The 55,065-nt window shown below is 42.8% G+C and carries 51 protein-coding genes and 1 tRNA gene (1 of these 52 only partly in view); 26 read left to right on the forward strand and 26 right to left on the reverse strand.

Annotation, left to right across the window (positions count from 1 at the left end):
* The 3 genes from acs to DBZ36_RS17635 form a co-directional block, all read right to left on the reverse strand.
* Nucleotides 1–983: the 5' portion of an acetate--CoA ligase gene (gene acs / locus DBZ36_RS17625; RefSeq protein WP_120356283.1), read on the reverse strand. It extends 970 nt beyond the left edge of the window; only the first 983 of its 1,953 coding nucleotides appear in the window; its start codon is at nt 981–983; its stop codon lies beyond the left edge, outside the window.
* A gap of 237 nt (nt 984–1,220) precedes the next feature.
* A complete protein-coding gene (locus tag DBZ36_RS17630) occupies nt 1,221–1,829 on the reverse strand; it encodes a 3'-5' exonuclease (protein WP_147395042.1) in 609 nt (202 codons plus the stop codon).
* 2 nt (nt 1,830–1,831) lie between these two features.
* Complete coding sequence (locus tag DBZ36_RS17635) at nt 1,832–3,631, reverse strand: DUF294 nucleotidyltransferase-like domain-containing protein (RefSeq protein ID WP_120356285.1); 1,800 nt, start codon at nt 3,629–3,631, stop codon at nt 1,832–1,834.
* A 194-nt stretch (nt 3,632–3,825) separates the two neighbouring features.
* On the opposite strand from DBZ36_RS17635, the gene DBZ36_RS17640 reads away from it, so the two are divergent.
* Nucleotides 3,826–7,335, forward strand: a complete 3,510-nt coding sequence (locus DBZ36_RS17640; RefSeq protein ID WP_199711915.1) for a hybrid sensor histidine kinase/response regulator — start codon at nt 3,826–3,828, stop codon at nt 7,333–7,335.
* A gap of 62 nt (nt 7,336–7,397) precedes the next feature.
* Here DBZ36_RS17640 and DBZ36_RS17645 read toward each other — a convergent pair whose 3' ends face one another.
* The 7 genes from DBZ36_RS17645 to DBZ36_RS17675 all read right to left on the reverse strand — a co-directional run bounded on the left by DBZ36_RS17645 (nt 7,398) and on the right by DBZ36_RS17675 (nt 16,650).
* A complete protein-coding gene (locus DBZ36_RS17645; protein WP_120356286.1) occupies nt 7,398–10,571 on the reverse strand; it encodes an efflux RND transporter permease subunit in 3,174 nt (1,057 codons plus the stop codon).
* A 4-nt stretch (nt 10,572–10,575) separates the two neighbouring features.
* The gene (locus DBZ36_RS17650) at nt 10,576–11,616 is read right to left on the reverse strand and encodes an efflux RND transporter periplasmic adaptor subunit (protein ID WP_120356287.1); all 1,041 of its coding nucleotides are present in this window, start codon (nt 11,614–11,616) and stop codon (nt 10,576–10,578) included.
* Nucleotides 11,617–11,671: 55 nt separating this feature from the next.
* Entirely contained in the window at nt 11,672–11,857 is a 186-nt protein-coding gene (locus DBZ36_RS17655; RefSeq protein WP_120356288.1) for a YgaP family membrane protein, read from the reverse strand.
* Between the two features lie 247 nt (nt 11,858–12,104).
* Complete coding sequence (locus DBZ36_RS17660) at nt 12,105–13,190, reverse strand: GGDEF domain-containing protein (RefSeq protein ID WP_120356289.1); 1,086 nt, start codon at nt 13,188–13,190, stop codon at nt 12,105–12,107.
* A gap of 43 nt (nt 13,191–13,233) precedes the next feature.
* Nucleotides 13,234–13,911: a glutathione S-transferase gene (locus DBZ36_RS17665; protein ID WP_120356290.1), complete on the reverse strand. Its 678-nt coding sequence runs from the start codon at nt 13,909–13,911 to the stop codon at nt 13,234–13,236.
* A 77-nt stretch (nt 13,912–13,988) separates the two neighbouring features.
* Nucleotides 13,989–14,636: a response regulator transcription factor gene (locus DBZ36_RS17670; RefSeq protein ID WP_120356291.1), complete on the reverse strand. Its 648-nt coding sequence runs from the start codon at nt 14,634–14,636 to the stop codon at nt 13,989–13,991.
* 133 nt (nt 14,637–14,769) lie between these two features.
* Nucleotides 14,770–16,650: a protein-disulfide reductase DsbD gene (locus DBZ36_RS17675; RefSeq protein ID WP_120356292.1), complete on the reverse strand. Its 1,881-nt coding sequence runs from the start codon at nt 16,648–16,650 to the stop codon at nt 14,770–14,772.
* Between the two features lie 106 nt (nt 16,651–16,756).
* Between DBZ36_RS17675 and DBZ36_RS17680 the strand changes: the two genes are divergently transcribed.
* The gene (locus DBZ36_RS17680; RefSeq protein ID WP_158589141.1) at nt 16,757–17,218 is read left to right on the forward strand and encodes an FxsA family protein; all 462 of its coding nucleotides are present in this window, start codon (nt 16,757–16,759) and stop codon (nt 17,216–17,218) included.
* Between the two features lie 81 nt (nt 17,219–17,299).
* Here the strand turns inward: DBZ36_RS17680 and DBZ36_RS17685 are convergent, their stop codons facing one another.
* Nucleotides 17,300–17,482 (reverse strand): hypothetical protein, encoded by a 183-nt coding sequence (locus tag DBZ36_RS17685; RefSeq protein ID WP_120356294.1) that lies wholly within the window; start codon nt 17,480–17,482, stop codon nt 17,300–17,302.
* Nucleotides 17,483–17,700: 218 nt separating this feature from the next.
* On the opposite strand from DBZ36_RS17685, the gene DBZ36_RS17690 reads away from it, so the two are divergent.
* Both DBZ36_RS17690 and groL read left to right on the forward strand, forming a co-directional pair.
* Entirely contained in the window at nt 17,701–17,991 is a 291-nt protein-coding gene (locus DBZ36_RS17690) for a co-chaperone GroES (protein WP_120356295.1), read from the forward strand.
* A 15-nt stretch (nt 17,992–18,006) separates the two neighbouring features.
* The gene (gene groL / locus DBZ36_RS17695) at nt 18,007–19,656 is read left to right on the forward strand and encodes a chaperonin GroEL (protein ID WP_120356296.1); all 1,650 of its coding nucleotides are present in this window, start codon (nt 18,007–18,009) and stop codon (nt 19,654–19,656) included.
* A gap of 107 nt (nt 19,657–19,763) precedes the next feature.
* On the opposite strand, the gene DBZ36_RS17700 is transcribed toward groL, so the two are convergent.
* The gene (locus DBZ36_RS17700; protein WP_120356297.1) at nt 19,764–20,429 is read right to left on the reverse strand and encodes a numod4 motif family protein; all 666 of its coding nucleotides are present in this window, start codon (nt 20,427–20,429) and stop codon (nt 19,764–19,766) included.
* A gap of 249 nt (nt 20,430–20,678) precedes the next feature.
* Nucleotides 20,679–20,825, reverse strand: a complete 147-nt coding sequence (locus tag DBZ36_RS20835) for a helix-turn-helix domain-containing protein (protein WP_120356298.1) — start codon at nt 20,823–20,825, stop codon at nt 20,679–20,681.
* A gap of 234 nt (nt 20,826–21,059) precedes the next feature.
* On the opposite strand from DBZ36_RS20835, the gene DBZ36_RS17710 reads away from it, so the two are divergent.
* Together DBZ36_RS17710 and DBZ36_RS17715 are read left to right on the forward strand one after the other, a co-directional pair.
* Nucleotides 21,060–21,599: a recombinase family protein gene (locus DBZ36_RS17710; protein WP_120356299.1), complete on the forward strand. Its 540-nt coding sequence runs from the start codon at nt 21,060–21,062 to the stop codon at nt 21,597–21,599.
* 50 nt (nt 21,600–21,649) lie between these two features.
* Nucleotides 21,650–22,756: a RelA/SpoT domain-containing protein gene (locus DBZ36_RS17715; protein WP_120356300.1), complete on the forward strand. Its 1,107-nt coding sequence runs from the start codon at nt 21,650–21,652 to the stop codon at nt 22,754–22,756.
* A 107-nt stretch (nt 22,757–22,863) separates the two neighbouring features.
* Here DBZ36_RS17715 and DBZ36_RS17720 read toward each other — a convergent pair whose 3' ends face one another.
* Nucleotides 22,864–24,117, reverse strand: a complete 1,254-nt coding sequence (locus tag DBZ36_RS17720; protein WP_120356301.1) for a tyrosine-type recombinase/integrase — start codon at nt 24,115–24,117, stop codon at nt 22,864–22,866.
* 688 nt (nt 24,118–24,805) lie between these two features.
* Between DBZ36_RS17720 and DBZ36_RS20715 the strand changes: the two genes are divergently transcribed.
* The 11 genes from DBZ36_RS20715 (at nt 24,806) to DBZ36_RS17785 (ending at nt 37,267) form a co-directional block, all read left to right on the forward strand.
* Nucleotides 24,806–25,483, forward strand: coding sequence for a PEP-CTERM sorting domain-containing protein (locus tag DBZ36_RS20715; protein ID WP_233558180.1), 678 nt, complete (start codon nt 24,806–24,808; stop codon nt 25,481–25,483).
* A gap of 72 nt (nt 25,484–25,555) precedes the next feature.
* Nucleotides 25,556–25,738, forward strand: a complete 183-nt coding sequence (locus DBZ36_RS17730; RefSeq protein WP_120356302.1) for a hypothetical protein — start codon at nt 25,556–25,558, stop codon at nt 25,736–25,738.
* A 1,706-nt stretch (nt 25,739–27,444) separates the two neighbouring features.
* Nucleotides 27,445–28,095: a TetR/AcrR family transcriptional regulator gene (locus tag DBZ36_RS17740; protein WP_120356304.1), complete on the forward strand. Its 651-nt coding sequence runs from the start codon at nt 27,445–27,447 to the stop codon at nt 28,093–28,095.
* Between the two features lie 94 nt (nt 28,096–28,189).
* On the forward strand, nt 28,190–28,696 hold the full coding sequence (locus DBZ36_RS17745; RefSeq protein ID WP_120356305.1) for an SRPBCC family protein: 507 nt from the start codon (nt 28,190–28,192) through the stop codon (nt 28,694–28,696).
* 1,036 nt (nt 28,697–29,732) lie between these two features.
* Complete coding sequence (locus tag DBZ36_RS17755; RefSeq protein ID WP_120356307.1) at nt 29,733–30,254, forward strand: GNAT family N-acetyltransferase; 522 nt, start codon at nt 29,733–29,735, stop codon at nt 30,252–30,254.
* A 20-nt stretch (nt 30,255–30,274) separates the two neighbouring features.
* Nucleotides 30,275–30,631 (forward strand): hypothetical protein, encoded by a 357-nt coding sequence (locus tag DBZ36_RS17760; protein ID WP_120356308.1) that lies wholly within the window; start codon nt 30,275–30,277, stop codon nt 30,629–30,631.
* 430 nt (nt 30,632–31,061) lie between these two features.
* Nucleotides 31,062–32,036, forward strand: a complete 975-nt coding sequence (gene mglB, locus DBZ36_RS17765; protein WP_120356309.1) for a galactose/glucose ABC transporter substrate-binding protein MglB — start codon at nt 31,062–31,064, stop codon at nt 32,034–32,036.
* Between the two features lie 67 nt (nt 32,037–32,103).
* Nucleotides 32,104–33,615, forward strand: a complete 1,512-nt coding sequence (gene mglA, locus DBZ36_RS17770) for a galactose/methyl galactoside ABC transporter ATP-binding protein MglA (protein WP_120356310.1) — start codon at nt 32,104–32,106, stop codon at nt 33,613–33,615.
* Between the two features lie 23 nt (nt 33,616–33,638).
* Entirely contained in the window at nt 33,639–34,649 is a 1,011-nt protein-coding gene (gene mglC / locus DBZ36_RS17775; protein ID WP_120356311.1) for a galactose/methyl galactoside ABC transporter permease MglC, read from the forward strand.
* A gap of 86 nt (nt 34,650–34,735) precedes the next feature.
* Entirely contained in the window at nt 34,736–36,475 is a 1,740-nt protein-coding gene (locus DBZ36_RS17780) for a methyl-accepting chemotaxis protein (RefSeq protein WP_199711916.1), read from the forward strand.
* A 423-nt stretch (nt 36,476–36,898) separates the two neighbouring features.
* Complete coding sequence (locus DBZ36_RS17785; RefSeq protein ID WP_120356312.1) at nt 36,899–37,267, forward strand: RidA family protein; 369 nt, start codon at nt 36,899–36,901, stop codon at nt 37,265–37,267.
* Here DBZ36_RS17785 and DBZ36_RS17790 read toward each other — a convergent pair.
* Nucleotides 37,264–37,881 (reverse strand): helix-turn-helix transcriptional regulator, encoded by a 618-nt coding sequence (locus DBZ36_RS17790; protein ID WP_120356313.1) that lies wholly within the window; start codon nt 37,879–37,881, stop codon nt 37,264–37,266. The two genes, DBZ36_RS17785 and DBZ36_RS17790, sit on opposite strands and share 4 nt — an antisense overlap.
* A gap of 121 nt (nt 37,882–38,002) precedes the next feature.
* Here DBZ36_RS17790 and DBZ36_RS17795 point away from each other — a divergent pair, with 121 nt between their 5' ends.
* The 3 genes from DBZ36_RS17795 (at nt 38,003) to DBZ36_RS17805 (ending at nt 39,600) form a co-directional block, all read left to right on the forward strand.
* Nucleotides 38,003–38,602 (forward strand): NAD(P)H-dependent oxidoreductase, encoded by a 600-nt coding sequence (locus tag DBZ36_RS17795; RefSeq protein ID WP_120356314.1) that lies wholly within the window; start codon nt 38,003–38,005, stop codon nt 38,600–38,602.
* 26 nt (nt 38,603–38,628) lie between these two features.
* Nucleotides 38,629–39,051, forward strand: a complete 423-nt coding sequence (locus tag DBZ36_RS17800; protein ID WP_120356315.1) for a VOC family protein — start codon at nt 38,629–38,631, stop codon at nt 39,049–39,051.
* 210 nt (nt 39,052–39,261) lie between these two features.
* Complete coding sequence (locus DBZ36_RS17805; protein ID WP_120356316.1) at nt 39,262–39,600, forward strand: hypothetical protein; 339 nt, start codon at nt 39,262–39,264, stop codon at nt 39,598–39,600.
* Between the two features lie 8 nt (nt 39,601–39,608).
* On the opposite strand, the gene DBZ36_RS17810 is transcribed toward DBZ36_RS17805, so the two are convergent.
* On the reverse strand, nt 39,609–39,923 hold the full coding sequence (locus tag DBZ36_RS17810; RefSeq protein ID WP_120356317.1) for a hypothetical protein: 315 nt from the start codon (nt 39,921–39,923) through the stop codon (nt 39,609–39,611).
* A gap of 178 nt (nt 39,924–40,101) precedes the next feature.
* Here DBZ36_RS17810 and DBZ36_RS17815 point away from each other — a divergent pair, with 178 nt between their 5' ends.
* Nucleotides 40,102–40,284, forward strand: a complete 183-nt coding sequence (locus DBZ36_RS17815) for a hypothetical protein (protein WP_120356318.1) — start codon at nt 40,102–40,104, stop codon at nt 40,282–40,284.
* Here DBZ36_RS17815 and epmB read toward each other — a convergent pair.
* A complete protein-coding gene (epmB, locus tag DBZ36_RS17820; protein ID WP_120356319.1) occupies nt 40,281–41,294 on the reverse strand; it encodes an EF-P beta-lysylation protein EpmB in 1,014 nt (337 codons plus the stop codon). The genes DBZ36_RS17815 and epmB overlap by 4 nt on opposite strands.
* Before the next feature lie 29 nt (nt 41,295–41,323).
* Between epmB and efp the strand changes: the two genes are divergently transcribed.
* Together efp and DBZ36_RS20540 are read left to right on the forward strand one after the other, a co-directional pair.
* Nucleotides 41,324–41,890, forward strand: a complete 567-nt coding sequence (efp, locus tag DBZ36_RS17825) for an elongation factor P (protein ID WP_120356320.1) — start codon at nt 41,324–41,326, stop codon at nt 41,888–41,890.
* Between the two features lie 223 nt (nt 41,891–42,113).
* Nucleotides 42,114–42,278, forward strand: a complete 165-nt coding sequence (locus DBZ36_RS20540; protein ID WP_158589142.1) for a hypothetical protein — start codon at nt 42,114–42,116, stop codon at nt 42,276–42,278.
* 57 nt (nt 42,279–42,335) lie between these two features.
* Here DBZ36_RS20540 and frdD read toward each other — a convergent pair whose 3' ends face one another.
* Genes frdD through frdA form a run of 4 tightly spaced genes read right to left on the reverse strand, consistent with a single transcriptional unit; the run spans nt 42,336 to nt 45,632 of the window.
* Complete coding sequence (gene frdD, locus DBZ36_RS17830) at nt 42,336–42,683, reverse strand: fumarate reductase subunit FrdD (protein ID WP_120356321.1); 348 nt, start codon at nt 42,681–42,683, stop codon at nt 42,336–42,338.
* Nucleotides 42,684–42,692: 9 nt separating this feature from the next.
* Entirely contained in the window at nt 42,693–43,082 is a 390-nt protein-coding gene (locus DBZ36_RS17835; RefSeq protein ID WP_120356322.1) for a fumarate reductase subunit C, read from the reverse strand.
* A gap of 2 nt (nt 43,083–43,084) precedes the next feature.
* A complete protein-coding gene (locus tag DBZ36_RS17840) occupies nt 43,085–43,822 on the reverse strand; it encodes a succinate dehydrogenase/fumarate reductase iron-sulfur subunit (protein WP_120356323.1) in 738 nt (245 codons plus the stop codon).
* Nucleotide 43,823: 1 nt separating this feature from the next.
* Entirely contained in the window at nt 43,824–45,632 is a 1,809-nt protein-coding gene (gene frdA, locus DBZ36_RS17845; RefSeq protein ID WP_120356324.1) for a fumarate reductase (quinol) flavoprotein subunit, read from the reverse strand.
* Between the two features lie 265 nt (nt 45,633–45,897).
* Here frdA and epmA point away from each other — a divergent pair, with 265 nt between their 5' ends.
* Complete coding sequence (epmA, locus tag DBZ36_RS17850) at nt 45,898–46,887, forward strand: elongation factor P--(R)-beta-lysine ligase (protein WP_120356325.1); 990 nt, start codon at nt 45,898–45,900, stop codon at nt 46,885–46,887.
* 18 nt (nt 46,888–46,905) lie between these two features.
* On the opposite strand, the gene DBZ36_RS17855 is transcribed toward epmA, so the two are convergent.
* From DBZ36_RS17855 to rsgA, 5 genes are all read right to left on the reverse strand, one after another.
* Nucleotides 46,906–48,309, reverse strand: a complete 1,404-nt coding sequence (locus DBZ36_RS17855) for an SLC13 family permease (RefSeq protein WP_120356326.1) — start codon at nt 48,307–48,309, stop codon at nt 46,906–46,908.
* 309 nt (nt 48,310–48,618) lie between these two features.
* The gene (locus DBZ36_RS17860; protein ID WP_147395043.1) at nt 48,619–48,918 is read right to left on the reverse strand and encodes a hypothetical protein; all 300 of its coding nucleotides are present in this window, start codon (nt 48,916–48,918) and stop codon (nt 48,619–48,621) included.
* An 11-nt stretch (nt 48,919–48,929) separates the two neighbouring features.
* Nucleotides 48,930–52,238: a mechanosensitive ion channel domain-containing protein gene (locus tag DBZ36_RS17865; RefSeq protein WP_120356328.1), complete on the reverse strand. Its 3,309-nt coding sequence runs from the start codon at nt 52,236–52,238 to the stop codon at nt 48,930–48,932.
* Nucleotides 52,239–52,258: 20 nt separating this feature from the next.
* The gene (asd, locus tag DBZ36_RS17870; protein WP_120356329.1) at nt 52,259–53,113 is read right to left on the reverse strand and encodes an archaetidylserine decarboxylase; all 855 of its coding nucleotides are present in this window, start codon (nt 53,111–53,113) and stop codon (nt 52,259–52,261) included.
* An 80-nt stretch (nt 53,114–53,193) separates the two neighbouring features.
* Nucleotides 53,194–54,231: a small ribosomal subunit biogenesis GTPase RsgA gene (gene rsgA, locus DBZ36_RS17875; RefSeq protein WP_120356330.1), complete on the reverse strand. Its 1,038-nt coding sequence runs from the start codon at nt 54,229–54,231 to the stop codon at nt 53,194–53,196.
* A gap of 90 nt (nt 54,232–54,321) precedes the next feature.
* Between rsgA and orn the strand changes: the two genes are divergently transcribed.
* Entirely contained in the window at nt 54,322–54,876 is a 555-nt protein-coding gene (gene orn, locus DBZ36_RS17880; RefSeq protein ID WP_120356331.1) for an oligoribonuclease, read from the forward strand.
* A gap of 130 nt (nt 54,877–55,006) precedes the next feature.
* Nucleotides 55,007–55,065 (forward strand) — tRNA-Gly (locus tag DBZ36_RS17885).

Raw genomic sequence — 55,065 nt, forward strand, 5'->3', positions numbered from 1 at the left:
GTGGTTGCACCGTTGGCCAGTGGTCCATAAACTAAATAACTGTGGCCGGTAATCCAACCTACATCTGCAGTACACCAATAAACGTCACCGTCTTGATAATCGAATACGTATTTAAAGGTCATGGCTGCATAAACAAGATAGCCACCGGTAGTATGTAGCACGCCTTTGGGCTTACCGGTAGAACCTGAGGTATAAAGAATGAACAGTGGATCTTCGGCGTTCATTGGTTCTGGGGCACAGTCATCACTGGCAACAGCGGTGAGTTCATCCCACCAGAAATCACGCCCATCTACCCAATCAATATCCCCACCGGTGCGTTTTAGTACGATCACGCTCTTCACGCAATCTACTTCTGGATTGGCTAAGGCTTCATCAACATTGGCTTTTAGTGGAACAGCGCGACCGCCGCGAAGGCCTTCATCCGAGGTGATAACAAACTGACTATTACTATCGATAATTCGACCCGCGAGGGCCTCTGGAGAAAAACCACCGAATACGATTGAGTGCACCGCGCCAATCCGGGTACAAGCTAACATTGCAATTGCTGCTTCTGGAACCATAGGCATATACAGGCAAACCACATCGCCTTTTTTCACACCTTGGGCTTTGAGCGCATTGGCAAAACGACAAACCGCTTGGTGAAGCTGCTTAAAAGTAAGTTTAGAGTCTTGGTTCGGGTCGTCACCTTCCCAAATAATTGCGACTTCATCGCCTCGGGTTGCAAGGTGGCGATCGATGCAGTTAGCACTGATGTTCAGTTGGCCATCTTCAAACCATTTAATGCTGACATGTCCTGGGTCAAAGGAAGTGTTCTTAACTTTGGTGAATGGCTTCATCCAATCAACAAATTTGCGGCCTTGCTCAGCCCAAAATGTTTCTGGATCAGAAACCGAAGCCTGATACATGGCAAGATACTGTTCGTTGTCCAAATGGGTCGTTTGCGCAATATTGGCTTTAACCGGATATATTTTGCTGTCACTCATTGTTCCACTCCTGGGATCTGACAATTATTGTTATGTTTGGCGGCTGTCAAAAGGCTCGCATTTCGACATATTGTCGACAATTAGACTTTCGGGTAATGAATTGTTGAATTAGTGTTATTGCTTTGTGATGCAGCTCACGCGAATGACTAAAGTCTAGGGTCTAGTGAACGTAAACACTAACGTTGGTTAAGGCATCGACAAATAATCTAGAACGCTGTTTTCTGTAAGTAGGCTTTGCTAGCTTGAAGGTCTAGGCCCAAATTCTAAGCGTAAATAGATGAGTGCCGCGGTCAAAGCATCATCCATAGCACTATGTCGACCTTTTAATGGAATTTGTAACTTATTACAGATGTTTTGTAGGTCTTGATTCACCACCATTCCGACATAAGGCACGTGTAATTTGTGGGCATAAAGCTGCCCAACATCTAAAACTGGATTTAGAAAAGCATAGCCAAACAAATCTTGGGTATATCGATTCAAGATGCGTAAATCATAGCGAATGTTGTAACCAATGATGGTTCTTGAGCCAATAAAAGCGAGCAGCTCTAGTAAAGCTTCTTGGATTGGAATACCGTCGGCTAAGTCTTGCGCCCTCAATTGATGGATTTCGATAGAGCTAGCGTTAAGGCTTTTTGGGGCTTCAATGGTGAGCTCTAAACGTTCGCTATAAGTGATGGTATTTCCGCGAATCCTAACGGCTCCAATGGTGAGGATTTCCGCTTTTTTTGTATCCAAGCTGGTGGTCTCGAAATCTAAAGCGATTTTATCGCGATCACCGCTTGGCTCCAACAGATGTGAGTATTTACTATCACGCATCTTCCATTGATAAAATCGTCGACGTAACACCGCTAGTAATCCCTAATTTGAAAGTGATTTGCGAGCACTGTTTTATACTTTTTAACCACGTGAAGTGCATGTCTAAGTAAGTCGCGCTCGCTATGGTTGAGTTCGCGTACGTTGATTTCGTTGCTAGAACGACCACTGGTGTCGCCAAAGCTTTGGCTTAAACGAAGTTTAAAAAACAACAATAAGGCTTCACTTAAATTCTTGGAAAGTTCGCTATCTAATTGTTTTTTCTGAGTCAATAAATGGATTCTGTCTAGAGTATTGGCAGCATAGATGTGGTGTTTTAAGGCCATTGCCCGAACCCCGTGCACGATACTGAATATCCCACCTTTTTTAATATCTAGTAACTGATGTTGTGCTTTTAGCCCACCAAAAAGTGTTAGTGGCGTATTGAAACTTAAAGCGGCCTTAGCAAAAAACGACAGTGCCACATCTTGTCGTCCCATATCTTCAACAATGGCTTTGCGGATTGGTTTTAGTAGGCTTTTGTTTCCGGCAACTGCTAGTGCGTCCCAAAGAATAGCCAGATTCATGCTCGATTCACCATGGCCAGCATCACACCATTGGCGTACGGTATGTAACCACTCACTTTGCGACTTAACCCATTGCGGATTATTGACCATGATCTTGCCTGGGCAAGGAGGATAACCAAGCTCTAGTAAGTGTTCACTAAATAGATTGAGTGCGGCGGGTAGTTCGGGTAAATCGCAGCCATCTTCAATGATAATGCCATTGTCTTGGTCGGTTTTTAGTATTTGCTCTTGGCGACCTTCACTACCCATAACCATGAGGCAAACATGATTTTGGTAGGCTTCAGGTACGACTATTTCGAAAAGCTTGGCAATGATTTGCTCGTTCATTGTGGCTAGCAGTTTCATAATAAAAACGGTGCGAATACCATTGTTTAGTAGGTTTTCAGTCAGCTTGTCGAGGGTAAGAGCTGCTTCTTGTAATTCTTCTACGCTGGTGGCGCGTGCGATTCGCAGTGCCAATACATGCGAGTGGGTCGAAAATAAACTCAGTAAATGAGCCATCTCGATAATGCCAATTATTTTGAGATCGTCCTTTACCACCACCCTTTCAATTTCGTTACGGGTCATCAGTAACATGGCATTAAATAAGAATTCGCCCTTTTGCACACTAATAAGATGGTAGTGGGCAATATCAGCGATCGGGTGACTCAAATCTAAGTTATCCAAGGCCAAGGCATGCAATAAATCGGTTCCGGTTAGCATGCCAATACAGCCATCGTGATCGACAAGCAAGGACTCTACCCGTTGGTCTTTGAGTTGCTGGGTTGCTTGAGCAATGGTTAAGTTACCGTCGACAATAATGGCTTGTTGCACATTACTATCATCGATTTGAGTGAGAATAAATTCGGCTAAATTCTTATTACCTTCCCTAGACTCAACGAGTTGGTGCCGTTGGGCTAAGTCAACCTGAAAGTAATCTCCAAACTCAGGGTTTTCTTGAACCAGCTTCATAAATGTGGTTGTTTTTAGTTTGTAACAAAGACTGTCCTCGAGGGCAATATAGTCATGTTTACAATAGCCGCCGAATTGAGAACGAACATCAAAGTAATCATCTACCGAATATTGGGCGAAGACCTCATCATTATTGTTGGCACGTTCTTCGACGGCACCTTTGATGATGATATGGAAAAACTCGGCGCTTTGGCCACTGCTCAGTATTTTTTCATTAGCTTTAAAATAACTGATATCAAGTCGGTCACTCAGCTGCTCTCGCTGCTGTGGACTTAACTGGCTAAATGGAGGGTGATCAAAGTTAAAGTCTTGAGCCATACTCGGTAATCCATGGTTATTTCTGGTTTACTCGAGACATCAGACACTTATACTCGAGATAGCGAAACCAGTGATTGCACATAGCTTTATTAAACGCAGTGCTGTTGATGTTCACTACACGACTTTAGTCAAAGTTTGAACTTGTCAGTTCTGTTTCGCGTTATGGTTTAGTTCTGATAGGGCATGGAAGCAATATGGTGACTGAAGGTTGGGCTGTTATACCGCTCTCATTATTGTATTTGGGCGTACTTTTTTTAATTGCGTTTTTTAGCGACAAGTTTCCCCAAAAACGCCTGCGCTTGCAGGCCTGGCTGTATAGCTTTTCAATTGCGGTCTATTGTACCTCATGGACGTTCTACGGCACCGTTGGACAGGCTCAAGATCAGTTTCTCTCCTACATACCGGTATACCTGGGCCCTATTATAGTTTTTGTTTTCGGCTGGAAGCTACTTGCGCGCTTGGTCATTATTGCCAAACGCGAACACATTACCACCATTGCTGACTTTATTGCGGCGCGCTACGGCAAGTCGCAAACGCTTGCGGTGGTCATATCCTTGTTGTGTATTCTTGGGATTCTCCCCTACATTGCCTTGCAACTACGTGCGATTGTGATGGGGCTAGACTTGATTGGTGGTGAGTCTATGCGCCAATCTTTAGGTAATATTAGCAGCGCACAAATTGCTCTGATGGTGAGTGTGCTGCTGGCTGTTTTTACCATGCTCTTTGGTACGCGACACATTGATGCGACCGAACACCACCGGGGAGTGATCGTTGCTATTGCCTTTGAGTCCTTGATCAAGTTAGTCGCCTTTGTTGCTGTGGGGTGCTTAGCGGTGTCATTACTTGGGGATGCAAGCATTGAACAGCAGCAACATGTTGTAGAAAAAATTAGTGCTGATTGGGATGGCATTGGGCTTAGTAATATCTCTGATCTCATTTTTTCAACGGTTTTGGCTATGCTAGCGGTAATCTGTTTACCTCGGCAGTTTCATGTCACCGTAGTCGAAAACAATCGTGTCAGTGACCTACGTTTGGCGCGTTGGGTTTTCCCGGGTTATTTGCTGCTACTCGCACTATTTGTGATGCCAATCTCCTTGGCTGGGCAGTTGTGGTTACCTGCGGGAACGCCCGCCGATAGTTACGTGGTGAGCCTGCCACTGTTTACCAATTTTAATACCCTCGGTATGGCCGCATTTATTGGTGGCACATCCGCAGCGAGCGGCATGGTAGTTGTTTCGACTATCGCGCTGGCGATTATGGTGAGCAATGACTTAGTCTTGCCTTTGCTGTTGCGTCGCGGGCGTTTATCCGGCCGCAATTTCGCGAGCTTTAGCGAGCTGTTATTAAACGTTCGCCGTACCACCATATTGGCCATATTGTTACTGTCTTGGGGTAGTTATTTGTTGCTCGGCGAAGTTGATCGCTTAGCCGATATAGGTGTGTTGTCGTTCGCAGCCATTTCCCAATTAGCAATCCCTCTTATCGGCGGCCTGTATTGGCGTGAAGGTAATCGTTCGGGTGTTTATCTAGGCTTGTTATTGGGGATGAGTGTGTGGTTGCTAAACCTGATGCACTTAACCGGACTCACCGCGGTTGAGATTGGTGACAGTTGGTTGGCATTTTTCTTAGAGAGTCCAGAGCTGTTCGGCCATCGAGTCATGTCTGATAGTAATTGGGGGATTTTGCTGAGTTTGTCGATGAACTTAGCTGGATTTATTATCGGTTCGCGTTTGACTAGCCCTGCAGTGTCAGAGCGTTTGCAAGCGATGAGTTTTGTTTCAAATGCTGATAAACGCGGTCAAGCGAGTACCTTGTACCAAAGTAAAGTTAGCGTGGAAGAATTGCACATGCTGACGTCGCGCTTTTTAGGTAGTCAGCGTATTTCAGCAGCCTTCGCTCGTTTTTCTAAATCTCGAGGAGTGACGCTGGCGCCGCACCAACAAGCACCAGAAGATCTGATTGTCGAAACCGAACGACTGTTGGCTGGGGTATTTGGCTCGTCTTCATCGCGTTTAGTTTTAAGTACCGCCTTACAAGGCAAGCAGGTTCAGCTCGAAGAATTTGCCACCATAGCTGAAGAAGCCTCAGAGTTGATGCAATTCAACCGCGACTTACTGCAAGGTGCGATTGAGCATATAGATCAAGGGATTACCATTGTCGATACGGAGCTAAGCATTGTTTCGTGGAATCGTCGTTACATCGAATTATTTGAGTTTCCAGCTGGCTTTATTTATGTGGGTCGACCCATTGAAGATGTGGTGCGCTACAACGCGCAGCGTGGCCTATGCGGGCCCGGTGATTTAGAGCAACAAGTTCAGCGCCGTGTCTCCCATTTACGTCGTGGTAGCGCGCATACATCGTCACGAGAGTATCCTGATGGACGGGTTATTCAAGTTCAAGGTAATCCGATGCCGGGCGGCGGATTTGTAATGACCTTTAGTGATATTTCTACCTTCCGCCAAGCTGAACGCATGCTTAAGCAGACCAACGAAATCTTGGAGGCGCGGGTTGAGCAGCGCACTCATGAACTATCAAACATTAACCAACAGTTACTATCTGCTACTGAAGCGGCGGAAAGCGCGAACCAAAGTAAAAGTCGTTTTCTTGCGGCCGTGAGCCATGACTTGATGCAGCCACTTAATGCGGCAAAACTATTTACTGCCTCACTGTTGGACTCACAATTGAGTAAAGACAGTGACTTTTTAGCCCAAAACATAGATAAATCTTTATATTCAGCTGAGGAGATTATCAGTGATTTATTGGATATATCGCGCTTAGAATCCGGCCGTATTGAACTTAGCGAAGAGCGCTTTGTGATTGGGCAATTGTTAAGGCAGTTGCTGGCTGAGTTTACACCACTTGCGGCGCAACAAGGGGTACGGCTTAAAGTTGTTGAAAGTGATTTAACCGTGTTTAGCGATAGTAAACTGCTGCGACGTATACTACAGAACTTTTTAACCAATGCGCTTCGTTACAATCCAAATGGAAAAGTACTGTTAGGCGTACGCCGTGAAGGTGACTTTATTCGTCTGCAGGTTTGGGATAATGGCCCAGGCATTGAAACTGAGAAACAACAATTAATCTTTAATGAATTTCAGCAAATTGACGCGATGAAGAACCGCAATGCGGAGCAAGGTTTAGGACTGGGTTTAGCAATTGCCAAAGGTTTCAGTGAGCTACTTAATGCACAAATTCAAGTTAAGTCGACGGTAGGTAAAGGCTCAGTCTTTAGTGTACGCGCGCCGATAACGCATGCTTTGCCATTGACCAAAGCCAAAGAAACAGTTGAGGTTGAAATTACTGAGGGGGCTAAAGTTATGTGTATCGATAATGAGCCCGAAATTTTGATTGGTATGGAGAGCTTGTTGGGACGTTGGGGCTATGAGGTGATCTGCTGCGAAGACGAAGATATGGCGCAGGCTGTCATCGATGACGGTTGGAGACCTGAATTGATATTAAGTGACTACCATTTGGATAATGACCAATTGGGGACCGATGTGGTAACGAGCTTGAAACAGCGCTTTAGTTTAGATTGCGGTGCGATTATTATCAGCGCTGATCGGCAGGCTGAATTGATCGACAGTATTCGCGCACAAGGCTATGTCTACTTAAGCAAGCCGCTACGGCCTTTACGTCTGAAGACTCTGTGTCAACAATTGCTACTTCGAGAGCTTGCACCAACCCAGTGGCTTTCAAAAGACTAGTTTGCAGTAAAAGACAGCCAGCAATGCTGGCTGTTTGAAGGATGTTGTAGTCTAGTTTTGACTTAGTCGTAGCGCTTGTACATCACGCTATAATACAACACCGGTATCACCACAAGTGTTAGGATGGTTGAAACCAAAATACCGAAGATTAAGCTAATCGCCAACCCGTTAAATATCGGGTCATCCAATATAAACAAAGCGCCAATCATCGCTGCCAAACCGGTCAAAATTATAGGTTTGGCGCGCACCGCTCCCGAGTTAATCACCGCTTGTTCGAAAGGAACTCCGTTTTGGGTTTCTTGGTTAATAAAATCAACCAAGAGTATAGAGTTTCGAACGATGATCCCTGCCAATGCGATCATGCCTATCATCGAGGTGGCGGTGAATTGAGCGCCAAACAAGGCGTGTCCAGGTAAGACACCAATCACTGTCAGAGGAATAGGAGCCATGATGACTAAAGGTACTAGGTAGCTTCTAAACTGAGCCACAACCAATAGGTAGATCATGATCATACCAACCCCATAGGCAATGCCCATATCACGGAAGGTTTCGTAGGTGATCTTCCACTCTCCGTCCCACAATACCGATATTTCTGATAGGCCATCGGGTTGTTCCACATAATTCTGGGTGAAGTTAAGCCCGTCATCCTGCATTGATAGCGCCATGTCAAACATGCCATATAGCGGGCTATCTAACGGGCCAGCCATGTCGGCAACTACCATGACCATCGGTACCATATTTTTGTGAATGATAGGCTTATCAACATCTTGAACTCTTACGCTTACAACTTGACTCAAGGGAACTGTAGCACCACTGAAGCTATATATTTGCAGGTCCAAAATTTGCTGTAAATCAACTTTGCTGGCTTCAGAGACTTCCAAACGAATTGGTACCGCATGTTTTTGCTGTTCTTTGTGCAGGTAGCCGATATCTGTGCCACCGACTGCAGTGGCAATAGTATTTACTATCTCAGAATAGTTGAGTCCCAACTTCGAGACTCGACTGCGATCGATATCCAACTGCCAATTGTCTTGTTGGCTAGGTAAGTAAATATCAATATCGACAATATCTGCTTGTTGATGGAAGTATTGCTCTAGTTGTTGCGCCGCTTGCTCGCGGATCGTTTGACTAGGTCCATAGACTTCGGCAACGATAGGTGACCAAACTGGAGGTCCTGGCGGAACTTCAACCACCTTCACGTTGGCTGAGTAGCGCTCGCCAATAAGCTGTAGTTTGGGTCGTAAATCTAGGGCTATTTCGTGGCTACTGCGCTCGCGTAGTGATTTATCAACTAGATTAACCTGTATGTCTGAGCTATTAGCCGTGTTACGTAAAAAGTAATGACGCACTAATCCATTGAAGTTAATCGGCGCTGTTGTTCCGATGTAAAGTTGGTAATCTGAAACCTCTTCAACTTTTGCAACTTCGTGGGATAAATCCATCACCAGTCGTTGGCTAATCTCGAAAGGCGTTCCTTCAGGCATATCGACAATGACTTGCATTTCAGACTTATTGTCAAAAGGCAGCATTTTCATAACCACAAGCTGTAGAGCGGGTAAACTCATCGCGCCAGCAATTAAAATCATTACACCAGCCCAAAGCCCAAGTCTGGCACGTCGACCTTGTTTTTGATGTAGAAATGGGCCGATGACTGCGTTGAAAAAACGCTGTAAACGTGAAGTACTTTTTAACTCGGGATCTTGTTCAGCGTGGGCGCTTGAGTCGTGTTCATGGCGTAGTAGTTTCTGACTTAACCATGGCGTGAGTACAAAGGCGACTAAAAGAGATATCAACATTCCAAGGCTGGCATTAATTGGAATAGGGCTCATATACGGACCCATCAATCCACTAACGAATGCCATTGGTAACAGGGCTGCAATCACAGTGAAAGTAGCTAATATCGTTGGTCCACCAACTTCGTCGACTGCCAGCGGAATAAGCTCGGCAAGTTTGCGCTTGCCCATGGCCATATGTCGATGAATATTTTCAACCACAACAATGGCATCATCTACCAGAATGCCGATAGAGAAAATAAGCGCAAATAATGACACTCGATTTAGAGTGAACCCCCAAGCCCACGATGCAAATAAGGTTATCGCAAGTGTGATTCCAATTGCTATCCCAACCACAATCGCTTCTCTTAAGCCCATGGTTAAGGCGACCAGAATTACCACAGCTGCTGTAGCAAAGGCGAGCTTGCCAATTAAGGTGTTTGATTTTTCAGCCGCTGTTTTACCATAGTTGCGAGTGATTTTACTTTTGACTTGCTGCGGGATCAGGGTGTTTTCAACATCCTTAATTCGTTGTTCAATTTTTTCAGCGATAGCGACTGCGTTTTCGCCGGCTTGCTTGGCAATCGCAATGGTTACCGCAGGGTATAGTTGGCCATTTTCGCCGTGCCAAGCACTTTGAGTCGGTATGTCGGCACCTAGTTTAACCTCAGCTACATCACCTAAGAAGACCGGTGCTTCATTATAGACACCCACTACGAGTTCTCGTAGCTCATCGATACTGCGTACGAATTGACCGGCTTGAACCACGATTTCTTGGTTGTCTTGTACCAGTATACTTTGTGCAGAGCGCTGATTTTGTCCTTGTAACTGATTGCTTAGTTGCGCCAAGCTTATGCCAAAACTATTCATTTTAGCGGGATCTACTCTGACAGACGCCACTAATTCATGTTGACCAACCGTGTAGATATCACGAGTTCCTGGAATCTTTTTAAGCTCAGTTTCTAAGCCGTGCGCAACTTGGCTAAGGTCTTGATGACTAATGCCATCTTGATCACTGAAAAGTGTGAGGCTAACGATAGGTACATCATCAATGGCGCGCGGTTTAATGATCGGTTGGCCAACACCAGCACCGCTAGGTAATCTATCCAAATTTGAATAGATTTGATTGTATAAATTAACGATAGCGTCGTTACGGGTTTTGCCTACCTCGAATACCACAACCAGCATTACCCCGTCAGGCATAGTGAAGCTATATAAAGTATCTATGCCATTGAGCTCTGAAATTATTTGCTCTGCGGGTAAGGTAACTAAGTTCTCGATTTCGCGAGGTGACGCACCGGGAAACGGGATGTAAACGTCAGCAAAGGTAACATCAATTTGGGGTTCTTCTTCCTTTGGTGTTACCAAGACAGCGAATACACCTAATATCAATCCGATCAACGCCAATAATGGTGTGATAGGTGAGTGCAAGAAGGCTTGTGCAATACGACCTGAAATGCCCATGCGCTTATTCCTTATCCTGATTGAGAACTGCGTATGCAGACAAGGCAATGACGTCGTTAGGCATAAGGCCTGAGAGTACCGTGATTTGATTACCGACAAGCGCCCCTAAACGAACTTGCGTTAACAAGGCTTTTTGGTCTTCAATACGGTAGACGGCACTGAGTTGATTCCTTTCTAAGGTGGCGCTCTGTGGGATCAGAATTTGCTCGCGAACTGGGCCTTGTAATCGTACTTTGACCCATGTTCCCGGTATTAGTTTAAGGTCAACATTGTCGAAGTTGATACGTAGCTTAAAGGTATGGCTGTTGGTGTCCGCGTAACTGAAAACTTTGAAGTCTTCCGAACTTAACAAGCTGCCATCATCGAGTTGGACTTGTATTGATTCAGAATTTTGCAACAAGGCTAAATGACGTTGCGGTACATCTGTAATCACGCGCATTTTACTTAAGGACAAGCCTGAGTATAAAGCTTGGCCAGGGCTGATTGCTTCGCCTATTTCCACATGCCGTTGAGTCACAATACCGGAGAATGGGGCTTTGATTTCTGTATACGAAACCGCTTTTTGAGCTTGTACAATACCTGCATTCGCGGCATCTACAGCGCTACGGGCGTTAAGTGCTTCTGCGCGTGCTTGGTCCAAGCTACCCTGAGAAACGGCTCCTTTAGGAAATAACTTCTTTAGGCGCTGCCAATTAAGCTGCGCTTGGGTATTACTCGCGTTTGCTCTTGCCAACTGAGCTTGCGCAGAGGCTAAGGAAGCCGCTTGCTCTTCATTGCTTATTTTTAGTAGCAACTCGCCCTCTTGTACAAAGTCATTAATATCAAAGAGCAGTTCTTGAACCACACCAGAAGTTTGAGCTGATAAAGTCGCACCATCTATGGCCTCAATGCTGCCATCGAGCACTATCCTCTGATGAGTTTGGCTGGTGTTAACTGTATGAACTTCGATGTTTGCTTGCGCATAGGAGACGCTAAGTAATAGTGCCAACATGCTGACAAAAGTTCGAATGAAAAGCTGGTGGGTATAGCCGAATAGTGAATTCATGGAAGCTCCTTGCTTACAACATGACAAGCTAAAAATATGAAAACGTTCTATCACTTTAGTGTAGTCCCATTTTCTTAAATATGCTGGCTGCTGGACAAAATCCGGTAAGCGCGCTTTGAATTAGATTAATAGCGATAAATACACTAAACCATACAAAATGGGGGGAGACCCACTGGGTAAGTATTAGCGAGAGAAGTAGCATGCTACCGGCAAAGATTCTAACTGCGTTATCTATACTCATGTGAAGTTACCTTTATTAGTTTTTACCGATATTACACGAGTGAAATTTAATGTGCAATTACCTTTATTAGAAAAAACTGTTTAATAAGGTTTGATCGACGTATTGACCTTGGGGATTTTACTTAATATAGGCCTGCAAGGTCGCTGATTGCTCCACTCAACGACAAATCAGTTAGCTCAATAAAAAGGCTAACATTTGAAGATAAGGGCAGTGGCTATTGAATTAGCAAGCTCATGACTATCGCCTCTTAGGGTGCTTTCTGGTAAAAGCTGACGCGATTTCGACCTAATGCTTTGGCTTGATAGAGCGCATTATCTGCATTCACAAGTAAGGTCTTAATGTCTTTATCGGGTTGTTGTTTAGCGTAAATTCCGACGCTTATGGTACAAACGACGTTGTCACCATTGTCGAGAGATATATTTTTCTCAGAGATCAAATGCCGTATTTTGTCAGCAATCTGCTTCGCTTCGTCGAGTTTGGTGTCGGGTAGGACTAAAGCAAATTCCTCACCACCGATACGTGCAAATAGGTCGCTGCTACGGATATTGTTTTTGATTAGTTGTGTGATTTGCTTTAAGCAACGATCACCGTTGTGATGGCCATGGTTATCATTGATTGATTTAAAGTGATCAAAGTCCAACAAGGCTACACACAGATGAAGCTGTTGTGAATGTGCATCAAGCAGTAAGCTTGTTCCTTGTTTAAAAAAATGATGACGATTGGCAATTCCGGTGAGTGAGTCGGTTTGGGCTTGTTTGGTTAATAGGGCTTCATTTTGTTCAATTTTACTGCTGAAAAGACTGAGTACCACAATCACTTCTAGCATGTTGAAGAATATGACGGACTGATATAGGAAATGGTTTTCACTTTCTGACAACGCGATGAGGGGGGTGGCATTAAGCGTGTTTTCGCAGTAAAAAAATAGCAGTACACTAATGACGCTTAATACTATTTTGTCCACTTTTTCGCGCAGTTCAAAAAGCAAGAACACCCCAGTGGGTACTAAAAAGTAAAACAAGTGAAAGCCAGAAGCATTGGTTAAATAAACATTAGTACAAATGAAAAGATGAAACATCAATATGCTGAAGAACCAAATTTTAGCTGGTTTGTGTAAGTGGAGTCGGTTGAAAACCATGGTCAGCGCATAAGCCAAAGTAAAACCAGCATTTATTACACCAACGCCTAGGTGATTTAATACGGTGAAGTAGCTTAAGGTGTATAACGACGATATGCCTACGGTAATGATGCTAATGATATTGAGCAGGCGAACTTTGTTTTCTGAATGAAAGTTTAGCTGGTCGGTACCGAGATTAGAAAGAGTTGTAAAAAGCATATAGTTCTTCTATTGGTGATGTTGTGGTCCAAGTGGACACGATTTACAGCGCATTCTGGGGCTGATGATTGTTGGAATTGTCTGGGAATATCTGTTCAGTTTTGCTTTCAATCCATTGTGGGTATTTGAGCATACAAGCATGGAAACGCTCACTTTGAACGTGGGTTTGTAGCCATCGTTGTAATTGCGTACTGATATTTTGCTGAAACCAATGTTGGTCTACGCCAGCAAATTGACGAATAAACGGAAATATTGCTAGATCTGCATAGCTAATTGTATCGCCGAATAGAAACCTGTTGGCGATCAAGCGCTGTTCAAGTAGTTGGATGAAGCCCATCGCTTGCTCACGATAAAACGCTTGAGGGTGTTCAGGAAAACGGTCCGAATACTTGTAACGGTCTAAGGCGCTTTTGAACGCGCCGTCATTTTCTCGAATCAATAGTTTATGTTGGGTTGAGTGTTGGTGTAGAAGTCGCTCTGGATCGTTGATTGCTAAAGCCCAGTCCATAATTTCCAAGCTTTCATCAATAACACTTCCATCAGACAGTTGCAGAACTGGAATGGTTGCTTTAGGCGATATTTGTATCAGATGCTCAGGTTTGTTTTTTAGGATTATTTCGCGCAAACGAACAGCAACCCCACTACTTTGGATTGCAAGGCGCGCTCGCATGGCATAGGGACAACGGCGGAAACTGTATAAAATTGGGGAGGTATTAGACATTTTGTACGGATATCAACTCAAAAGTGCGGCAATCTAAGCATGGAAGGCTAGTTTTTACTAGCCTTGGTAAGGGAGATTTACTGCTCGGGTTCCAATTCCATTTGTTGTAGTGCAATAACCGCTTGAGTTCTATTTTTAACATCCAGTTTGCGAAAAATAGCCGTGACATGGGCTTTAATGGTTGCTTCAGAAACCGATAATTCATAGGCAATTTGCTTATTCAAAAGCCCTTCGTTTAGCATCACTAATACTTTGTACTGCTGCGGTGTCAAATTAGCCAAGCGCTCTGCGATTGGGTCCAGAGCAGGCATATCAGCATGGGTTTCGTAGCCTTCAGGAAAACTACTATTGCCTTCTAGCAATTGTTCTATGGCAGACACCATTTTTGATAAAGGACTCGATTTGGGAATAAATCCCATCGCGCCCAGTTGCTGGGCTTTTCTAACCACTTCAATTTCTTCGCTAGCGGACACGATAACTACTGGAATACCGGCATGCTGGGCATGCAAATGGGTGAGCGCAGAAAAACCATTCGCTCCTGGCATTTTTAGGTCTAGTAACAGTAGGTCTGGTGTTTTTAGTTCATCGAGTAAACGTAACAGATTATCGACAGAGTCGGCTTCATGAATATCCGCATTCGGTGCTGCGGCTTTTACCGCCTGTAAAAGGGCAGTGCGAAACAAAGGGTGATCATCAGCGATAACTATTTGATATTGGGTATCCATACCACGACTCCATTGGACTTTTATTGACCATAACAGCTCAGTTCAGGGGGTGCAATTGGTCACCTCCTAAGTTGTGACCAGCTTAGGAATGTTGAACGTCAAAGTGACAAAGCTTTCCCCTGCCGCCGTTAAATTATAGACCGTTAAGGACTAAATGAGCGTAAAAAGCTTCGGCATCCATAAAGCCGCTGATCCTAGCTTGTGTTAGTTCATCTCCTGCGCTAGAAAATAATAACAAGCTTGGAAGTCCTAATATCTGATAGTGCTCGAGTAACTCGATAGCTTGTTGGTTAGTTTTAGTGACATCAACGCGTATCAACACCAGCTCTTGAAGCTTACGAGCCACTTTTTCTTTAGGGAAGGTTTTATTTTCGAAATCTTTGCAAGCCACACACCAATCCGCATAAAAATCGACTAAAACAGCGGTGTTTTGTTGTTTGGCTATCGCCAATTGATTTTGCAAATCGTCAAGAGTGTTTACATCAATAAACTGACCATGAATTTGCTGAGCTTGTTGGTGCTGCGAGCCTATATTTATCCATGGACTCGCTGCCCACAGCAAGCTTGCTCCTAAAGCTAAGGTTAACACAACGTAACGCAGACTTTGCTGCCAGCTAAAAGTGCTGAGGCGGTTTTGGTGGAACAAATAACTGTAGCAGGCAATAAATAGCAGTCCCCATAATGCAGCCGTTAAAACTGGAGAAAGGAATCGCTCGAGCAAAAAGATGGCAACACTGAGCATGGCAAATCCAAATATGTTCTTTACCACAACCATCCAGGCACCGGCCTTGGGTAACCAACGGCCTCCACTCCACCCAAGTAAGAACAAGGGAATGCCCATACCGATACTTAATGCATACAAAGCTATCGCACCTAGCCATAGATCGCCGGTTTGCGCGATGTATAACAAAATTCCTGAGATTGGGGCCGCCGTGCACGGAGATGCGATTAAGCCACTTAAAGCGCCCATTAAGCCAACGCTAAGAACCTGATTACCTTGTTGTTGATGGCTTAAACGGTCTAAGCGTTCTCGCATCTTGAGCGGCAATTGTAAGTTGTAGACTCCAAACATTGAAAGTGACAAAAGTACAAATAACAATGCGACTGCTCCAAGCACCAACGGTTGTTGCAACGCGGCTTGAAATTGTAGACCAGCACTTGCAACTATCAAACCTAAAGCGGTATAGGTGATTGCCATGCCTTGAACAAAACTAAAGGACAATAGCGCCGCGCGTCGATTACTTAGTTGCTGCTGTCCTGCGATCACAGAGCTCAATATGGGATACATTGGGAACACGCAGGGGGTAAACGCTAATCCAAGGCCGATGACAAGGAATAAAAGTACATTCCATATGAGCGAACGCTCAGCGATTGTTGACGGCGCTTGAGTCGGTAAACTAGGGTCCACGCTATCAATAATGTCAGTTACACTTGGCCCAGGACTTAAGCCGTTTTGATTGGGTTGCTGTGAACTTAACCCTATAGGCAATGTTTCGGGAGGATAACAAAGTCCAGCATCCGCGCATCCTTGAAAACGAATACTTAATGCCTGATGGCTTAGTTCCGCCGGAATTGTTGCGCTTAAACTGACTGAGTCGCGGTAAATAATCACTTCGCCAAAATAGGGGTCTTGATAAGTGCTACCTTGCGGCATGGCTAAATCTAATTGACTGCCGTCACTGCTGCTCAATTCAAACTGATTTTGATATAGGTAGTATCCGGGCTCAATAGTCCAGCTTAGTTCGAGTAAGTCATCATTGAGCTGGGAAGTGAAGATGAACGCTTGGTCAACGCGAAGAAATTGGTTTTGACTGCCGCTTTGGGTTTTGTTTGCGATCTCATCAAAAAAGTTTTCTGCTTTGCTATTTACCGACACAAAAAGAGTCAGAGAAACAAGAATGAGAGTGAAAAACCACTGGCTTAAAAGGCGTTGATACGGCATTACGAGTGTTCCAAATTCAAAAATGATTGAGCTTATGGCTTTAAAGACCGGTTTATAGCCCATATATTTCATTAATAGGCACCATGGCGTCAAATATATACCTGAATTGAGCTGAACCCTGAAGCATAAACCGTTACAGTGTCAGCTTATCATGGTCAAAGCAACCGAGGATGTATTCGTGATTTTATACTTGTTTTTAATCATTGCAGGACTTTCATTTGCAGAAATGTATGTGCTGATTGAAGTGGGCTCTCAATTAGGAGCACTGCCAACCATCGCTTTGACGATATTAACGGCAATCGTAGGTGCATCGCTAGTTCGAAGCCAAGGTTTAAAAACAGCCTTTGAAGCGCGTGCTAGCATGGACAGAGGTGAAGTGCCTGCGCTACAAATGTTTGAAGGTCTAATGCTAGTCGTCGCCGGAGGCATGTTGGTCATGCCTGGTTTTATTACCGATTTTTGCGGAATGATTTTGTTGATTAAACCGATTCGTGAATTAATCGCGCGGCGTTGGATTATAAAAAATGCGGCTAAATTCGAACAAGCTCAAAGACAGCAGGGCTTTAATCAAGGTGACAACCCAGGCAGCCATACGATTGAAGGCGAGTACGAACGAAAAGATGATGACCGCTTAAATTAGGTTTTGCATCTTGGGTGAGAGTGACATCAAGCATTCGTAAAAGAAAGGGCGCCAGTGGCGCCCTTGCTATTTAAATCGTAATTAGATTTTCTCGGTGACAATACGAGGGTTGTTGCCCAAAGTATTGATTAGGAAAGATTCGAACTCGTGTGAATCTATGTGAGCTTTAGCTGCTTCCATGCTACCTTTAAAAGGTACATAAACTGTCGACACGCGATGCAAGTGCATTTCTGGACGGTCGATAGCTATCCATAATTGAGTCATGTTATAGACCTCGATTAGAGTATTTAGCCTAGAGTATGTTACACCTTTGTAAACAAAACAAGCCTAAATTAAAAATCACTTTTGCTCTCACTTATAAAAAAAATTTGCTTTAACCCTTGGATCTGCTGCTTCTGACCCCATTTCTTTTTCAACCTGCTTAAAAGTACTTTGCTTTTAGGCCTATAAACAACCTAGCTATTGTTAAAGGAGAGACAGCAATGACTATTCGTCCCTTGCATGATCGCGTCATCATTAAGCGTAAAGACCAAGAAAGCAAATCTGCTGGTGGTATCGTTCTTACCGGTTCTGCTGCAGAAAAATCTACCCGTGGTGAAATCATCGCCGTTGGTAAAGGTCGCATTTTAGAAAATGGCGAACTTCAAGCATTAGACGTGAAAATTGGCGATACCGTAATCTTCAACGAAGGTTATGGCGTTAAGACTGAAAAAGTTGACGGTGAAGAAGTTCTTATCATGTCTGAATCAGACATCCTCGCTATCGTAGAATAATTAAGGATTAAAGAAATGGCAGCTAAAGACGTAATTTTTGGAAACGACTCTCGTTCTAAAATGCTTGCAGGTGTAAATGTACTTGCAGATGCAGTTAAAGTGACTCTCGGTCCTAAAGGCCGCAACGTAGTATTGGATAAATCTTTCGGTGCTCCAACCATCACTAAAGATGGTGTATCTGTTGCGAAAGAGATTGAACTTGAAGACAAGTTTGAAAACATGGGCGCACAAATGGTGAAAGAAGTTGCTTCTCAAGCCAATGACGCAGCCGGTGACGGAACAACTACAGCAACAGTACTTGCTCAATCTATTGTTAATGAAGGCCTTAAAGCAGTTGCTGCAGGCATGAATCCAATGGATCTTAAGCGTGGTATCGATAAAGCAGTACTTGCTGCGGTTGAAGAGCTTAAAGGTTTGTCTCAGCCTTGTTCAGACAGCAAAGCTGTTGCACAGGTTGGTACAATCTCTGCGAACTCTGATGAAACTGTCGGTAATATCATCGCTGAAGCGATGGAGAAAGTAGGTAAAGAAGGCGTTATCACTGTTGAAGAAGGCACTGGCCTAGTTGACGAACTTGACGTTGTTGAAGGTATGCAGTTTGACCGTGGTTACCTATCACCTTACTTCATCACTAATCAAGAAAGCGGCACTGTTGAGTTGGAAAACCCATTCATTTTGCTAGCTGATAAAAAAATCTCAAACATTCGTGAGTTATTGCCGTTGTTAGAAGCACTTGCTAAAGCAAGCAAGCCGCTACTTATCATTGCTGAAGATCTAGAAGGCGAAGCCCTAGCAACTTTAGTTGTGAACAACATGCGTGGCATCGTTAAAGTGTCAGCGGTTAAAGCGCCTGGCTTTGGTGACCGTCGTAAAGCAATGCTACAAGATATCGCTATCTTGACTAACGGTACTGTTATTTCTGAAGAAGTAGGCCTTGAGCTTGAGAAAGCTACACTAGAAGACCTAGGCAGCGCGAAACGCGTTGTTATTTCTAAAGACAACACCACTATCATTGATGGTCTTGGCGAAGAAGCCAACATCAACGGTCGTGTGCTACAGATCCGCCAACAAATCGAAGACACATCTTCTGATTATGACCGCGAAAAACTTCAAGAACGCGTAGCTAAACTTGCTGGCGGTGTTGCAGTGATTAAAGTAGGCGCAGCAACTGAAGTTGAAATGAAAGAGAAGAAAGCTCGCGTAGAAGATGCATTGCATGCAACTCGCGCAGCTGTTGAAGAGGGCGTTGTCCCTGGTGGCGGTGTTGCACTTATCCGCGCTGCTGCAAACATTGCCGGTCTTGAAGGCATTAACGAAGAGCAAAACGTCGGTATTCGCGTATTGTTACGTGCGATGGAGTCTCCACTTCGTCAAATCGTTGAAAATGCAGGTGAAGAGCCTTCAGTTGTAGCAAACAACATTAAAAACAACAGTGGTAACTACGGTTACAATGCTGGTACTGAAGAATACGGCGACATGCTAGAGATGGGTATTCTTGACCCAACGAAAGTAACCCGCAGTGCACTTCAGTTTGCAGCTTCGGTTGCTGGTTTGATGATCACTACCGAGTGTATGATCACTGACAAGCCTGAAGATAAAGCTGCTGGTGGCGCTCCTGATATGGGCGGCATGGGTGGCATGGGTGGTATGGGCGGCATGATGTAAGCCGAGCTAATCGATTTAAGCCCTTGTAAATCAATCGCTTAAGAATTACTGTAGACAGTAATGTAGACAGTTAGGGATGCTTAGTTGGAGACAACGGCATCCCTTTTTCAGTTACAGCTCCAACCTTTTTCCAACATCAGATAGCCGGAATGGCATTGAGCATCCTGAGTCTCGTCATCCAAAAAATCGTCAGATTGGGATAGTTTTTTCGGGTACGGAACATTGCTTTCGTCATTCCACTCAATGAAGCCAAAGTTATGTAATTCCTCACCTGATTCACTGAGGTAATAATTATCCATCTTTAATTCATCTCTAGCCGCCGCAGCTTGGCTGGCAGTATCATATCGTCCAACTCTGCGCCCTTCACCATCGAGAGCCTTATACCAACCTCCATCCATTCTATGAATACCAACATATCCTCGTACTAAAGGGCTTTTTTTAGCCAAGTTATTTTGCCGAGGTGTGCAGCGACGCATATTTGGTCTTGTGTTGTTCAATGGATTCGCATCTACGTGGTCAATCTCTTGTTCGTCGTCAGGGTTCATGAGCAAGCGGTGCAAATAGGCGCCATTTGTACTGCTTCGCGCCACGTACTTGCCATCTTGGCGCTTATGGGCATAAAAACTGTGCTCTTCAAGAATGTCGATGTCGCACAAACTTATGGTGGTAGTTTTGTTCTTACCTAAGCCTATTTTGGCAACGACGTGTTCATTGATAAGCATAATTTGGATGTTTTTCTTATGGCTCCCATAGCCCTTTTTTAGTCGAGTCATGTTAATTCCTATTAGTTAGTCTTGTTACATTTGAAAACCAAAATGTAACAAGTAAATTCACAAAATATTGTTTAAATACAGTTGGTTACGCTATCTGTTACGCTGTAACATTGTTACACGTGTTTATTAACTCACATATATTGATAGAGAAAGGTATGGTGGTTATTTGGTATTGATTTCGTGTCATGTATTTCAATTAAATCAATGCGTTGCATTTTGAGCGGCTTGTACATCTCCGAATTGGTCGAGTCATTTAACTCCTGCACTTCTTAGTACTTTTCCTACGGTGTTTCTATGACAACCAACGCGCTCAGCAATTGATGCATGGGACAGGTTCTCATCCCTCAACGTGATTATTTTTTCTCTTTTGGTTCTCGTAATTCGATTTGTCAGCATATTCCGGCCTCAATTTAGTGGGTGTACTTAGATTTTAAGGTGTATGAACTGAAGCGAACGCTTAGGAACGGTTAAGCACAGCGCGTTAACTATTAACCATATGATTGTTATAAGTAAATTAAGATGAAACTATGGAGAAATACACTTGAAATCATCGTATAAAATCATCCTGTCAGTTCTTGTGGCGATACTAACTTTGATACTAGAAATTGCACATCAAGAAGAGGAATAGTTATGGCTAGCATTGGGTATGCAAGAGTGAGTACTGCGGGGCAGAGCTTGGAGGTTCAACTTGAAGCTCTAAGAGGCTGTGACAAGACGTTTAAAGAGAAAGCGTCCGGAGCTAAGGCTGAGCGACCAAAGCTTGTTACGATGCTCGACTATGCGCGTGAAGGGGACACAATTACCGTAACGAAGCTTTGTCGACTCGCTAGGAACACCAAACATCTATTGGAGATTGTGGACTACCTAGATAACAAAGGGGTATCGCTGGTGGTGCTCAATTTGGGCATTGATACTAAGTCACCGACGGGTCGGTTGATGCTTACCATGATAGGTGCTGTTGCTAGTTTTGAACGCCAGTTACTGCTTGAGAGGCAAGCTGAAGGGATTGCGATGGCAAAAAATCAAGGTAAATATAAAGGTAGAAAACCCATTTCAATGGTAAAACGTAGCCAAATTGTAGAGATAAACAAAAGTGGGGTATCAAAAGCTGAAATTGCTACGAAACTCAACATTAGTCTTTCTACCGTTTATCGAGTTCTAAAGACATAACTCTTTGAAATTGTTAATCTGGATACATAAGAGACTTGATAGGATTTTAAATGGCAAACAAACAATACCAAGCTCAGAAAAAGCCCCTTCAATTTAGCAAAGGGGCTATAGATCGAGCAGCGAGAAGCATTCGGCATGGAGTTGATGGGGATGAGCGGGTTGAGGCCATAAAGTCAATTCAGAACTTCCGTGAGTTTCATTTGTATCCATTGATGCTGTTGAAGAACCATCTATCTCGCACTTCAGATAAGGTTGGTAAAAACATCATCGTGGCTCGCCGTTTAAAGCAGTTGCCTACAATTATTGATAAGTTAGAGAGACCAGCATTAAATGGTCAAATGGGCAACACGACACGTATTACTAGCATGCAGGATATTGCGGGCTGTAGAGCTATTGTTCGTAATCTTAAGCAATTGGATGAGCTGAGGAAAAAATTAGAACAAAGTAGGTCTGTACACGAAATTGTTCGAATTGATGATTACTTGATACCTAAAGACTCCGGATATGGGGGGGTACACTTAATTTACAATTGCTTTGAAGGGTCAGAAGAGCAGAGTGATTGGAAGAATGCAAAAGTAGAAATACAGTTGCGGACAGACTTGCAGCATGCTTGGGCAACAAGCTTAGAAATAATTGATACCTTGGAGGGTATTAAGTTAAAAACAACTTTAGATGGGTACCCTGAATGGCGCAAGTTCTTTTGTTTATCAGGGCGATTGGTGGCACATGATGAAGGTGCAATTACTTTGTCAGAGCAAGAGCTTTCTGATGTTCAATTTGAGGTTAATCGATTGAGGGTCGAGCTTGATATAGTTACAAAGCTAGCCAATTATACAGTTGCGATAAGGGTGACAAACGGACAAAAGCTACCTAAGAAGATTAAGAATCATCAGGGACTGTTCCTTATTCAAGTAAAAAAAATAGAAGGTATTTATAAAACTAGTATTTCACCTTATAAGTCTAAAGATAGTGACCGAGCGTTAGAGGCATTGAGTGAGGCTGATTTGGAACGAAATAATGAAATAACAGTTCTAGTTTCTGCGGAGAACATTCGCTCATTAAGAAAGGCTTATCCTAACTATTTTGGCTCAACAAAAAAGTTTTTGAATTTCTTGAATCGACATGCGAAGGAAGGTTTTAGAGCTATGAATCAATAGATTATACCCTTGTGAAAAATAAGAAACCCACCCCAGAGCGTGTCTTTAGGGTGGGTTTTATTATTTTGACGAGGTTTTCTCAAAGGGTCAGACCCCAATGACGATTTCTACCAAATGATGCGCTCAACACATTGGTCGTAAGCTTCTTTTAGCTGTTGTAGTTCGTAGCCACGAGAATAATAGCCATAGGTCATGGTTCTGCCACGCTTGTGACCGAGTATTGCCGCTGCTTTGAGTTCATCAACACCAGCCTGTTGCATGGCTGTCGAGAACATTACACGGAATGAGTGGAAGCACTTCGCTGAATCGGTTGATATGTTCTCGGTCTTGATTCTAGAGAACCAGCGACTCATTTCGGAGCTATTGTCGAAACCTAGTAGAGGTTCATCATTCTGCTTACCTTCACGCAATGCTCTTACCCTTAAACCTAGTTCATTGGTAAGGGGCACAACTCGCTCTGCTGCATCAGTTTTACCGGTAGCAATATAGATAGCAGTGATATCCCCTTCTGTGACTACATGCTGCATTTGAAGGTTACACAGTTCTGATATGCGGCAACCCGTGAATACCCCAAGCTCCACCAGCAAACGCCTATTAGGCTCTCTGGTGGCAACGTTCTCTTTTATCCATTGAATTTCTTCAACGGTGAATGGTTGTTTTCTGTTGGTATTATTACCGCCAGTATATGAATGCCCATCAAAAGGACTTGCAGTAGAAACCTCACCTAAGCTCTCGCAATATGTCCATATCGAGCGTATACGGCTTATCTGACCCTGTACTGTGGTCTTGGCATATGTAGCCTGTAAAGCTTCGATATAGTCATGAACCTGTCTCTTACTGATGTCAGTCAGGAGGACGTCATACAGTTTTAGATGCTTTAAGAAGTTATCAACGGCTTTTTTAACTTTAGATATAGTATCTTGGGTCTTGTCACTTTCAAATTTACGAATCCAAACGTTGAGAGCTTCTTTCAGCGAGATGGTATAGCGACTACGGTGGTCTTTCCTGCCATTAACGGTTGTGTAGGCATGGATAAATACCTCATCCCCATCTTTGGAAGCTTTATCCAAATCATAAGGTTCATCCCAACTTTCTGGATTTTGAGATTGATGGTCACTCATCTCTTGGACTAGCTCTAAGAAGCGGTGGCGTCCTTTGTTGGGCGCGTTGAACTTACGCTCCTCAAGGCGACCATTGAGTATATTTCGCTGATGTCTAGCTTCTCGAATATCGCCAGTACCAAGACTTTCTGAGATAGTCGTTTGACCCTCAAATTGGTTTTGAAGGTCTTTGGGAATACGTCTTTGATACCACCAGATGTTGCCTCTTAGCTTTAGGTGTTTAGTGTCAGTCGATACCATGCAGCCAGCTTTGTAGTCAGTAATGTAGACACTAATGATGCCAAAAAGCCTTATAGAAAGCCACCTCCCGTCATTTCTGGATTCTGGGGCGGCATGATGTAATAGATTTTAAATCTATAACTGTAGCTCTAACCATTTTAATGAAAGCCCGAATAGCAATGTTCGGGTTTTTTTATTAGCTGTTTATCAATGTCTAATAACACTTTTGTTATGAATTGGTAGTGGGTAATAAAATGTATCTTCTCGCCAAACCTAATGCCTCCTTTGATACGATAGCGGTCGTTACAAGTTGACAGAAATAATGTCAGTTTTGAGCGAGCAACGGACATTTACAGTCGATAGATTCCCCCAAAAAATACGCTCAGTTTTTATTATTTCGTATTCCCTAAAACCTAGGTATAAGACAAATGGACGTAAAGTTAGCGATATTTTTGCTTTTGAAAGCCGTAAAATTTACTATTACCCCCCCATCAGCATTTACGCAGAGACAATGAGCATCTAGCTGAATAAATTAATAGTACATGTGTCCATTTTTTTACACATTGACTAAATGTAGGTGCGCATATTTCCTCAAACTGTGATTTTGCACAGTGTTAACACTTGGCGCGTTTTTTGTTTTGGCTTGAGTAGGAGCCACCTATACACCAACATACCTTCATTTGAAAGGATAAGTAAAAGAGGATAACTAATGAAGAATAAGTTTTTAAAAGCCGTTTTCGCGGGAACCATTCTGTCACTGTCAACCCTAGCTAACGCAGGTGTTATTCTCGACACAGATCGCGACAGTTTTATCGATAGCGCCACAGGGTTAGAGTGGATCGATTTCGGGATCAATAACGGCCAAAGTTACAATTATGTTTCAAGCCAGTTAAATTCAGGCGGCGTTTATGAAGGATGGAGCCTAGCCACATCAGAACAAGTCTACACTATGTGGGCAAATGCGTTTTTAGGAATCGGCGCAGACTATGAAAATGCGAATCATTATGGTCGAGGTCAATTACATGCCAACGATGGCCAGTCGGAATTTGGCAGTGTCTTTTCAGCAATATTTCTAGCAATGGGACATAATAAAAAATATGATGAAGGCACCATAAGCGAACACCATGAGGCGACTGGTCTCTTCATAAGTCAAGACGAAATCGGTTTAGTGCAAACCCGTTCTAACATCGGACCGCTCGAAAGTCTCTTCGTCGACGATACAGTAAAACTAAAGTTAGTAAAAAATTTCATCCGGCCAAGAGAAATAAAAGACGATGAATTATCCACTATGTTGGTAAGAAGTGCGGTGGACGTCCCTGAGCCATCGACCCTTGCTATTTTTGCGTTAGGAATGATTAGTTTAACTTCACGTCGATTTAAGAAATAGTCTTAAATTTACTGATTCATAAAAGAAATTAATTATTGACGACGGTATGCCATAACTTATATTAGCCAAGCTATGAAACCCAACGTTGTCGATAATCATCAAGAAGTATTTGCCAGTTTGGAAGATGCTTTTTTTGCTCATAAAGCTGCGTTATTCGACGAATGTGCTTTTGTAATGTTCGATTTGAAACCGCTATTTTATCTTGTCCAAATTGATAACCTAAAAAGTCAAAACCATTTTCTAATCCCCCAATAGTGGTTTTATAGGATGTTGTTTTAACTTTAGTTTATCAAAGTGTTGATTAACCGTTTTGATTGCTCTCTTTAGTTTCCACCTTGTTGGTAATAATACGATGATGTCATCCATGTAACGTCGATAGAAAACAGGTTAACCTTCCATTTCTTTATCGACGTTCAAATAGATAAAAACTCTATATCAAAGGGCTCAATGGATAACCCGGTGAAATACCTTGCTTTATATCCTTAAATAACCCACCTGACTCAATACTTCGTTTTAAGTTTTGTGATAATAAGTTCATCACCATTTTATCTTTAATATAAACAGATAACTTATCTAACAATATCTCGTTATTTATTGATTCGCAATACGATTTTACGTTAGTTCGATATACAAACATATGGTTGTGTAAATTATGTTGTATCTCTGTAACGGGATATTTGCTACCTCCGTGCACTTTTAAATGTGTACACAGCTTAGATGAAGATAAGTAACGCGATAACACCATTGTTCACAATTCAGTACCCCACTATTTATTGATGCCCATAAGTGAATAACTTCACCAGATAATTTAGTAACCTTTTGTAATGGTAGAAAATTGATGGTGTTTGATACTAATTCGTCAATACGTTGTAGTTTAATTTTATTCCATTCCAATGATAACGCACATCCCAAACATCACTGTTATCGGGAAAATGTTTCCGTTGTTTACATAACCAATAAAAATATTCGCTTATTGAGTTGGGATTCATTAGTTCATTTATCATTGAATATTACATAAATCATTAGCGTTGGATAAAGTATCGCTTGTTAATATTGATTAATAAAAGCGCTTGGCCGAACAATAGGACTTAACGTAGATATTAAAGGTCAGTAGCCAACTTCTGCTCTTGACTAATAGCCGTCCTTCGAATTGGCTTTTTGTATCTAATCTATGTCTATATTGCTGTCTATGCAGACAATGAGTCGTAATAATATTAAACTTTGTTTTGGAATAGTGGTGAACCACGATTTTTAACAAAAAAATATTGTAATATTTTTCAACTACTTAACTAAGTCTCTTGAACGATCGGAGTATAAAGCGTGGTATCCCACACTGTATGTTTTATTTTTTAATTAATTATCAACTAGTTGGATGGTGCGTGGGCGGCATGATGTAATAGATTTTAAATCTATAACTGTAGCTCTAACCATTTTAATGAAAGCCCGAATAGCAATGTTCGGGTTTTTTTATTAGCTGTTTATCATTGTCTAATAACACTTTTGTTATGAATTGGTAGTGGGTAATAAAATGTATCTTCTCGCCAAACCTAATGCCTCCTTTGATACGATAGCGGTCGTTCCCCAGCGCTATAAATATCCATTGTTTGACTATAAATTTTACCAATTGCTCGAATAGCCTGACTGACAAAAATGCCGCCAAAGCAGTCATAAGAACTTAAAATCAAGGTGACAGCCCTTTCAAAAAAACAAGTAATAAGCTCTTCACATAAAATGTTAATCTTCTTATTTGAAGAATCTTTAATACAGCACATTATTAAGCAACAATTAAAAATGAAGTATTAACTTTTCTATTCATATAGATTAACGCTCTCCATTAAATGTCCACACAATTCTATTAAAAAATTTCTGATATTAAGCACATTATTGATATTTCTTGTTTGCAAGAGACCGACAGTCTCTTATGGTGAGGGTAAGAGACTGGTGGGCACTTATAGGCAAGTATGGGTTGGCAACGAGCAAGAACAGACGAAAATAAAAGTTCGCGGAAAGAGGCTATTTATCATGCTGCTTTTACGCTTTTTAAAAACAATGGCTACTATAAAGTCAGTTTTAACGCCATTGCTGTTGAAGCAGGTTTTACCAAATCCAATATGTATCGCTACTTTAGTTCCAAAGATGAGATTTTTTTGAATGTCTTTGCCAATTTATTTGAGCTGTGGGCCGCTGACTTTAGTCAGCAGTTACGAGCACTCGAGCAAGACGTTTCTGCAAAATATTTTGCTGATGTTTGGCTAAATTCGATGTTATCGCAGCCCAAACTGCTGGATTTAATGCCCATTCTATTTACTTCCTTAGAAAGAAATAGCTCATTCGAACAGCTGCTGGCGTTTAAACGTTTGTCGAAGAATTTACTTTATCGCCTCACATTGGATATCACGAAAGTTTATCCTGATATTGAAGGTGAAAAGGCCTTTAAGCTATTGAACTTATGTTATGCAGCCACGACAAATTCTTGGACAGCAACCACACAAAGTGACGCACTAAAAAAACTTTACAAACTCGATGAGTTTCAAGCGTTGAAACCAGACTTTGAAAAAGATTTAACAACATCAATCGAAATAATTATACGAGGTTTAAAAGCAAGTATTTAACTCAATGGCTAGTGAAAAATAGACACAATCATCCCGTTAGCTATCCATTTATTAGCTAGCTTGTAGAAATTAATAAATTGTTAAGGTAAATATCATGGCACATCATTGTGAAAAAACATTAAAGGTAAATGTACCAGCTGAAAAAGTTTGGCAAGTTCTTGAGGACTATAGCAGCATTGAAATGTTTGCTATGACGATTAAATCCTCTGCTAGCGCCAATGAAATTAGCTCAGGTTTAGGCGCAAAAAGAACCTGTACTTTTAATGATGGCTCAAGCCTTGTGGAAGAGATTATTGAATACGAAGAAGGGCAAGGCTACAAGATGGATATTTCTAATCATTCAATGCCACTAAAAAGCATGCAATCAGAAATGAAGGTGACGCCTATTGATGAAAATAGCAGTGAAATCTATATGTCAGCAGATTTTGTTGTCAAAGGAGGACCGCTAGGTTGGGTTATGGGGCAATTGATAATGCAACCGGTAATGAAAAGCATATTTAAAAAAGTGATGACAGGTCTAGCGTACCATAGTTTGACAGGAGAGATTATTGGTGAAAAATTACCGTCTGATGAAGAACTATCTCAAATAATTTACACTTAATATATCTTTCTAGACATAAGGGCTAGCTAAATAACGATTTGATTAGGCATACACGATGGCTGATTTTGCCTGTATTTATTAATAACAAAAAAATGATATTGCTCGCTATTACGTAACTGAAATCAGCATTAGAAAACCGGCCAAGAGTTAATGTAAAAAATAGAACATGAATGTTGGCTTTGAGCTTAAAGGCGTCTCACTGCGATGATAGCTTTTTGGCTAATATTCCTCGAATTATGGTCAAGGATGAACAAAAGCTAATGTCCACTATTGGCTAAAAGCTGTCCTTTGAGAAGACTTATAGTCACTGAAGTAGTTCTTAGGAGGCTATGCAGACAATGAGTCGTAACAATTTTACATTCTATATGTGGGCAGCATGAAGTGAGTCATTTCGTATGAACGCTAGGCTTTGGCTTAGCTGCTCATTAAAAGCCGTTAGCACTTTGTGTTAGCGGTTTTTTTTTGGATGTCAATGTGCCCAACAAACAACAATTATTTTAATAATACTGATAGCGGTACGAGTTTGATCGGAGCTTTTAAATAATAGTGCTTGGCTAAATAGCACACAGCTGCAGTCATGACGCTCATGGCCAAAATCATTGTTAGAGCTGGGTCGAGGAAGGATCACCAGAATATTTAGAGAATGGTTACTCGTAAGCTTACTGAGCACCTGTTTATCGATAGATAGCTTGTGAGACACAAAGATCATGGGTTCTAGGATGAGATCTTGGCCTAGCAGTTGTGAGCGCCCGAAGTTGAAGCGCCGACGATAGCAAACTCAGCGGATACTTTGCGAGAGAGCTAAGCTTGAAGATGAACTCATCCATATACTCGGATTGCCCTGCAAACGAGCTTGTCAGAAAGTTCTTTGCATTACCTACTATTACATGTTCGTTTTAGAATGCATTGCTCCTCACCAAAACAGAGTCCCAACAATGGCGAGAACTTATTCCAATTGAGGTGGTAAAGGAATATTCAGCCCTGCTGAATCGTGTTATAAAAATAGCTTTTCTAGTGCAGGATTTAGTAGGAATTCATGGGAAAGGATATATTACTTCGCGTAGCAATGCCCGGTGACAGTAGAACAATCGCCTTGGTTCAGCTTCAAGCTTGGCGAAGTGCTTATAATAACATCATGTGTCCAGAGTATTTGGGTTCGCTTAATCTCGACTCACTAGAGTCGCATTGGCATCAGGCGTTAATTCAGCCATCTCCAGGTACGACGCTAGTATTAGAGTGTCAGGAGCGAATCGTAGCTTTTGGAGTCTATGGACCCGCGCGTGATAGTCATTTTGCAGGCTTAGGCTATGCAGAGTTGTGTTCAATTAATGTCAGCCCCGACTGTTGGACGATGGGCTATGGCAAGATATTGATCCAAGAGATGGAAGCTCAGATCAAACGCCGGTGGCCTAAGCTGTATCTGTGGGTAGCGCAAGATAATCAGCGGGCTATCAATTTTTATGGCAAAAATGGTTATCATGACAGTACACAGCGGCGCAGTAACGACAGTTTTTCGGCAACGCCGTTTACCGAACAACGCTTCGATAAAAATATTTGAATTCTAGATGAGAGCTACTAATGAAACGTACATTTCTATTTACATCACTGCTAATAAGCCTTAATAGCTGGTCTACTCCTATAACGATTGACGCGGTAAAGTTTTCCGACTTAGGAGGGCAGCGTTATCGTGTAGATGTCAGCTTAGTACACGCTGATAGCGGTTGGGATCACTATGCAAATCGATGGTGGCTTGAAGACGACAATGGAAACGTTCTTGGTGAGCGGGTTTTGGCTCACCCTCATGTTAATGAGCAACCCTTTACTCGTAGTCAAACGATTCATATCCCAAGTACACTTGAATCAGTCGTAGTAAAAGCATCTGAAAACCGAGATTCAGATGAAATTGCTAGAAAATTGATATTACTGCCACAATAACAATGCGTGTTCAGCATCCGTGTTACTGATGGGTTATAGGCCCCAATCTTAAAAAAACATATCCAAAACAAGATCTCAATTTGCAACGCAGTGTAACTTGCGTGTTACAAAAGGCGTGAATAATGCGCTTTCACGCATGTTAGAAGTCATTAATATAGCTTTGCAATCCTCGGTATAAATCATACCAATACCAATTTAAAACATACATATTCAAATAAACCACTACAAAACAGTTATTTAAAGTGTAAATAAAACATTTCTTAAAAATTACAAAAACCCTCTTTTTCCAGCTTACATTGGGTTTCAAAACCGCGCAAAGCTCACATTATGAGAACGTTTTCTCAGCCTATAATCCCTCTCGAAGTCACGTTACAGATTTTGTAAAGCACCACCCTACGAAATAATAACTAATGAAAAGGAAAGTTCATCCATGAAAAAAATGACTATACTCGCCACCCTTTGTGCAGGATTAGCAGTTGCTAATGTTGCATCTGCTGCAACAACTCTTGGTTTTACTGTTTATAAGTATGATGACAACTTTATGTCAGTAGTACGTCAAGCGATTGAAGCTGAAGGCGAAGCGGATAGCGATGTTAAATTGCTTATGAATGACTCGCAAAACAGTCAATCTATGCAAAATGACCAAATTGACGTCATGCTAGCGAAAGGCGTAAAAGCATTGGCGATTAACCTTGTCGATCCAGCAGCTGCTCCTGTTGTGATTAAGAAAGCTAAAGAAGATAACGTACCGGTTGTTTTCTATAACAAAGAACCTTCTGCTGAAGTACTTGCTAGCTATGAGCTTGCTTACTATGTAGGTACTGATTCAAAAGAGTCTGGCATTATCCAAGGCGAATTGATTGCTAAACATTGGGCTGCGAACCCAGCTTGGGATAAAAATGGTGATGGCGTTGTTCAGTATGTACTTCTAAAAGGTGAACCTGGCCACCCAGATGCAGAAGCACGTACTAGCTACGTTGTATCTACACTTGCTGATAAAGGTCTTAAAACAGATGAGCTTCATTTAGATACGGGCATGTGGGATACCGCGATGGCCAAAGATAAAATGGATGCTTGGATTTCTGGTCCTAACGGCGACAAAATTGAAGTTGTAATTGCTAACAACGACGGTATGGCTATGGGTGCAATTGAGTCACTTAAAGCTGCCGGTGCTTCTGACATTCCGGTATTTGGTGTCGATGCACTAGCAGAAGCTCTTGCATTAGTTAAGTCTGGCGCAATGGCCGGTACTGTACTAAACGATGCAGGCAACCAAGCTAAAGCAACTTTCGAGTTAACACGTAACTTGGCAAATGGTTTGCCAGCTGGTGAAGGTACTGATTGGGTAATCGAGAACAAGATTGTTCGTGTACCTTATGTCGGTGTAGATGCGTCGAATTTGTAATTTGAAGCTCTAAAAGCTCTCCAAAGCGGGGCTGTCTGTCCCGCTTTTTATCTAGTTGGTTGATCATATGACAAGTTCTCAAAGCTCAGAGTTCCTGCTGGAAATGACAGGGATTGATAAACAATTCCCAGGGGTGAAAGCCCTAGACAAAGTTAACCTTAAAGTAAGACCGCATTCTATCCATGCTCTCATGGGTGAAAATGGTGCTGGCAAATCCACATTATTAAAATGTTTATTCGGTATCTATGAAAAAGACGCCGGAGAAATCCTATTTCTTGGAGAGAAAGTTAGTTTTCAATCTTCGAAACAGGCCCTTGAGTCAGGTGTGTCAATGGTACACCAAGAACTCAACCAAGTTTTACAACGCACGGTAATGGACAATATTTGGCTTGGGCGTTATCCGCTCAAAGGCTTTTTTGTAGACCATGACAAAATGTACCGTGACACTAAAGAAGTATTTGAAGAACTCGATATTGATATCGACCCGAAAGTAAAGGTTGCAACACTTTCGGTATCTCAAATGCAAATGCTAGAAATCGCTAAAGCCTTTTCTTATGACGCGAAAATCGTGATCATGGATGAGCCCACCTCATCGCTTAGCGAAAAAGAAGTTTCTCATTTATTTAAAATCATCAAAAAGCTTAAAGAAAAAGGCTGCGGTATTGTCTATATCTCCCACAAAATGGAAGAGATTTTCGAGATTTGTGATGATATTACTATCTTGCGAGATGGTGTATGGGTAGATACAAGGCCGCTTGAAGGCCTAACGATGGACGCCATTATTAGCATGATGGTTGGCCGTGAGTTAACACAGCGTTTTCCGCCTAAAACAAACGTTCCTAAAGAACCAATTCTTCGCGTTAATAATCTTACCGCGGCTAATCAGCCATCTATCCAAGATATCAGTTTTGACTTACGCAAAGGTGAAGTTTTAGGTATTGCGGGGCTAGTTGGAGCTAAACGAACCGATATCGTGGAAGCTTTGTTTGGTATTCGTGAACGCTCTGGCGGTGAAATCTTACTGCATGACAAAGTGATGCGAAATCGAGATGCTCATGAAGCCATTCAAAATGGTTTCGCTTTGGTCACCGAAGAGCGTCGAGCAACAGGTATCTATGGCAATCTTGATATTACTTTTAACTCTTTAGTTGCCAATGTTGAGCAATACAAAGAAAACTTTGGTTTATTGAGTAATCGCAAAATGAAAAGCGATACGCAGTGGGTAATTGATTCGATGAGTGTCAAAACGCCATCGCATCAAACCAATATCGGCTCCTTGTCCGGTGGTAACCAACAAAAAGTGATCATTGGTCGTTGGTTGTTGACTCAACCAGAAATTCTAATGCTTGACGAGCCAACACGAGGTATTGATGTTGGGGCTAAATTTGAGATTTACCAATTAATTTTGGAACTAGCCAAGAAAGATAAAGGCATCATCATCATCTCATCTGAAATGCCTGAGTTACTCGGAATTACAGACAGAATTTTGGTCATGAGCAATGGTCGCAACGCCGGAATTGTTGAGACTAAGAAAACCGACCAGAGCGAAATTTTGGCATTAGCCGCGCGCTATTTATAAGTATTTGCACTAGGACAATAGAAATGGAATCTTTAAAAAACCTATCCATGACGCGATATCTTAAAGAAGGGGGCATCTATGCCGTTCTCTTCATTTTGCTAGCCGTTATTATTATTCAAGAACCGTCGTTCTTAAGTCTACGTAACTTAAGTAACATCCTTACTCAGAGTTCAGTTCGAATCATTATCGCACTTGGTGTTGCTGGTTTGATTGTCACACAAGGTACGGATCTATCAGCGGGTCGCCAAGTTGGCTTAGCCGCGGTACTCTCGGCATCATTGCTGCAAGCTGCTGAAAACGTTAACCGTGTTTACCCTGATTTAGGTGAAATACCTATTGTTGGTGTGATTCTTGTGGTGTGTGCGGTTGGTGCATTTATCGGCCTAGTGAACGGTATTATCGTCGCTTACCTTAAGGTTACGCCATTTATCGCAACCTTAGGTACCATGATTATCGTATATGGTGTGAACTCCCTTTACTTTGATTCGGTTGGTGCTTCGCCTATTGCGGGCTTCGATGAGCGCTTCTCTACCTTTGCCCAAGGCTTTATTCGACTCGGAGACTTTAAACTCAGTTACTTGCTCTTTTATGCCATCGTTGCTATTTGTGTAGTGTGGGTTATTTGGAACAAGACCGTTTTTGGTAAAAATATCTTTGCCATTGGTGGTAACCCTGAAGCTGCTAAAGTATCTGGTGTAAATGTACCAAAAACCTTGTTAATGATTTACGCATTGTCGGGTGTGTTCTATGCGTTCGGTGGTATGTTAGAAGCAGGTCGTATCGGTAGCGCCACGAACAACCTCGGTTTCATGTATGAACTTGATGCGATTGCGGCTTGTGTGGTCGGTGGTGTTTCTTTTGCTGGTGGTGTAGGTAGCGTCGCAGGTGTTGTGACTGGTGTACTCATCTTCACCGTGATCAACTATGGCATGACTTATATTGGTGTGAGCCCATATTGGCAGTATATTATTAAGGGTAGCATTATCATTTTCGCCGTGGCTTTGGATTCAATGAAGTATGCAGGTAAAAAATAATTCTAACCTAAAATAGTTAAATATTAAGTCTAGTTGGCCGAAACAATGGTTAGCTAGGCTTTTGCGTATAACAACGAGGGATATAGATGCAGCTGTCATTTAAGGGAAAGGTCTTCGGACTGTTTGTGTTGATCGTGACACTTTCGGTTTTAACTTCATATTTCGCCACTAATTATTTTGTAAGCGCCTATGTAAATGACTCAACAGTCAAAAGTATTGAAGCGCAAATGGCGCTGATTAAAGGCAAAGTTGAAGGCGATGTTCAAAGTAAAATTTTGCTGGCGAGTAATATTGATACCGGATCAGACTCTTTGGACGCGTTGCAAGCTAACACTGGTTTTTACAAAATCTACAAAATCATATCTGGAATTGTTTTCACTGATGAAGGTACCGTTTCTGAGGGGCCGTTAGTTGATTCTATGATCCCCTTGTTAGATAAGACCGTAAATGGTGTTTATCTTAGTGAACTAGAAATCGTTGAAGACAAACCGATTTTAACCTTGGTTGTGGCTAGTAGTGAAACCCGTGCCGATATTTTCCGAATTGATTTAAATGATGTTAGCGCTCTGCTTGCCGCAGTGAGTAAAAATGGCGCTCACTTATCTCTGCGAGACCAAAGCGGGACTGCGGTTTACGCTAACGATTTTACTGATGAACACTTAACGTTTGATATGCCGATAGATGTACAAGGACAGCAGTGGAATCTCTCAGCCTTGATTGAAGTTGCTGTTATCGAAGATAGAGTTTCGGCCTTAAACTCGTCAATTACGATTGCATTGTTGGTCAGTGGATTAGTGTTAATTGCTTTGAGTATAGCGGCCTTCTTTATGGCTTATGCTCCTGTGCGTAACTTGCGCGATGTAGTTGGCAGCTTAGCCGATGGAGAAGGTGATCTTACCCAGCGTCTGGAAGTTAAAGGAAGTGGTGAGCTGGGCGAAATGGCCACCTCAATTAATGCCTTTGTAGAAAGCTTGCAGGTCATGGTTAAGAAAGTCATGAATAGCAGTGAAGTTTTGGGTCAAAACGTGCAACAAATCAACACCCAAACCTTCAAGAACCAAGATCTGCTAAACGACCATGTTCAAGAAACCGAACTTGCGATAGCGGCAATCACTGAAATGAGTGCTACGGCTGCATCAGTCGCCGAAAATGCAGTTGGTGCTGCGCAGCTCACCGATTTGTCGACTCAAAGTGCAGAGCAATGCCAAGCCCAAGTCAATGAATCAGTAGACAGCATGGGGCAGTTAGTTGGTCAAGTGGACGATATGTCTAAATCGATTAGCGCATTAAGTACTGATATTGAGAACATTGGAAGCATCTTAGGAGTGATTGGCGGGATTGCTGACCAAACCAATCTGTTAGCCCTTAACGCCGCAATTGAAGCCGCCAGAGCGGGTGAGCAAGGCCGTGGGTTTGCTGTTGTTGCGGACGAGGTAAGAACACTCGCGAATCAAACTCAAAATAGTACTAAAGAAATTAACGCCATGTTGTCGCAAATTCAAGCGGGTACAGCCTCAGTTGTTACTGCAATGGAAAGCACTAGGATAGGCTGTTTAAATAGTGCGGAAACAACCTCTAAAAGCAGCGAGTCTTTGAATGCATTGTTGGATTCAATTGCTGAGTTATCTGGACTCAATAGTCAGATTGCAACAGCTGCAGAAGAGCAAAGTGCAGTGACCAATGAAATTTCGGAAAACATGTCGAAAATTCAGATGGTCGTGCAAGATTTGCAACAAAATGGTCAAGCAACTCAAAGTGATGTAGAAGCACTGGAACAAACTAAAACGAGCTTAGCTCAATTGGTTGGTCACTTCAAAACCCAGTAAAGAAACGGCAATGACAGGCCTAGAAACGGCCTGTCATATTCCACTCGGCCTTAGTGTTTGGCTATAGTCTTTACCCTTCGTCAGTTCTCAAGAAGCTTTTTGTCTTCAATCCACGTTTGTAAATAAAGTGCTCCGGATTTAGTTCTCATTTCACTTTAGGTCGTGTTCGACAAGCAAATTAAGTCGACTATTCTTTACCCTTTGAGTTTGGGCTTTATACCAATCCCACTAATTATTTAATCAGCCTAGTCGACTATAATCACTTATATCAGCGTCAAAAACCTTGTCATTAGGTCAACTAGTAACTGCGCTTTTTTCCTTGACCTAAGCAATTCTATATACGACTAATGACGACCAACTAATTAGTAGGATTGGTATTATACTAATGGCGATCCCCCATTTCCATTCATTACAGAGGTCTCTATGATTGAACGCTTTGAAACTAAAACTCGTATGAGTCGCGTGGTTAGACACAACGGTACTTTATACTTGTGTGGACAAGTTGCAGCTGATGCCAACCAAGGCATCAAAGAGCAAACAGAAACTATGTTGGCCAAGGTAGATGAGCTACTAAATCAATATGGTTCTAACCGTCAAAGCATGTTGTCAGCCACACTTTACATAAGCAACATGGATAACTTTGCAGCGATGAACGCCGTATGGGATGCATGGGTTCCGGCCGAACACGCACCAGCGCGAGCTTGTGTACAAGCGCAAATGGCGCGACCTGAGCTATTGGTTGAAATTTCGGTTACGGCAGCCCAAGTTGGCGTTGACTCAATGACTAGTTAAGCATTTGAAATCTTATAACTACAGCGCCGAGAACCACTAACAATGTGTTCTTCGCGCCGCACGATGTAATCATTGCCAAGTAAGGTTTGGAAAAGCTCGAGTTCAGAGCGACAGAAGTTTTGACACGCTTTTGCTGCGGCGCAAATTGGACAATGATTCTCAAGCAAATACCAGTCGCCATCGATTTGCTCTACGCTCGCCATATAGCCCTCTTCACTGCGCACCAAGGCTAGTGCATTAAGTTTTTGTTCTAAGCCCTCACATTGAGTCATACGTTCACTATAACTGGCAAGCGTGGCTTGCTCTCGATGACTAATGAGTTTGTCGAGTCCAGCCTCTCCAAAAACCTGCCGTACCGAGTCTATCATTACCACACTCAATTCTTCGTGGCGGTTTTCGAAATGGCGTTGGCTAGTTTGGGCTAGATACCAGTAACGGGTGGGGCGTCCACGTTCGGCTTTATGATCTTTCCAGAATAAGTCACCAGCTTCTTCCAGAGATTGTAAGTGCTGTCGCACTCCCATAGAACTGATACCCAAAATTTTTGACAACTGGACCGCAGTGCTCGGGCCGCCCCGTTTTAATTGTAGAAGTATCTTGTCAGATGTTTTCATTGCATTACTCCTTAGACCTCCATTTTATGTTGCTAAGCAATTAAGTAAACTTTTTTCTTTACTTAATTATGTAAAGGATCTACTTTATATAATAATTAGTAAGTGAAAAGGTTTACATATTATGAAGGTATTAGTGGTGTCCTCAAGTCAGCGTCCTGACTCGCAAAGCGCCAAGGTTGCTCAATTTATTGCCAGTTCTGCCAGCCAGTTTGAGACCGTTGAGCATATTGATCTGCAAGGTTTGAAACTTAACTATTGGGATGGTGATGACGATAGTCCAGCGAACCAAGACGATGTGGTATGGCGCGACATTCATCATGCAAGTGTCGCTGCGGATGCATTCATTCTCATTACTCCTGAATGGGGGGGGATGGCTACCCCAATCCTAAAAAGTTACCTCATGCGACTAAATAGTGAAGATGTTGCTCACAAACCGGCCTTGCTGATCTCTGTCGTCAACGGTGTTAGTGGTGCTTATCCGATTGCGGAGCTGCGCATGAATGCATTCAGAAATAACAAGATCGTACCCATCCCCGACCACATGATTATTCGAGAAGTTGAGCTGGTGTTGAATCACCGAAAGCCTGAAAACTCACGTGATCATCGTCTTCGAACGCGGATTAGTTTTAGTTTGAATTCGTTGTTTGACTATGCGTTTGCCTTAAAGAATATGGGCAAGCAGCGCGAACAGCAGCCTCACCAATATCGCTACGGAATGTAGTGAAAACTTAATTAAGGAAATACATCATGATCAGATTAGAGCATTTAAATATTGTTGTTACCGACTTAGAAGCAAGTTTGGCATTCTACCAAGCGATATTTCCACATTGGCAAGTTCGTGGCCGAGGTGAAAGTAGTTGGTTTGGAAAAAATAGACAATGGTTGCACTTTGGAGACGACTATAATTACTTAACCTTAAATGATAATGGTGACAGTGAAGCGCGAGATCGTAGCGGACACCAAATTGGGATCGCTCATAGCGCTTATGTCACTGATGATATCGAAGGTGTAATAGCGCGCTTAGCAAGTGCTGGCTTTAGCCCATCAAATGACGGACAACCTGACGAATATCGACGCAATATCTACTTTATTGACCCAGCTGGCTTAGAGGTGGAATTTGTTCAGTATTATAGCGATCAACCCAAATTGCGTAATCGTTATGACAACTAAAAAGGTTCAATGCTGACTATTCCTATTCCAGTTATTATTTGATGAATATTAGATTTCTGAAATTGAACCTAAATAGAAAAGTTTACTTATTTCCAATAAATCAATCGCTATTGTCTTGGGTTTTGAGCTACCCTTAGCCAAGTTGAATAGCGAGCGTTTTTATTTTAATGAGCGCGTAAACAGATACTTAGGACTAGAATGGATTCGGGAATGAAAGTTTTTATTGCTGCAATAGCAGTGCTTCTAATTGCAGTAGGTATATTTATTATTGCTAGTGTTCTTCCGCCTGCACTTAATATTTTAAACGTGAGTTCTGACTCTCAGTTATTGCAAGGCTTCTTTGATTGGCTTATGTCAGATACCAATGCGCTTCGTGACAAAGCGCCTGAAGAGCTGCTAGAAGTGTTTCAGACTTTTACTAAAGTCATCGTTGTTGTGGTGTTTTTATATGCTTGTGTAAAGTTGGTTCGGGTTGGCCTACTAGTCATTAGAGAGGGCGTCCATTTACTACGCCCCAGCACTGATGGCAAAACAAAAGCCGAAAAATAGACCTTTGCTTAAAGCTTTTGCTTAAAGCTGACTAATAAGCGGTTCATCGCTTCTAATTTAGTCATGAGCAACTTTAATTGACTCACGAAATGATCTTCGTCAGTGGCTTCTTGCAGTAAAACTAAGTCACTGGCGAGTTCTTCTACGTAAGGCAAAAAACTGGTGTGGTGCTGTTTAAATAACTGTTCGTTTGCAAACAAAGCGTCAAATTGTGCCAAGCCCTCATTCTTAAATTCTTTTAGTTTATGGTCCGCATCGATTGAACGGTGGTAGATTTCTTTTAAATTCAATTGAATTTGGGTAATGACTTTCTGTTGGTCCATGTGTCACCAGAGAACTATAAATAATTTCCTGATTATAGCAGGGAGACTGAAGTGCTGACTACGAAAGCATTAAAGGTTTATTCTTAGATGCCGATATAGCGTTGATGCGCGATTGCAATCAATAGCAATATAGATGGCAGTATGGGCAACATTCAATGTTTCTATCGTGGAGGTAAGGATGGAAATTTCGTCACAGACGACAGCTCAATCAATGCAAGTGATTTCTGCTCAACTGGCTCAAAGTCAACAAAAGCAGGAAGGTGCAGCAGTGATGGAGCTATTAGCATCAAGTGAAGGTTCTGCCCCTAAAGTTAGCAACGGGCCATCGAACCTAGGTTCTACAATTGATGTGCATGCTTAAATCGGAATAGGCGTTTTGCTGGTTTTACCAGCTTCTTCACGCGTCAACTTCGGTATCAAAAAGCCTGGCAATTGTTCAAGCATCGCTTGTAGTAATTGTTGGGCTTTTTCTTGGCTGACATCAAAATGAGCAGCGCCTTCAACTTTGTCGAGTAAGAACAGGTAGTAGGGCAGTATTTCGGCTGCAAATAAAGCCTCGCTAAGTGCGCACAAAATCTGTGCATCATCGTTGACGCCCGCTAATAAAACACCTTGATTGAGTAAGGTTACCCGAGATGACTTCAATTTATAGCTGGCTCGTGCCAAGTCAGAACTAATCTCATTGGGGTGGTTAATATGGGTGACCAAAATCACCTGTTGCGGGTGTTGCTTGAGTATTTCGCAAAGTTCGTTATCTATTCTTGAAGGCATTACCACTGGTAATCGCGTATGGATGCGCAGTCTACGTAGATGTTTGATCTGTGCGAGACGTCCTAGTAGCCACTGTAACTGTTGATTGTTAGCCATTAATGGGTCGCCCCCACTAAGTATCACTTCGTTAATATTTTCATCACGGGCAACATAATCGATTGCATCCTGCCAACCCTCTTTATTAGGGCTGTTTTCCGGATACGGGAAGTGGCGGCGAAAACAATAACGACAGTTTACGGCGCAGCCGGCTTTAAAAATAAATAGCACACGACTTTTGTACTTGTGCAACAGTCCTGGTAGCGCGCTATTTTGTTCTGCTAATGGGTCGGTGCTGTAACCCGCGACCGAATTGAACTCCTGGCGAAGCGGCATCACCTGCAACAATAGTGGGTCTTGCGGATTGCCTTTTTCCATTAAGGACACAAAGTGTCGCGGTACTCTTACTCCAAATAGGCGTTTGGCTTCAAAATCTTCTCCAAATTGAGCGGGATCAATTTCGAGCTCTTTAAGCAGCTCTGCTGGGTCGGTGATAGAATTTGCGAGCTCTTTTTGCCAAGAAACCTGCAAACTATCCTCATTTCGCGTTATTATTCGCTGCATTAATTATTGACCTATACCTTGAGGATAAAATGGCGTCATATTCTACCAGTGAATTTAAAAGCGGGCTAAAAATAATGCTCGATAACGAGCCTTACGCAATTATCGAAAACGAATTTGTTAAACCAGGCAAAGGACAAGCATTTAGCCGGGTACGTATTCGACGTCTACTTACCGGCAAAGTCTTGGAAAAGACCTTTAAATCTGGCGAAACAGTCGAAGCAGCTGACGTTATGGATAGTGAACTTGCCTATCTTTATAGCGATGGTGAATTCTGGCACTTTATGAACAACACCACTTTTGAGCAAGTGGCTGCCGATGCTAAAGCTGTTGGTGACAACGCTAAATGGTTAGTTGAACAAGACATGGTCGTCATCACCACTTGGAACGATAACCCAATTTCGATTGCACCGCCGAATTTTGTTGAATTAGAAGTCACCGAAACCGATCCCGGTTTGAAGGGTGATACTGCAGGTACTGGCGGTAAACCAGCAACCTTAAGCACTGGCGCTGTGGTTCGCGTACCATTGTTTATTCAGATTGGTGAAGTGATACGCGTTGATACGCGTAGCGGCGAATACGTGAGTCGGGTGAAGTAAATTCACGAGCGCTTTTGTTTACACTACACTCGTTAGGAGCCATGTATAAATTTGCTCCCTTTTTGACCTTTGGATCTGCCGATACAGTGCTATACTCTTAAATACCACCTTGGTGGTATTAACGTTCCCGTTCAACGGTTATATGTTTCGTAAACGGACGACGAAGCCAACACCAGGAACTGTGAATTAACTTTTTGAGTTTACACAGGAGAGGCAAGTAAAAATGAGTGTTAGCAATGAAATTGAGAGCGATTGCTTTTCGTTCGACTACCCAGTTGGGACTTTTGAACAATTAGCGCTAAAGAAGGCCTTGCTTGAAGAAGTCCAAGGTCGAGAGCGAGAACTTAAGCGAGAAATTGAAGCTTTGGAATCGCAATGCGCGGTGTAGCGTAAACTGATTAAATAAAAACGGGCTCTTGCGAGCCCGTTTTGCGTTATATCTGTTTTAAAGCACGAGTACTAAAACAATAGATGCAATTGTTGCCGTGTAGGCGATACCGTAAAAAACAGTTTGCGTTCGAACGCCGGCATGAATCTTGAAATCATGTAAGCAGTGATACAGACGGTGAAGGCTTAGCCACAATGGAAAGCAGATAACCACTAAAAGTATTAGTGCTCCCCACCAAGAACTTGCAAAGGCAAAAATTCGATCATAGGCAAGTAACTCAGCTGGAATTATGCCCAAAGGGTAAAGTAAGCCAGTAATAACGATAAAAATTGGAAGAATTAAAGCCGCAACCATACCGCCCGCGCCGAAAAGTCCCCAAAAAATAGGTTCATGTGAACGAGACATATTTCCCCCTTATAGGAATAAAATAATTAGGCCTAGGGCACTACACCCGGCTAAAGCTGCATACATAGCGTTAACGATCCACGAGTCCGGGACTCGTTTTTCGCCCATCCACAAGTTGGCCGCTTTAGGCGCTAGCTGAAACCAGGTATAGCTGTGGTATAGGGTCCAAACTAGGGTCAACACTTGGAAAACAATCGTAATTGGATGGCTAATGAATCCAAGCCAAGTTTCAAAGCTAGATTGGCCTTGAGTTAGGCTAAATAGACCAGCGATCAGCATAAAACAATACAAGGCTATAACGAGACTTGAACCCTCACGAATAATATACATCGTGAAAAAGCTGTCTTTACGCCACCAATCGGCCTTCATCTCGCGGGTATAGGGTTTTCTTTTGCTCATGCTTATTCTCCCGGCTTAAACATTTGAATCACATAATCCTTCGCACTTTCAACTTTTCCAAGTTGAATAGCGGCAGCTGGGTCTACACCCTTAGGACACACAACAGAACAGTTACCAACAAAGGTACATCCCCAAACACCTGCTTCTTCATTGATGAACTTCATGCGTTCAGCTTTGCCTTGGTCTCGCGTGTCATTGTTGTATCGATGGATTAATGCCAGAGCCGCAGGACCTGTAAATTTATTGTCGAGCCCATATTGAGGGCACGCCGCATAACACAACCCGCAATTGATACACATGGAGAATTGCTTGTACTGTTCCATTTGTTTTGGCGTTTGCGTTGTGCATCCATCATCCAAAGAGCGTGGTTCTTGCGTAATGATATAGGGCTTAATGCTCTCCAATTTTGCGATGAAATCGCTCATATCCACGACAAGGTCTCGCTCGATAGGAAAGTTAGCCAAAGCTTCTAGCTTAAGTTCGCCACCGGCGTAGTCGCGCAGGAAGGCTTTACAACCCAGTTTCGGTTGGCCATTGACCATCATTCCGCAGCTTCCGCAAATAGCCATGCGACAAGACCAGCGATAGCTTAAGGTCGGGTCTAGTTCATCTTTAATGTAACCCAGAGCATCGAGTATCGATGTTTCATGGTTATATGGAACGTCGTAGCTTTGCCATACTGGTTTTTCGTCGGTTTCCGGGCGATAGCGCAGGATCGACATTTTCATGATTTCTGCCATGTTACTTCTCCTCTGCACTTAGTTTATCGGCGGCTTTCTTATCAGCTTCTTGTTGGTCTGCTGCTGCACCGTAAACGCGCTCCGCAGGTTTAGATTTTGTAATCGTCACAGTGCTATAGTCGATTTTTGGCTGGGCATCGCCTTGATAAAAAGCCAAACTATGCTTGAGATAATTTTCGTCATCGCGTTTTTCGAAGCCATCAATCCGTTGATGAGAACCACGAGATTCTTTACGCAAAATGGCTGAGTGTGCCATTGCCTGCGCCACATCAATTAAATACCCCAATTCTACGGCGTAAAGCCACTCGGTATTAAAGACTTCGCTGTCATCTTTAAGATTGATGCGTTTGTAGCGATCTTTAAGCTCTGCGAGTTTGTCGATGGTTGCTTGCATGGCTTCTTCGGTGCGATAAATTCCCACACCTTCTTCCATGGTCAGACCTAATTCCCTGCGAATATCAGCAACTTTCTCATCGCCATCAAACTCTTTAATCGCTTGATACTTCGCTAGTGAGGCTTGTGCCTGATCGAGCAAGCCTTGACTGTCACCATGGCTAATTTCTAGCGCATTTTTTGCCGCTTCTTCACCAGCCACTTGACCAAATACGGTAATCTCAGTGAGCGAGTTGGACCCAAGACGATTCGCACCGTGTAGTCCTACTGATGAACATTCACCCGCTGCGTAAAGTCCTTTGATTGAAGTTGCACAGCGGCCATCGGTTTCAATCCCGCCCATGGTGTAATGCACGGTTGGACGAACAGGGATCGGTTCTTTGACTGGATCAACGCCGACATAAGCTTTTGCTAGCTCGCAAATAAATGGCAGTCTTTCGTGTAAAAACTCTTTACCTAAATGAGTTAAATCGAGGTAGACATAGTCGCCATTTGGACCTTCAACGGTGCGGCCTAATTGCGCTTCTTGCCAGAAACATTGGCTTAAACGGTCACGAGGACCAAGTTCCATATATTTATTTTTTGGCTCACCAACAGGCGTTTCTGGTCCTAAGCCATAATCTTGCAGGTAACGGTAGCCATCTTTATTGGTTAGGATCCCGCCTTCACCACGGCAACCTTCGGTCATTAAAATTCCAGTGCCGGGTAAGCCGGTTGGGTGATATTGAACAAACTCCATGTCACGAAGCGGTACGCCGTGTCGATATGCCAATGCCATACCATCACCAGTGACGATGCCGCCGTTAGTGTTAAAGCGATAAATTCGACCTGCACCACCAGTAGCAATAATGACCGATTTGGCTTGAATTAGCTTGGCTTCACCAGCTGCGATATCTAACGCAAGTACACCTTTTACTTGGCCATCTTCTACGATTAAGTCGAGCACGAAATGCTCATCAAAGCGCTTAATAGTCGGATATTGAATGGATGTTTGAAATAGGGTGTGGAGAATATGGAAACCGCTTTTATCAGCCGCAAACCAAGTTCGCTCAATTTTCATGCCGCCAAATCGACGCACGTTGACGCTACCATCTGGTCGTCGTGACCACGGGCAACCCCAATGTTCTAATTGGGTCAGCTCTTTAGGGGCAGCTTTTACGAAGAAGTCGACAACATCCTGCTCACAAAGCCAGTCACCGCCAGAAACAGTATCGTTAAAGTGATTATCAAAAGTGTCGTGGTCTTGGGCAACGCCGGCTGCTCCACCCTCTGCTGCCACGGTGTGGCTTCGCATTGGGTAAACTTTTGAAATGAGCGCCACTTCGAGATCGGGGTGGGTTCGCGCAACTTCAATTGCTGCGCGCAGTCCTGCCCCGCCTGCGCCGATAACGGCCACATCGGTTTTTATTATTTTCACGCGTCTCTCCAGTTTTAGGGAATACAAATACCGTAGCTTGTGGTTGGCATAAACCAAGCGCTAGGGTATTTATATTCTTGCTGTGTGCTTCGCATCACTAATTGTGCTGCTATTGAACATTTAAGGATTGATTGAAATCAAATACACATCCTACTGTTGTTTTTTAATCAATATAATGTGAGAAATGAGAGCCATCTCTAGAAATTCGAATTTTGTGTAAAAAGAAGGCAGAATAGGCACTCTATGAGAACTAGGTCACGGTTTAATGACAGCTGAAGCACTAACAACAAATTCTTGGGAACCAAGCGCATCGCGTCAAATATTGCAACAACGAGCTAGCTTGTTAAGGTCCATTCGTCATTTCTTTGATGAGCGAAATGTTATGGAAGTGGAAACACCGATCTTAAGCCATTCAAGTGTCACTGACCCATACCTACATTGCTTTGAAACTCAGTTGAGTGAACCAGGGAAAGACCAAACGCAGACCTTGTTTATGATGACGTCTCCTGAGTTTCATATGAAGCGGCTACTTGCGGCAGGCTCAGGTAGTATCTATCAAATTTGTAAGAGCTTTCGAAATGAAGAGAGCGGTAAATTACATAATCCAGAGTTCACGATGCTGGAGTGGTATCGCTTAGGGTTTGACCACCATGCGTTGATGGACGAGCTTGAGCTATTGATCAAATTACTACTTAAACTTGAAAACTGTGAGCGTATAAGCTACCAACACGCGTTTATTGAGCAGCTCGGATTTGATCCCTTGGTGTGCCCAAATGACGTTCTAAAAAATGCAGTCAAAGGCTTGGGACTTTCGGCGCTTATGCTGGCTGAGTGCGATAGAGATGATTTGCTACAACTAGCATTTAGCGCATATATTGAGCCCGAAATCTCTAAGAATAAGCCTTGCTTCGTTTATGATTTTCCTGCATCTCAAGCTTCGTTGGCACGCATTTGCCCTAATGACTCTCGTGTTGCCTCGCGCTTCGAGCTTTATTATAAAGGCGTCGAATTAGCCAATGGCTTCCACGAACTTTGTGATGTTGTTGAACAAGAGCAACGCTTTGAGAAGGATCGTCAAAAGCGCAAACGTGAAGGAAGCATCGATCGAAGCGTGGACCCGATGCTACTCGATGCGTTAAAAGCTGGTTTACCTGATTGTGCCGGGGTTGCACTTGGTCTTGACCGGATATTTATGCTGGCCTTAGGTAAGGAACGCATATCTGAGGTGATAGCGTTCCCGCAAAGTAACTGTTAGGCCAGTTTCGGGCGTTTCTTATAAAATGATCATCATGGCGACATACAAAAGAATTAATCCTGTGGCCCCGATAATGCCACCGACTTTAAGCAAGTCTTTGGTTTGAATCATTCCGGTAGAGTAAGCCAGGGCGTTTGGCGGTGTACTGACCGGCAGCATCATACCTAGTGAGGCTGATAGCGCAACAATCACCAACAAAGTGGTAATACCGCCATCTCCGGATAGCCCGTCTAAGGATGTGGCTACAGCGGCCGCAATTGGCATAATTAAGTTGGCTGTAGCGGTGTTGGACATAAAATTAGCCATCGTTATACAAATAAGTGATAGCGCAACAATCACCAGCATGGTGGACAAACTTGTAAAGTCGATTGAGTGGGCTATTTTTACCGCTAGTCCACTTTTCTCAAGCGCCATTCCCATCGCAATACCGCCCGCCACTAACCATAAAACATCCCAATTAATCAGTTTGAGGTCAGCTTTGGTTATAACTCCAGTTAAAGTGAAAACAGCTAAAGGAACGATTGATACCACATAGGTGTTCATGCCGTGAATACTGGTTGTCAGCCACAACAAAATAGTGGATGCGAAGGTCGCATAGACAACGTAAGCCCGTGGACTATGTTGGAAACTGCCTTCCATAGACAAGTTAATAGTGCCTGTTTTCGATTTATACATGTAGTTCAATACGACCCAAGCAATGGCAAGCTGAACCACAACAAAAGGAATACCAAAGGACATCCACTCAGCAAAGGTGATTTGACCTTCTGGAATGTACTGCAAGGCAATAGCATTTGGAGGGGTACCGATCGGGGTTCCGATACCACCGGTATTCGCAGCCACTGGAATCGATAAGACCAAACCTTTAAGCCCGATATCATCCTTTGGTGCTGCTGCGATAATTGGACCAACGATCGCCAGCATCATTACAGTGGTTGCCGTGTTACTCATAAACATACTAAACACAGCGGTGATAAGCATAATGCCTAGCATTATCATCGGGATTTTATTGCCAAAGGGCTTAAGTAAAACCCTTGCAAGATTGCTATCCAATTCGTACTTTGAAGCTGCGATGGCTAAAGCGAAACCACCCATAAATAAAATTATGATTGGCGATGAGAAGGAGTTAAATATTGCAGAGTATGGTAGTAGCTGGCCCAAGTTTTGGTAGTTGTCAGCTGTAGTCAGCATGCTCAAACCATGGGTGGATACGCTCACTACTAATAAAGTGATAATGAGAATTGACGTTGCAAATACTGGCACTGGCTCTAACACCCAAAGCAGTGCAGCCATTACAAATATTGCAATAATTCGATGTTCAACAACGCTGAGGTTCTCAAGCGGAATAGCGGAGTCTGGCAGCATTAATAGCAATGCTGGAATACCAAAACTTGCCGCAAGTTTGATTATCACAGAGACATTCATAAGGGGCCTACTTATTGTAATTGGAATTCGTTTTTGGCTTGATACGAAACAAGTCTCAACAAAACAGATGCTTGCCGCTCTAGTTACATAGTCACTGGCAGCTTCGCTAAACGTTCTAAATTGTTAGAATTGATTGGTCGTCGTTTTTCAAGCGCATATTGATTCAATGCAAGCAGCTTACGCTATTATTATTTAAGGGACTGAGAGGGAGGTCTAATTAAGCTAGACCAAAGTAGTAGTTGTAACAAAGTTTGTGAACTTAAAAGCGACCACACAAAGAGCGCTTCCCAAAAAACTTAGATTGCCTAATTAACCAATTGGCTTACAGGTCCCCCAAGTTTCACTGTGATATTTGTAGCGTGAAATTAGTCCTAGAGTGTCAGTATAGAAATAATACGTGCAGCTATTATTAAACATGTTGTATATCAGTTCTTGTCCGCCATTTTCTTGATGGTTTTTCTGACTGGGCTCTCCCCATTGTTGGATCAGTTGCTCAGCAGGTTTTCCCGTCCAACTTTCGCCGAAGGCGTTCTCGCGAATAAATAAAGAACAAGAAACCAAACCTAATGTCGCAACCGTGATTAGAGCTGCGATTTTGATACTAAACAATAACTGCAGCATTAGCTTGCAGGAGTGCTTATGTGAGTATTAAATTCTTTTAAATTGATGTCCATTTGGGGTGACGACACTCGGATATCGTGTTGTTTAAACTTACTAATAATAACCATATAAATCTCATGTGAAGCAGGCAGTCGATAGCCCATTTCATTCACGTAGGCCCGTATTTCGTATTTCATACCGCGCTCACTAAAGCCAACGAAGAACACTTCTGGCGCTGGAACTTCCAAAATAATGCTCGAATCGGTGACTGACTCCTGCAACAACTGAGTGACTAGAGCCGGATTTGAATCTCTAGCAACATGCACATCAAGCACTAATCGGGTAACCGAATCTGAGAGCGACCAGTTAATAAACTGCTCAGTAATAAAGGCCTTGTTAGGAACGATTATTTCCTTTCTGTCCCAATCAACAATCGTCGTTGCTCGAGTCTTAATATTACTGACTTTGCCTGTTAGCTCACGGATAGTAACTGTATCGCCAAGGCGAATAGGTTTCTCGAATAAAATAATCAGACCCGAAACAAAGTTTGCAAAAATTTCTTGCAAGCCAAAGCCCAGTCCTACCGTTAGCGCGGCAACCAACCATTGTAAACTTGCCCATTCGATCCCTAGTAGAGCAAGAATCGATGTTAGGGAAAATAATAGCACCACATATTTAATCATGGTGGTAATAGCAAAGCTGGTGCCCGGGGATAACTCGATATGCTGCAAAATCATTAACTCGAGTAAACCGCTGAGGTTTTTCAACAAAATTAGACTGACAGTGAACACCACTATGGCCATCGATAAAGTTTTCAGGGTTATGGCGTTGCTTACTTGGAAATCGCCACTGCCGGAGTTTACTTCCCATAATACAAAGTTATCTAAGAACACAAAGGTATTGGTCATTTCTGACCACGACACTAACACTGTCATTACGAAGGTAAGAGTTAAAGCGGCGCGCAATAATCCCACGGATTGTGCGCTGATGGTGTCCAGATCGATTTCAGGTTCTTCTATGATGTCTAGCCGACCTTCATTACTACCTAAGTCTTCTTCAGTGTTTTCGGATTCGCTTCGTGCAGCAACAATTTCTGCACGTTTTGCTTTTGCCCTGTCAAAGGCAATTCTTCGACGCTGCAGTAGCATCCAACGGCGAGCTAAATAGTAAATAAATATACACAAAAATCCGATAATAGCGCTGACTGAGAACTGTCTGAGTAAATTGATCGCCATCGCGAAATAACCTAACAGTGCGGCTAGAGCCAAAACGCTTGGAATTAAACCGGCACCATACCAGACGATTCTGCGACTCAAGGCTTCAGCTTTAAAGATTGGATTGCGGTAGCTGACCGGTAACTCTGTATTGTAGAGCCGCCAATCGACAAAAATTAAGGCACCGCAAATCCAAATAAATGCCAACCGACCAATACTGTCATAGTAGGATAAGTCGTTTCGCTCGACTCCCAAGCTTAGGATGAGTACCGCTGGTATACAAAAAAGGGCCGTATTTAGACAGAGTGTGCGCACCCGGTTTATTGCAAACATGGGCCACTTGAAATGAGTATTGAACAAACCGTTTTTTCGGCTCAGCTGAAGTAGCCAGAATAAACAGAACAAATATAATGCTAGGTTGGGTAGGGCATGTCCCCAAGTAACCGCAAATGGATATTTCCAGCTCATGCGCAAAGGAATTGCTATGGAGCTAAGTAACAGAGGTAGTGGCAGGGCTAATAGTAGACTTACAGCTAAAACGGCTAAGGTATACTTAAATTTATCACGAGTAATATTACCAATTTTGGATTCAATACTACGCAGATAAGCTTGGTGCCAAAGACGGTCAGCACGTACTTGCCAAAACCATAAAAGAGAGAAAACAAACCAGCTTAAGTACCAAATGATATTAATCTCTGTAAAAGCTTGACCTAGTTCCTTCCAGTTTTCACTTGAGAATAACCACTGAACTCCCAATTTTAGATTAGTGAGGGTCGCTAGGTTTAATACACTTACATCTGCGATCCAAAACAGTTCTTGGTCAACTTCCGTTTGGATAGTTGTTAGCAAATTATTGAGCTGAGCGTGATCAACTTTAAGTTTCGACATTTCCAATTGATTATTGTCGATTTGAATCAATAGGCGTTTTGCCGCTGTATAGCGCAAATTCCATAGTTCTTGTAGCGACTTTTCTTGTTTTGAATTTAGTTGTGAGCTCACGTCCTTACGCCAAATCGGATAGCTTTGTGGGGCGTAGCTGTTCATTTCCTGCTGTAAGTAATGGCGTTTTATCCGCTGTGAGATTAATTCCTCGTCAATGTTCTTTAAGGCGTAGCTGGCCGGTAATTCGTTGATCTGCTGACGCAGGTACTCGCCATAACTTTTAGTAAACTTTAGCCATTCAATTTGTGACTGAAAATTCGAAAAAGACTGCTCTAAGCGGTGCAGTTGTTGACGGGTTTCAACTTGTTCAGCCTGTAGATTGTTAGCCTGTAATAGAATCTGATTGAGCTGTGCTTGCAAATCTTGATAGCTACTGATTAATTCCTGAATTATAGAATCTTGCTTGAAAGCTGAATTACTAGAGCTGAGATATGCGAGTTGATAATCGGATTGAATTTTAGACTTAAGAGCAAATGCCGCATTGAGTTGTTCAAGTTCTTGGCTTGCAAGGCTTAGCCGTTTGTTTTGCAAGTTCACATCAAGTTGGATTAAGTTACTGCGGGTTGGAGCCGTTTGTTGTTTGGTCTTGAGTAAATCAATATTAGCTTTGATGGTCGCTTCGTGGATCTGGGTTCTGACGCGTAAGGGCTCATTGGTGCTTTCATAGGGGGCAAATTGCATCTGATCGAGTTGAATGCGGATTGCATTAAGGCGTTCTTGAAGTGGTGTCAGTCGCTGATGATGGGTACTTATTTGACGTTCAATGTCAGTCAGGCGTTGGCTGTCACTACGGATCTGATCTTGGAATAGGGCAACATCTTGTCGTTTTATTTCGATTTGCTTTTGTAATGCATCGAGACTTAAGTTGTCGATGTTGGGCAAGCTAGTTTGATCGAGCAGCTTTAGTTCACGCTCAATGTTGTCGGCTTCAACTTCAGCATTGTCGGCAAGTGCTAACAGTTGGCGTAGTTGTTCTCGGTATTCGTCCCCTTCTTTGACCAACAACAGCGCTTCTTGGTAAATGTCTTTATTGCGCTGATTTTCGCTCGTACTTTCTTGCTTGTCTAAACCGCCAAGCAAACTGGTCAGTTGAGTTTCCGCTGGGGATATAGCAAGTACTTGCAAGCTCAAGCTAAAACTTAAAGCAGCAATCCATTTCCAAATCCGAGCCATGTCTTGATCCTAAAAGTTAACTAAGGGCTTGTTGTTGCAAGTAACTGTCCAAGACGGGTTGTATCGCCAGTCGTTAAGCTAGATTCAAATGTAATGGCGTCTTCGGCAAATAGTAACACGACAGTGGATCCCAATTTGAATCGACCCATTTCAGCGCCTTTTTCTAATATATGTTGTCCCTTGGGGTAGTCATGCCAAACAACATCATTGCGGGTCGGAGGAGTGACTGTACCTGCCCAAACGGTTTCGATACTGGCAACAATAGTCGCCCCTACCAATACCATTGCCATCGGGCCGTGCTCGGTATCAAAAATAGCCACCACTCGTTCATTACGGGCAAATAAGTTGGGTACATTTTGCGCGGTTAGAGGATTAACTGAAAACAAATCTCCAGGCACATAGATCATGGTGCGTAATTCACCGGTCACAGGCATATGGATGCGGTGATAATCACTCGGAGCTAAATAGATGGTCGCAAAGTCGCCCTTATCGAATTCCTTAGCTAGAGTTGCGTTTCCACCCAATAATTCTTGCGCACTAAAATCGAAACCTTTGGCTTGGAAGATACGACCGTCTTTGATAGGACCCAGTTGACTAACTGTGCCATCGACCGGATGGCATAAACTATCGGCTGTATCGTCAATTGGACGTATCCCATCTTTTAATGAACGAGTAAAAAAAGTATTGAAGCTAGCATACTCACTAGCCTCTTCCAGCTGAGCCTCTTGCATATCAACTTTATATTGCTTGATAAAAGCCTTGATAAGAAAATGGCTAAAACCACCGAGCTCAGCTTGAGCCAAATAGCCAACAACACGTGAAAGCAGATGTTTTGGTGTCACGTATTGAAGTGCAATCTTGATTTTGTCGAGCAATGTAAGGTCCTCTATTTCAATTTAGTTATACAGCTTGTAACCGATTATAAGTTAGTTCGTTTAATTTTGGATCAAATTGGCTATCGTCCACGGATATTCCGGCTCGGTTTGTTTTCAACCATGCTATCGAGTATGCGCAGAAAACTGTCGTGGCGGACTGGATCAATCTGATGGTTGTCGATCGCTGCTTGTAAACCGCAACCAGGATCACCTTCGTGTTTACAGTCTCTAAACCGGCAATGCTCTACCGGCTCTCTAAACTCTCGAAAACCCCAAGTGACCCTTTCTTTTTCAAGATGCCAAAGCTGGAATTCTCGAACGCCAGGAGAGTCAATAAGTTGGCCACCTTGCGGCAAACTATAGAGGCGAGCAGTCGTGGTTGTGTGTTGGCCAAGGCCGGAGACTTCAGATACTTCTTTGGTGAGAATATCTTGCTCAGGAAGCAATTGATTCACTAAGGATGATTTACCTACACCGGATTGGCCTACGAAAATACTGGTATGGCCTTTGAGCTGTTGGTGTATTTGTTCAAAACCTAAAGACTTATGCGTACTCGAATACATTACGGGGTAGCCGAGGCTGCGATAAATCTCAAGTTTTTGGCTTAGTTCTTCGAGCTCTTGCTCACTGAGCAAATCTACCTTGTTAACCAAAATTACTGGAGCAAGACCAACGTCCTCGATGGCAACCAAATAACGGTCGATGATATTAAGCGACAGCTCAGGTAAAATTGCAGAGACAATAAACACTTGGTCTAGGTTCGCTGCAATTGCCTTAATACCGTCATAATAATCGGGTCTGGTTAGTACGGTTCTTCGTTCGTGAACCGCCTCAATAATCCCACTGATGCCAGATTGCACCACATGACTACGGCGAAACAGTACTTGATCACCGCAAACGATCGATTCAACTGTACGACGTATATTACAGCGGAAAATAAGCCCGTCTTGGGTTTGAACATCCGCATGTTGACCAAAACGACTAATCACAATCCCGTCTTCAGGGCTTGCTAATTGCTCGTCTTCCCAATCAATACTATCGGTTTTTTTTAGCCGTTTTTCACGGTTAGCGCGGACCCGTCGTTTTTGTCCGTCACTGAGTTTGTTTCGTTTTGCCACGCGTTGCTATTCAAGTAGTTGCTTTAAAAAGCTATCATACCGTTATTGTAGAGCAAGCGGCACTAAAACCGCCAACTAACGAGCGAAACTATGGCAGCAAGTGAACAAAACTTAATTTGGGTTGATATGGAAATGACAGGCCTTGATCCTTTAACCGACAAGGTATTAGAGATCGCCTGTATTGCAACTGACAGTCAATTAAATGTATTGGCCGAAAGCGAAGTCGTTGTGGTTCATCAAAGTGAAGCGGTTTTGGCTCGTATGGACGAATGGTGTACCAACACTCATACCAACAGTGGTTTAGTCGCCAGAGTTCGAGCAACTGAAGTCAACGAAAATGAAGCTGAACAACAAATATTAGCGTTTGTAAAAAAATGGGTGCCTGAAGGTGCAACGCCGATGTGCGGAAATTCGATACATCAAGATCGACACTTTATGAAACATCATTTGCCGAACCTCGAAAAACATTTTCACTATCGCAACATTGATGTCAGTACGATTAAAGAATTGGCCCGTCGCTGGCGACCAGATATATTGGCTGGGGTTAAAAAATCAGGTGCGCATTTAGCTATCGATGATATTCGAGAGTCATTAGCAGAGTTACAGCACTACGCGGATCATTTCTTCAAGTTGGACGGCAAATAGCCAATCACGAGCCAAAACAGACTTTTTTTGAAGTTTTTGACGCTTCAGGCTTGCAAAGCCTAATTTTGGTCTTATAATTCGCAGCCCTGAAGGACATCGCTTTAGTGATGCCTGACGTGATTTGCGGCACTAGCTCAGTTGGTAGAGCGCGACCTTGCCAAGGTCGAGGTCATCGGTTCGAACCCGATG

It is taken from the genome of Alginatibacterium sediminis, from assembly GCF_003610775.1.
GTDB lineage: Bacteria > Pseudomonadota > Gammaproteobacteria > Enterobacterales > Celerinatantimonadaceae > Alginatibacterium > Alginatibacterium sediminis.

What these genes read in the sequence shown, in the direction of transcription:
- DBZ36_RS17635 (WP_120356285.1), bottom strand. Translation starts at nt 3,631, where the DNA reads ATGGCTCAAGACTTTAACTTTGATCACCCTCCATTTAGCCAGTTAAGT.
- DBZ36_RS17640 (WP_199711915.1), top strand. Translation starts at nt 3,826, where the DNA reads ATGGTGACTGAAGGTTGGGCTGTTATACCGCTCTCATTATTGTATTTG.
- DBZ36_RS17645 (WP_120356286.1), bottom strand. Translation starts at nt 10,571, where the DNA reads ATGGGCATTTCAGGTCGTATTGCACAAGCCTTCTTGCACTCACCTATC.
- DBZ36_RS17650 (WP_120356287.1), bottom strand. Translation starts at nt 11,616, where the DNA reads ATGAATTCACTATTCGGCTATACCCACCAGCTTTTCATTCGAACTTTT.
- DBZ36_RS17655 (WP_120356288.1), bottom strand. Translation starts at nt 11,857, where the DNA reads ATGAGTATAGATAACGCAGTTAGAATCTTTGCCGGTAGCATGCTACTT.
- DBZ36_RS17660 (WP_120356289.1), bottom strand. Translation starts at nt 13,190, where the DNA reads ATGCTTTTTACAACTCTTTCTAATCTCGGTACCGACCAGCTAAACTTT.
- DBZ36_RS17665 (WP_120356290.1), bottom strand. Translation starts at nt 13,911, where the DNA reads ATGTCTAATACCTCCCCAATTTTATACAGTTTCCGCCGTTGTCCCTAT.
- DBZ36_RS17670 (WP_120356291.1), bottom strand. Translation starts at nt 14,636, where the DNA reads ATGGATACCCAATATCAAATAGTTATCGCTGATGATCACCCTTTGTTT.
- DBZ36_RS17675 (WP_120356292.1), bottom strand. Translation starts at nt 16,650, where the DNA reads ATGAAATATATGGGCTATAAACCGGTCTTTAAAGCCATAAGCTCAATC.
- DBZ36_RS17685 (WP_120356294.1), bottom strand. Translation starts at nt 17,482, where the DNA reads ATGACTCAATTATGGATAGCTATCGACCGTCCAGAAATGCACTTGCAT.
- DBZ36_RS17690 (WP_120356295.1), top strand. Translation starts at nt 17,701, where the DNA reads ATGACTATTCGTCCCTTGCATGATCGCGTCATCATTAAGCGTAAAGAC.
- groL (WP_120356296.1), top strand. Translation starts at nt 18,007, where the DNA reads ATGGCAGCTAAAGACGTAATTTTTGGAAACGACTCTCGTTCTAAAATG.
- DBZ36_RS17700 (WP_120356297.1), bottom strand. Translation starts at nt 20,429, where the DNA reads ATGACTCGACTAAAAAAGGGCTATGGGAGCCATAAGAAAAACATCCAA.
- DBZ36_RS20835 (WP_120356298.1), bottom strand. Translation starts at nt 20,825, where the DNA reads ATGCTGACAAATCGAATTACGAGAACCAAAAGAGAAAAAATAATCACG.
- DBZ36_RS17710 (WP_120356299.1), top strand. Translation starts at nt 21,060, where the DNA reads ATGGCTAGCATTGGGTATGCAAGAGTGAGTACTGCGGGGCAGAGCTTG.
- DBZ36_RS17715 (WP_120356300.1), top strand. Translation starts at nt 21,650, where the DNA reads ATGGCAAACAAACAATACCAAGCTCAGAAAAAGCCCCTTCAATTTAGC.
- DBZ36_RS17720 (WP_120356301.1), bottom strand. Translation starts at nt 24,117, where the DNA reads ATGGTATCGACTGACACTAAACACCTAAAGCTAAGAGGCAACATCTGG.
- DBZ36_RS20715 (WP_233558180.1), top strand. Translation starts at nt 24,806, where the DNA reads ATGAAGAATAAGTTTTTAAAAGCCGTTTTCGCGGGAACCATTCTGTCA.
- DBZ36_RS17730 (WP_120356302.1), top strand. Translation starts at nt 25,556, where the DNA reads ATGAAACCCAACGTTGTCGATAATCATCAAGAAGTATTTGCCAGTTTG.
- DBZ36_RS17740 (WP_120356304.1), top strand. Translation starts at nt 27,445, where the DNA reads ATGGGTTGGCAACGAGCAAGAACAGACGAAAATAAAAGTTCGCGGAAA.
- DBZ36_RS17745 (WP_120356305.1), top strand. Translation starts at nt 28,190, where the DNA reads ATGGCACATCATTGTGAAAAAACATTAAAGGTAAATGTACCAGCTGAA.
- DBZ36_RS17755 (WP_120356307.1), top strand. Translation starts at nt 29,733, where the DNA reads ATGGGAAAGGATATATTACTTCGCGTAGCAATGCCCGGTGACAGTAGA.
- DBZ36_RS17760 (WP_120356308.1), top strand. Translation starts at nt 30,275, where the DNA reads ATGAAACGTACATTTCTATTTACATCACTGCTAATAAGCCTTAATAGC.
- mglB (WP_120356309.1), top strand. Translation starts at nt 31,062, where the DNA reads ATGAAAAAAATGACTATACTCGCCACCCTTTGTGCAGGATTAGCAGTT.
- mglA (WP_120356310.1), top strand. Translation starts at nt 32,104, where the DNA reads ATGACAAGTTCTCAAAGCTCAGAGTTCCTGCTGGAAATGACAGGGATT.
- mglC (WP_120356311.1), top strand. Translation starts at nt 33,639, where the DNA reads ATGGAATCTTTAAAAAACCTATCCATGACGCGATATCTTAAAGAAGGG.
- DBZ36_RS17780 (WP_199711916.1), top strand. Translation starts at nt 34,736, where the DNA reads ATGCAGCTGTCATTTAAGGGAAAGGTCTTCGGACTGTTTGTGTTGATC.
- DBZ36_RS17785 (WP_120356312.1), top strand. Translation starts at nt 36,899, where the DNA reads ATGATTGAACGCTTTGAAACTAAAACTCGTATGAGTCGCGTGGTTAGA.
- DBZ36_RS17790 (WP_120356313.1), bottom strand. Translation starts at nt 37,881, where the DNA reads ATGAAAACATCTGACAAGATACTTCTACAATTAAAACGGGGCGGCCCG.
- DBZ36_RS17795 (WP_120356314.1), top strand. Translation starts at nt 38,003, where the DNA reads ATGAAGGTATTAGTGGTGTCCTCAAGTCAGCGTCCTGACTCGCAAAGC.
- DBZ36_RS17800 (WP_120356315.1), top strand. Translation starts at nt 38,629, where the DNA reads ATGATCAGATTAGAGCATTTAAATATTGTTGTTACCGACTTAGAAGCA.
- DBZ36_RS17805 (WP_120356316.1), top strand. Translation starts at nt 39,262, where the DNA reads ATGAAAGTTTTTATTGCTGCAATAGCAGTGCTTCTAATTGCAGTAGGT.
- DBZ36_RS17810 (WP_120356317.1), bottom strand. Translation starts at nt 39,923, where the DNA reads ATGGACCAACAGAAAGTCATTACCCAAATTCAATTGAATTTAAAAGAA.
- DBZ36_RS17815 (WP_120356318.1), top strand. Translation starts at nt 40,102, where the DNA reads ATGGAAATTTCGTCACAGACGACAGCTCAATCAATGCAAGTGATTTCT.
- epmB (WP_120356319.1), bottom strand. Translation starts at nt 41,294, where the DNA reads ATGCAGCGAATAATAACGCGAAATGAGGATAGTTTGCAGGTTTCTTGG.
- efp (WP_120356320.1), top strand. Translation starts at nt 41,324, where the DNA reads ATGGCGTCATATTCTACCAGTGAATTTAAAAGCGGGCTAAAAATAATG.
- DBZ36_RS20540 (WP_158589142.1), top strand. Translation starts at nt 42,114, where the DNA reads ATGAGTGTTAGCAATGAAATTGAGAGCGATTGCTTTTCGTTCGACTAC.
- frdD (WP_120356321.1), bottom strand. Translation starts at nt 42,683, where the DNA reads ATGTCTCGTTCACATGAACCTATTTTTTGGGGACTTTTCGGCGCGGGC.
- DBZ36_RS17835 (WP_120356322.1), bottom strand. Translation starts at nt 43,082, where the DNA reads ATGAGCAAAAGAAAACCCTATACCCGCGAGATGAAGGCCGATTGGTGG.
- DBZ36_RS17840 (WP_120356323.1), bottom strand. Translation starts at nt 43,822, where the DNA reads ATGGCAGAAATCATGAAAATGTCGATCCTGCGCTATCGCCCGGAAACC.
- epmA (WP_120356325.1), top strand. Translation starts at nt 45,898, where the DNA reads ATGACAGCTGAAGCACTAACAACAAATTCTTGGGAACCAAGCGCATCG.
- DBZ36_RS17855 (WP_120356326.1), bottom strand. Translation starts at nt 48,309, where the DNA reads ATGAATGTCTCTGTGATAATCAAACTTGCGGCAAGTTTTGGTATTCCA.
- DBZ36_RS17865 (WP_120356328.1), bottom strand. Translation starts at nt 52,238, where the DNA reads ATGGCTCGGATTTGGAAATGGATTGCTGCTTTAAGTTTTAGCTTGAGC.
- orn (WP_120356331.1), top strand. Translation starts at nt 54,322, where the DNA reads ATGGCAGCAAGTGAACAAAACTTAATTTGGGTTGATATGGAAATGACA.